The sequence below is a fragment of the Salinisphaera japonica YTM-1 genome (assembly GCF_003788585.1).
In the GTDB taxonomy this organism is placed as follows: Bacteria; Pseudomonadota; Gammaproteobacteria; order Nevskiales; family Salinisphaeraceae; genus Salinisphaera; species Salinisphaera japonica.
This window is the reverse complement of record NZ_AYKG01000009.1, coordinates 1-56,915: the sequence shown is the minus strand read 5'-3', so window position 1 is coordinate 56,915 and position 56,915 is coordinate 1. Positions and strand designations below refer to the sequence as shown.

Genomic DNA, 56,915 nt, shown 5'->3' with positions numbered 1-56,915 from the left:
AAGGCCGATCGTTGTCGTCGACCAGAAAATTACCGCCGCCGCGCAGATCGCCGTGGGCGATACCCGCGCGATGGATCGTTGCCAGCAGATCCGCCAGGCGGCCATACGCGGCCTCACTCGGCTTGGCCTGGCCCCAGGGCACCCCCGGGCAATACTCGATGAGCAACCCACGGCGATCGACCCGGCGCACCAGCTGCGGCACGCCGGCGACGTGCTGCAGATGCACCAGCCCCGAGGCTTCGCGCGCGATCAGGATCGGGGCGATGATGCGCGCGAACCAGCCGCGCGCCCGGCCATAATCCTTGAACACCAGCCGTGTATCGCCGTGTTCAACGAGCGCCACCTCGGGCTCGGTCGGCCCGGCGGTCTTGAAATACTGCCGGGCCGCGGCGTGCAGTTCATGACGGGTCATGCAAAGCAGCGCCGCCCGGTCGGCCGCAGGCGACATGATCAGATCAGTCGGCCGTATCGTCGGTGGCGTTGGCCGTCGGGAAGTCGGCCGTGTCGTTGGGCGCGGTCAGCTCCGGGGGCACGTCGCCGTCGTAGACTTTCTTCAGCCGGTTCTCGAGATAATAGCTGCGCACGAACGCGTACGGATCAAACTGCTGTGCCAGCGTCTGGTCAAAGCCAAGCAGGCTGGCCCGCAGGTTGACGCCCTGCACACCACGCAGCACCCAGGGCACCCACGGGTAGTCGTCGTCGATCTCGTCGAACTCGTTGATGTAGTTGATGGGGTTGGCGAACTGGTCGCCCAGGCTGCCCACCAGTTCACGCCCGCTGGACGGGCCCAGCAGCGGCAGATACAGATACGGCCCGGCACCCAGCCCCCAGAAACCCAGCGTCTGGCCCAGATCCTCGTCCGGATGCGGCACGTTCAGGTTTGTGGCCACGTCAAACAACCCGCCCACGCCGGCGGTCGTGTTGATCATGAACCGGCCCAGCGACTGGTTGAACTTGCCCCATTTGAGCTGAAGCAGGCTGTTGGCCATGGTGATCGGCTGGCTGGCGTTATCGAAGAAGTTCGACACGCTGGCCTGTACCGGGTCGGGCACGATCGTGTCGTAGCCCTTGGCCACCGGGCGCAGAATATAGGTGTCGGCCTTGTCGTTGACCTTGTAGTTGAAACGGTTGACCGGCTCTAACGGATCCCAGGGATCCGACGGCGGGCTGTGCACGCACCCGGCCAGGACCAGCATGGCCATCAGGCCGCCCAGCGGAGCGAATAGACGTGTAAGCGTTGGCATGAAGGCTAGACCTCGAAAGAGCCCACAAACGGGTTCTTATTTACGGGCGCGGTAGTCCGCGAACAGACTCTCCAGCGCATAATTCGGCTGGAAATCGAAGGTACGCGCAAATAGGGAACCATCCACGATGACCGCGTACTTGAAGAAATCGACCAGATAGGCCGGCGGCGCCAGACGACCCAGCGCACGCATCGATCGTCTGGCAAGCCCTGGCGGCACCGAGGGCAGAAACAGACGACGACAGCCGGCCGCGACCAGCGCGTCCTGATAGGTTACATAATCATTCGGCGCAACATTATATACGCCGGGATGGTTTTGCTCGAATGCCATGCACACCGCGCGCGACATATCGGCCACGTGGATGAACTGCATCAGCGGGGAAAAGCCGACCAGGCACGGGGCGACACGCTGAGCCAGCATGCGACTGATCTCGTTGTTGATGCCGGGGCCGGCGATATTGCACGGCCGCAGGATCACGATATTCAGCTCGGGGTGTTTATAGAGCTGGATATTAAACAGGTTCTCCAGCTCGACCGCATCGACCACCTCGGGCATGAGGTTGGCCGCGCGCATCGGATACTCCTCGTCGATCAGGCTGGGATTGGCCGGATCCGCGCCGTAGACATGGTAGGTCGATAGTGCGAGGACCTTGGTCACGCCGTACTTGCGCGCCAGACGCAGCAGGCGCGATGTGCCCACGACGTTAGCCGAGTACCGCCGGCCGCGAGTGGACTGGGTGAACCGGATACGCCCCAGATGCACGATGCCCACGAAATCGTGCTCGCGAAAGACATCCTCGAACGGGCGCTGATTGAAATCCACGACATAATCGACCGTATCGGGATAATCATCGCCCAGGCCGCGGAATTCGATGCCCACCACCTCGTAATCGGCCTCGACCAGATCGGCGATGACGTGCTGGGCCAGCGCCCCGGCCGCGCCGGTGACCATGACCTTGCCACGGCTGCCGTGGCCGATACCGTCCGACCGAGTGCGGGGCATCGCGTGCGCTGTGGCGGCTGTCATCAGATCAAATCCCGTCGTTGGGCGATGCCCTGGTCGATCAGATCGCGGATGGCGTCCTTGACCGTCTCGACCCGCTGCGCGACCTCGGCCTCGCTACCGGGCTCACCGCCGAAATACAGGGGCGCGCCGAAATTCAGCACCACCCGCGCCGGCAACACCGCCGGCAGCGCGAGCGGTAGATACGGCAGGCCCAGCATCCGGGCCAGCGGGCGCATGTTGCCCAGCGATGGCATGGTCTCTTCACAGCCGACGATACCGACCGGCACGATCGGCGTGTCGTGCTCCATGGCCAGATGCATGAAGCCGTGGCCGAACCGCTGGAGCTGATAGCGCAGCCGATACGGCTTGCCCGAGCCACGAATGCCTTCGGGAAACACCACCAGCGCCTCGTCGCGCTCAAGCATCTTGGCGCAGTTCTTCGGGTCACCGATCACGCCGCCGACCGAGCTCATCCAATTACCCAGAAACGGCACCGAGGGAAACCAGCGCTCGATCATCGAGCGCGGCAGGCGCGCGCCCGATCCGCGGCTGGCCACGGCATAGGAGACCAGCACACCGTCCAGCGGCAGCTGGCCGCCGTGGTTGCCCACCAACAGGACACGCCCGCTTGCGGGTACGTTGTCCAGCCCGTGGGCCACGACCCGGAAATAACGCTCGTAGAGCCAGCGCACCACGGTGAAGGTCATCTTTGTGGTGTCGGGGTTCAGCCCCCAGGGGTCATAGCCAGTCGAGCCGGTATGGCCGAGCCGCAGGCCGTCGACGATCGCTTCGACGTCACGCGGCACCAGCCGTGATTTGAGATATCTGCGGGTACGCATAGTCAGGACTTGATCCTCCCCCGGCTCGGGCCGAACCTCGATCAAGCACGAATGTTTACACTCGCACCGACGTAGATCGAGTTTAGCACGGGGCAAACGCCTGTTGATGACCACTGAAAATGCCAAAATGCCCCGCGCGACCGGGGCCGCGGCGGACAGCGCGGCAAACACCACGACAAACACAATCGTCGCCCTGCCCATCGAGTGGATCAAGCGCGATCGTGACCAGGCGCGTACGCACTTCGACGCGGCGAGCCTGGCCGAACTGGCCGACTCGATCGCCACGGCCGGCGTTGTCCAGCCGGTGGTGGTGAGCGGCGACGAAACCCAGGGTTATACGCTGATCGCCGGCGAGCGTCGCTGGCGCGCGGCCCAGCGTGCGGGCCTGGCCGAGCTGCCGGCGATCGTGCGAAACGATCTGTCGCCCGCGGATGCCGGCGTTCTCGGATTGATCGAAAACCTGCAACGCGAATCGCTGGGCGTGATGGACACCGCCAACGGCCTGGCGCGCCTGGGGGGCGCCCACGGCCTGACGCACGAAGCCATCGCCCAGCGCATCGGCAAATCGCGCGTGTATGTCACCAACTACCTGCGGCTGCGCCAGCTGGCGCCCAGCGTGCAGAGTCTGCTGGATGCACACCGGCTATCGCTCGGGCATGCCAAGGTTCTGGCCGGGCTGGCCCCGCTGCGCCAGATCGAGCTGGCGCAGCGGGCGGCCAAAGCCGGCGCCTCCGTGCGTCAACTCGAGCAGTGGGCCAAGGACGACACGCCCGAGGCAGCCGGCCCGCCGGCCCCGGATACCGACACCGGCGCCGATCTGGGCGCGATGGAACGCGCACTGGCCGAACACCTGGGCAATACGGTATCGATCCGTTTCATGCCCGATACCCGCAAGGGCGAACTACGAATCGCTTTTCACGACCTCGACGAATTCGACGGGCTGCTGGCCAAGCTCGGCTATCAGCGCCAGGACTAAGCCCTGACTAGCGCCGACGCTCGGTGTTGTTCGGCCCGCGGGCGTTATCCGGGTTATCGCGGCCGATGCCCGCCTTGCGGGCCGCGCCCATCAATCCCAGGCCGAACAGTACGGCCACGCCGATGCCGATCCACATCGGGTCGACCCCGAGCGCAAACGCGCCGTAGCCCATCGCGCCGATGGCGACGATCACACCCAGCATATAAATCGTGAAGTTCGTCATTGTGTTACTCCCTGGTCGTTGTCCACTCGGGCGCCAGCATGTTCGGGCATGCGCGCCAGCGGCGACGATTGTTGGTGATAATAGATGGCCAGTGCCTGAATCTCGGCGTCGGTAAAGCCGCGCATCTGGCCGTTCATGATCGCGTTGTCACGACGGCCCTCGCGATAAGCGGTCATCGCCTGCACCAGATACTCGGTCGGCTGGCCGGCGATCGTCGGGAAATTCGGCGCCTGGGCGATACCGGTCTTGCCGTGACAGGCCGCACACGCCGCACGTCGACCGGCCAGCGCCTGGCCGTCGACGTCGGGCGTATTGTCCGAGCTGCAGGCGCCAAGCAGGCCAAGCAGCAATAAAGCCAATGTCGCAGGCCGCCGCGCCGTCATTGTGTGTGTCCGTGGCCGGCCAGATAGGCCGCGATATCGGCCATGTCCTGATCCGACAGGCTCGCCGCCTGCGCCTGCATCGTCGGGTGATTGCGCTTGCCCGCGCGATAGGCTTTCAAGGCATCCACGATATAGTCCGGCTGCTGGCCGGCAACCCGCGGCACCGGATAATTCGGATAGGCGTTGCGATAACCGTCGATGGCATGACAGCCACGACAGGTCTCGAACAGCACCTGCCCATGATCAGCATTACCCGGGATCGGCGCGGCCGTCGCCGCGCTTAGGCCCAGTCCGGCCAGCACGAGCAACAGCCACACGCGGCGGCTGCGATGACCTATGCCCGGCACCCGCTCAGTCGAGATCGTCGTCGGCGTGCGCGCTAACCGGCTCGATGAGCTCGCCGATCGTCAGGTTCAGACTGAACCGCTCGTCGCGTGGCTTGTCCGTGCCCGGTGCCAGGTCACGGTCGTCAAACTGCACCATTGCCAAGCGTGCGACACCGCCCAGCGCCCCGCCGGCCGGCCCGGACCAGATCCCCACACGGGGCGCGCCCTGAATGAGCCGTGGCAAGGCATCACCGTAGCGCGCCTTGAGCGCGGCCGGCATGAGCGCGGCCGCGCCCGCATCCAGCGGCGCGGTACTGATCTGCATATCCAGCCAGCGCTGGTGGCGCTGCTCGGCCAGGCGCCGCATGATCGGGCGCGGCACGTACTCCAACCCGCGGCGGGCCGCGTTGGCCGCCAGGGTCTTGCCGTGACGCGCCAGCGCCCGACGACGTCCGCCGCTGTCTTTACCTGAATCGTGCGCCAGTGCCGTGCGATCGGCCGGGGCCGCCGGCGCGTGAAAACAGCTATCGATATGGGCGCGGACACGCACCGTATCGCCCTGGGTCGCCGGCGTGCTGGATAGCGCCAGCGTGGCCGTGACCCACGGCTTGCCGCCGTACGGGTTGGGCAATCTGAATTGCAGATGGGTCTGACGTGCCCGACGCGTGCCGGGCACGTTCTCGGACCGGCTCGATGTAAAGACCTGGGTCAATTCCTGCCACATGCGCGTGCCTCCGAGCATGTATAATTCACGGCTCGCCCTGAGTATACGCCTTTAAGCATGTCCGAAACCCGCTATTTCCGTGTCACGGGCACCGTTCAGGGCGTGGGCTTTCGGGCCGCGACACAGGCCGAGGCGCGACGCCTGGATCTGGCGGGCTGGGTCGCCAACCGCCCGGACGGCGATGTCGAGGTCACGGCCGCCGGCCCGGCAGAGGCACTCGATACGCTGGCTCGCTGGCTGGGACACGGGCCAGCCGGTGCGGTGGTGCGCGAAATCGCCGAAACAGGCGTTGCAGATACACAAACGGTATTGCAGCAGCCGTTCGAGATTCGCTGAGACCAGACAAAAAGAGGCCCGGATCGGGAGGGCATCCGACCCGGGCCAGCTTAACCGTGCCGCCAGGGGGCGGACGACACGGAGGAAGCAGCCACCGGACTCGGGTAAGAGGCGGCTGCATCCGCAGAGTCGGTGAAGGGGGAACACCGGTTCTGCTGTAGCAACGGAATTGCTCCGTTGCGTTCGATTAAGACTATAGTCGGATCGTTTTTAATCCGCTAATTGTTTCTGCCTGTATTGCATATAGCACTGCACTATACATTTATTAAACCGAGTCCAGTCAGATAGATACGATCGACCGGTCGTATCTACGGAGTTTCAAATGAATCAGCCCGAAGCGGTTGCCGATGCCGCGACTGCGCAGGAAGCCGATCTGCGCCGCACGTTCGCCATCATTTCTCATCCGGACGCCGGCAAAACCACGCTGACAGAAAAGCTGCTGCTGTTCGGCGGTGCGATCCAGCTGGCTGGCACGGTCAAGGGCCGCAAGGCCTCACGGCACGCCACCTCCGACTGGATGGCCATGGAGCAATCGCGTGGTATTTCGGTGACCACGTCGGTGATGCAGTTCCCTTACAACGAGCGCATCGTCAACCTGCTGGACACACCGGGCCACGAAGACTTCTCCGAAGACACATACCGCACGCTGACAGCCGTCGACTCGGCCCTGATGGTCATCGATATCGCCCGGGGTGTGGAGCCCCGGACCATCAAACTGATGGAGGTCTGTCGGCTGCGTACCACGCCGATCTTCACCTTCATCAACAAGATGGACCGCGACGGGCGCCCGCCGATCGAGGTGCTCGACGAGATCGAGGATATCCTGAAGATCGAGTGCGCGCCGATCACTTGGCCGATCGGCATGGGCCGGGCGTTCAAGGGCGTGTATCACCTGCTCGAAGACAAGGTGCATCTCTACGAAGGCAGCGACAACGAGGCCGGCGGGCGCACGATCACGCTCGACGGGCTGGCGGATGATCGCCTGAAAGAGATCGCCGGCGATTACTACGACGATCTGCTCGAGGAGATCGAGCTGGTGCGCGAGGCCGGCTCTGGCTTCGACCTGGAACGCTATCGGGCCGGCGAAGTCACCCCCGTGTTCTTTGGCTCGGCGGTCAATAATTTCGGCATCCGGCCCCTGCTGGATTCGTTCGTGGAATGGGCCCCGGCCCCACAGGCGCACGAGACCGTCTCGCGCGAGGTCACGCCGACCGAAAAACCGTTATCCGGCTTCGTGTTCAAGATCCAGGCCAACATGGATCCACAGCATCGCGACCGTATCGCCTTCATGCGGATCTGCTCCGGGCATTATCAGAAAGGCATGAAGATGCGCCATCTGCGCGCGGGCAAGGATATCCGCGTGGGTGATGCCATCACCTTCATGGCCAATCGGCGCGAGCACGCCGACACCGCCTGGCCGGGCGATATCATCGGCATCCACAACCACGGCACGATCGCCATCGGCGATTGTTTTTCCGAGGGCGAGGAGCTGGCCTTCACCGGTATCCCGAATTTCGCGCCCGAACTGTTCCAGCGCGTGGTGCTGCGTGACCCGCTCAAGGCCAAGGCGCTGCACAAGGGCCTTGACCAGCTGTGCGAAGAAGGCGCGACGCAGGTCTTTCGCCCGCTGCATAACAACGACGTGATTCTGGGCGCGGTCGGCACGCTCCAGTTCGACGTGGTGGCCGAACGCCTGCGCACGGAATACAACGTGAATGCCGGCTTCGAAGGCATCGAGGTCTTCACCGCCCGCTGGATCTACGGCGAACCACGCGAGATCGATCGGTTTCGCAACAAGATGGATACCGGCATCGCCGAGGATCACGCCGGCGCCCTGGTCTATCTGGCCCCCTCGCGCGTGAAACTCCAGCTCACCGAAGAACGCTGGCCGGACATCAGCTTTGCCGCCGTGCGCGAGTTCAATACCGGCCACACGCGCTGACCCGAGGCATCAGTCGGGCCGCCGCGGGCCGCGCTAGCCTGTCGTCTCGGGCGGCTCGGCCTCGGCGAATGTCTCGACCGACAGCTCAAAGCCGGCCTTGGCCAGGCGCGCGACTTCGGCATCCAGATCGGCACGGGCCAACGGTCGATCGGCAAGCCACTCGGCATCGAGCGTGAGCACGATACGTGATTGCGCTATCGCGACCCGCGCCTGTGGCCGATTGGCGGGATTACGCGCCCGGTGCAAAATCACCGCCAGGCGCAGCATGAGCGCGGCCCGTAGCAGGCGGGCCCGCCAAAGCTCGGGCACATCGTCCAGCAATTCGGTGCGCAGCCGGCCTCGATGCAGGCGCACAAGCAACGACAGGCGATGCTGATCCGCCTGTGAAAACCCGCGCAGATCAGCGTGTGCCAGCAGATAGGCCCCGTGCTTGTGGTAGCCGCGATGCGCGATCGCCAGGCCGATCTCGTGCAGCATGCCGGCCCAGCCCAGGGTCTGGCGCATGGCGTGGTCGGCCGCGCTTTCATCGGCGGCGTTCTCCGGGCGGTCGCTGGCCCACAGCCGCTCGGCGGTCGCCGCGACCCGCATGCCGTGGGCCATATCCACATGGAAACGCTCGGCGGCCTCTTCCACGCCGTCGTCGCGTGAATCATGCGCGGCCAGGCGGTCCAGCAGATCGCTGATCACCCCTTCGCGCAGGGCCTTGTCCGACACGCTCATGCGCTCAACGCCCAGGCTTTCGAAGACCGCCACCAGAACCGCCAGGCCGCCGGCGAAGATCGCCTGGCGGTCATCGGCCAGCCCGGGCAGTGACAGCTTCTGGATCTGGCCGGTCTTTCGAACCTGGCGCGCCAGATCCTTGAGTGCGTCGGGCGTGATCACGCCCATGGGATCCTCCACGCCGGTGGCCCGCAGGATGGATTTGATACTGCCCGAGGCACCGATGGCGTGCGTCCAGCCGGCCTGGCGATAGGTATAGGCCAAAGGCTCGAGAACCACGCGTGCAGCCATGACCGCGGCCTGCCAGCGTGATTTGCTGATCTTGCCGTCGCCGAAGAACTCGCGCGTGAAGGTCACGGCCCCGAGGGCCACGCTTTCGACGTGTCGTGTGTGATGGCCCTGGCCGATCACCAGCTCGGTCGACCCCCCGCCGATATCCACAACCAGACGCTGCTCGTGGGTATCACCCAGATCTTCACAGACGCCAGCGTAGATCAGGCGGGCCTCTTCGGCGCCGTAGATGATCTCGATGGGATGACCGAGAGCGGCCTCTGCCTGAGCCAGGAAGTCCGCAGCCTGGCGGGCCTGGCGCAGCGTGTTGGTACCCACCACGCGCACCTGGAGGGCCGGCAGCTGGGCCAGCCGCTGGCCGAACCGTGATAGACAGGCCAGCGCCCGCTCGCGGGTCGCGCTATCCAACGAGCCGTCGGGATTCAGCCCCCCGGCCAGGCGCACGGACTCTTTCAGCCGATCCACGATGCGTTGCTGGCCGCCCTCGACCTGCACCACGATCATATGAAAACTGTTGGAGCCGAGATCCACCGCGGCCAGGGTCAACGCCGTGTTTTCGGCCGCAGGGGTTTTCAAAGCGCTCGTCATCACACTATCTTAGGCCCTGTTGAACCGGCGTGCGAGCGCCATGCGCGCATCGTCGATCATCTTTTCGTGGCCGTTGGGCACCGTGTCGTGGTTGATCCACGAACATTTGGCCCGCACCCGCAGGGTATGATCGGTTAGCGGCGGGTTGGCAGAGGGCTATTTGCCAATCCGCAGGCGGTATCAACCCACTCACCACCCATGACCGGGCGAGTGGGCAGGCAGGAACACTATCAATACGACCGGGCGGGGCACCTGCATCGTGGCGAATACGCTTTTGATTTCGACGGCGCGCGTTATCTCGCGCTCACACATGGCCTATCGACAGCACCTGTTGATGATGTGTCTGATCACGCTGCTGGTTTCCGGCTGTGCCGGTACGGCACGTGTTGGCGGCGGGCCGGATGCCGCCGGCGCAGGCGGCGGGCATCAACGCCAGACAGCTTCGGCCGATGACGAGCAGTCCTGGCTCGAGGCCGGCGCGAGCGGGCTGGCCGCCGCGCGCGACAAGCTGCGCGCTGCACTCCACGGCGTGTATGACAGCTGGGCCGGCACGCCCTATCGCTACGGCGGCGAGTCCAAGCACGGCGTGGACTGCTCGAGCTTTGTTCAACAGACCCTCGACCAGGTGGAATCCTTCGAGCTGCCACGGACCACCGTGCAACAGGCCCGCATCGGGCTATCGGTACCCAAGACCGATCTGCGCACCGGGGATCTCGTCTTCTTCAAGACCGGGCATCTGTCGCGACACGTGGGCATCTATATGGGCCAGGGGCGCTTCATGCACGCCTCGAGCAGCGCCGGCGTGACGATCTCGCGCCTGGACAACGTCTATTGGCGGCATCACTACTGGCAGTCCCGACGCGTGCTTGCCAATCGCGGCCCCGGCACGGGTGACCCGAGCAATCTTTGATGCACTGACCGCCGCCGCCTGGCAGCAGTCACGCCTGCCACTGCCCGGCGTCGTATCGTTTACCCTGAGACATGACCTTACGCCAGATCGGTCGGGATGAACGATAAAAACGAGATGAGCGGGCTGCGCCAGGAACTGTGGCGCATCATCTTCGGCACCGACACGCGCGGCGGCTGGACGTTCGACGTCATTCTGCTGGTCGTGATCGTGGCCAGCGTCGTCAACCTGATGCTGCTCTCGGTCGCCGCGATTCGAGATCAGATCGGCGGCCTGCTCAACATTCTCGAGTGGGTCTTCACGGGCCTTTTCACCGTTGAATACGTCGTGCGTATCTATGCCGCGCGGCGTCGGCTGGCCTATATCCGCAGTTTCTATGGCCTGGTTGATCTGGCCTCGATCCTACCGATGTATATCGCACTCGTCGTGCCCAGCTCGCATTTCTTCATCGCTATTCGCGTGCTGCGCATCATGCGTATCTTTCGCGTACTCAAGCTCGTGGAATACGCCAACGATCTGCAGCTGCTGCAACGCTCGCTGCGACAGGCCCAGCGCAAGCTGCAGATCTTTCTCGGCGCGCTGGCGCTGTTCGTGACCGTTCTGGGCGCCGTCATGTACGTGGTCGAGGGCCCGGCCACGGGATTCACGAGCATTCCCCGCTCGATCTACTGGGCCATTGTCACCATCACGACCGTTGGCTACGGCGATATATCCCCGGCTACGCCGGTCGGCCAGACCATTGCCGGCATCGCTATTCTGATCGGCTACTCGGTGCTTGCCGTGACCACCGGCGTGATCACCGCCGAACTGACCAACGAAATCCGCAATAATCGCCAGAAGATCATGTGTCCGCACTGCGAACGCAGTGGCCACGAGGGCGACGCCCACTATTGCAAATACTGCGGCGGCGACCTGGAAGAGGATCCCGAAGACGAAGAAGTGGACGACGAAGAACAGGCCAAGGCACGCGACAAGCTCGACTGATCGGGCTGGCTCTTGTAGCGCTGCGTTTCGGGCCTACACCAGCGCTCTTTTGTCCGTAGATGGACGCCAATAAACACGAATAAGAAAGCAGATAAAAAGAAGACAATCCGCAGATTGCACAGATGACACAGATTGGCTGACGGGCGCGACGGCTCACGAGTCATCATGACTCACCGGCGGAGGTTTTTCATCCCGGGTTTTAATCCGTGAAATTGGCGTCTATTCGCGCTCATTTGCGCACCGTGTCAAAAAGCCCCCCCGGGGCCCTAATCTGTGAAATCTGCGGATGATTTTTCGAGAACGCCCTCGCAGCCGCAACAGGCTATAAGCCGACGGGCTAGGCTACTCGTCTCGACGCTACCCCTACGCGCTTTTCAATCGACCCCATCGGCGGGTGCGCGCTGAAAACGCGGCCTCCGAACATAAAAAAGCCCGCCCTCCGAAGAGAGCGGGCTTTGTCGCTCGTTAGAGCGGATTTTCTAGCCGTCGATCAGGCAGCCGCTTGGCGCTCGTCACGAGCAGCCTGTTCAATCAGGCGCTCGGAGACCGAGCGTCGCAGCATGGCCTGTGCCCGCTCGATGGCCCGATCAAGCCCTTCGTGCTGGATCTTGAACTGCTTCTGTGCACGCGTCTTGAGCTCGTCGGCGCTCGGCAGATCCGGCAGCTCCAGCTCGGCCACATAAGCCTCGGCAGCACTCCACTTGTCACGGGCATGACCGCGCAGGTCATCCATGATGTGGCTGCCTTCCCAGCGCGTGCGCAGGTTGGCGGTGATGCGGTCGGCCGAGAAACCCTCGGCGATATACACCGCGCACTTGTCGATGATCTTCTGCGTGGGCGCTTTCTCATTGGCCAGAATGGTCTTGGGCGGCTGACGCAGATCCCAGACCAGGCCAACCTTCGACAGGCCCAGCAGCATGTAATAGGTCACATCGATTTCCCACCAGAAGAACCCGTTACGTGCAGTCGCCGGATAATAGTGATGGTTGTTGTGCCAGCCTTCGCCCAGCGACAGGATCGCCAGGAACCAGTTGTTGCGCGAGTCGTCGCCAGTCAAATAACGCTGACGACCGATCATGTGGTTCAGCGAGTTGATCGTGAACGTGGCGTGATAAACCAGGATCGTGGAGAGCATGAAGCCCACCAAGAAGCCTGACCAGCCGCCGACCAGACCACAGAAGATGGCCGTCAGGATACCCGGCATGTATTGATGCCGTTCGACCCAGCGCAGTTCCGGATACTTCGAGAAGTCCTTCATCAGGTCCATGTCGGGGTTGGACCGCGCTTCGCGATAGATCCAGCCGACGTGGGCATCGAAGAAACCGTACTGGCGCGGGCTGTGCCCGTCATTGGGTTCGTCGGTGTCGCGATGATGCTCGCGATGCTTGGCCGACCACCAGAGCGGGCCTTTCTGCATCGCGGTCGCGCCCAGAAACGCCATGACGAACTGGAATACACGGCTGGTCTTGTAGCCGCGGTGGGAGAAATATCGGTGATAGCCGCCCGTGATACCGAACACACGGAGGATATATAGACCCACGCACAGCGCGACCGAGGTCACGGTGAAGCCGGTCCAGAAAATACCGATGAGGCTTAGGTGCATCAGGCCCATGGGAATGAAGTTCCACCAGTCGAAGTGGTCATCCATGTGCTGATTGCCCGGGAAACGTCTTTCGCTCATTGCAGGCGAACCTCGTCAGACACTAGAAAATCGTTGGTGTGCACAACCGTACACACATGCATTAAGTATGCGGCGGCTGAGAATGGTTTTCAAGAAATATGCGCTTACGGGCTCCGTATCATTTCGGATTCCGGCTATTGCCCAGCGCTATCGAAGAAATACCGCGTTGAGGTTCAGGCTATCAAAACACGGCTAAACCATTGCGACCGGCGATTCAGTCTGCGGTCAGCCCGGCGAAATCGAACAGGTCACGATCGGCCATCTGCGAGGGCGCGATGCGCGTCATCGAACGAAAGATGCGCTCCGAGCGCCCCGGATCGGCGGTTTCCCACTCGGCGAGCATGGCCTTGACGTTCTGGCGCGCCAGATTCTCTTGTGAGCCACACAGGTTGCAGGGAATGATCGGGTGTTGTGACAGACGCGAGAATTTCTCGATGTCTTTCTCAGCACAGTAAGACAACGGCCGAATCACCACGTTATCGCCATCGTCGGAGAGCAGCTTGGGCGGCATGGCGGCCATGCGCCCGCCGTAAAACATGTTGAGAAACATGGTCTCGACGATGTCATCACGATGATGCCCCAGGGCGATGCGGTTGAAGCCCTGCTCGCGCGCGTAGCGATACAGAATGCCGCGCCTGAGCCGCGAGCACAGCCCGCACATGGTCGCCCCGGGCGCAATCTTTTCGGTCACGACCGAATAGGTATCGCGCTCGATGACCTCATAGTCCACGCCGAGCTCGGCCAGATAGTTCGGCAGAATATGCTCGGGGAAACCCGGCTGTTTCTGGTCCAGATTGACCGCGCGGATGGTGAAGTCGATGGGGGCCACGCGCTGCAGGTATAACAAGGTGTCCAGCAGGGTATAACTGTCCTTGCCGCCGGACAGACATACCATCACGCGATCGCCGTCGCGAATCATGTCGTAATCCACAATGGCCTGGCCGGTCAGCCGGCGGATGCGCTTGGTCAGCTTCTTGGCCGCGACACCGCCCGGGCTCAGGCCGGCGGGTGGGCGCGTGTCCAGTACGGGAATATCGCTCATGATGGGCCCATCGCAAAGAAAATCGTCGCCCACGAGCTGGTCGTGCGACTTGCGTGCGGCGTGTTGTTAACACAGCCGCCCCCGCCGCGCCAAATATCAGGCCATGGCCACAAGTTGACGCATGATGCGCTGGCTGGGCGCGACGTAACCGCTACCGAACAGCCGCGCGTGGTTGAGCAGATGATACAGCTGATACAGCGGGCGGCGGATTTCGCGGTATTCGGCGCGCATCGGCCAGCTGGCCCAGTAGGCCTCGTAGAAGGCCGGGCCGAACCCGCCGAACAGCTCGGTCATGGCCAGATCGGTTTCGCGATCCCCGTAATACACCGCCGGATCATAGATGACCGGGCGCCCGGTTTCGTCCATCGCCATGTTGCCGGACCAGAGATCACCGTGGAGCAATGAGGGCTCCGGCGCATGGCCGGCCAGCAGTGTGGGCAGCACCGAAAGCAGACGATCCCCGTCACGGGCCAGCGCCGGCTCATCGGCGGCCAGCGCGTCGAGCATCACCGCCAGGCGGTTTTCACGCCAGAACTCCAGCCAGTCGCCGTGGGGGGTGTTGTATTGGTGTGTCGCCCCCAGCAGGTTGTCGTGGTGCCAGCCATGACGCGGGGCGACAATGCCGTGCAGCTCGGCGAGGGCTTCGCCAAAATGAATCAGACAGGCGCGATCAGCCCGGCGCAGACCGACATGCTCGATCACGAGATAAGCCCGGCCTTGCGTGTGGCCGACCGCGATTACCGCGGGCACACGAATCGTGCGCGACTGGGCCAGCTCTTCCAGGCCGGCGGCCTCGGCGGCCAACAAGGGCTCGGCCGCGGCGTGGTCGAGCTTGACGAAAAACCGCCGGCCATCGTCACCGGTGAGCACGCTCGCCTGGCTGGCGTCACCGCCCAGCGCGCGCTGCTGGCCCTGCAACGAGAACGCCCGGCCGGTGGCCGTGGTGATGATGCCGGCCAGCGCCTGGCTGATCGTCTCGTCGCTCAAGCCGTGGCCACACTCAGCTTCTTGCGCAGGCCGCGGCCGGCGCCCACGCGCTCACACAGATCAACCAGGGCTTGATCGTCAACCGGGCCGCGCTCGACGACACGCGCCGCACTCGATAGATCAATATCGGTGACGATCGTGGCCAGCCGTTTGGATAGCCGGGCCTGGGCCTGGCCGGCGGCCAGCTTCTCGGCCAGCCCTTTCGCCCCGCGCAGATCGGCGCCGGCAAGCCCGTCGAGATCATCCAGAAGCGCGTCAAGCGTGGCCCAGCGGGCCAGCAGTGTCGCGGCCCGTTTGGCCCCGATACCAGCTACGCCGGGAATATTGTCGACCGTGTCGCCCACCAGTGCCAGATAATCCGGTATCTGCTCGCAGCGCACGCCGAATTTGGCCTGAATGGCCTGGCGGTCGTAGCGCACATCGCGGCCGAAATCCCAGAGCGTATCGTTGTGATCGTCGCGCAGCAGCTGGGCCAGATCCTTGTCGGAACTGGCGATCGTGACCGGGCCCTCGTGGCCCTGCATCAGCGTGCCGATGAGATCGTCGGCCTCGTAGATCGGACTCGAGACCGTGGCCACGCCCAGCGCCTGGCTCAGATCACGACATGCCTGAATCTGGGCAACGAGTGCCTCGGGTGGCGTCTCGCGGGTGGCCTTGTAATCGCTATAAAGCGCGTTACGAAACGACGAGGTCAACGACTCATCGAAGCAGGCGACCACCGACCGGCGGGCTGCGTCATCGGCCAGTAGCTGCAGCAGGCAGTCGGCGTAGCCGTGCAGTGCGTTCAGCGCCTGGCCGTCGCGGCCCTTGATACTCGACGGCAGGGCATGGAACGCCCGGAAGATATAGACACTGGCATCGATCAGAAGCATCGGCATAGTCTAGGGCGTGTTGAGGTTTCATACGAGTCCGCGTCCAGCGCCGCCCGATGCCGGATACACCAAGGAGTTTTCAGATGACACGATTTTCCAAGCGGCTGGCCGCGACCACGGCGCTGGCCTGCGGACTGGCCGGGCTTGTCGGCGCGGGCAACGCGCAGGCTGATACCACGCTGACCTATGTCGGTGCCTCAGGCACGTATGATGTCGCGATCACGCCCGAGGCCATACGCATCGACGGCGAAGGCCGCGAGTGGCAGCTTTATCGCGCCGATGATCCGGCCATTCTTTCGGTCGAGCCCGGCCAGAGCCGCTATACGCGCCTGGATCGCACGAGTGCGGCGCGCATCCGCAGCCAGATGGACCAGATGCGTGCCCGTATGGAACAGCGCCTGTCCCAGTTGCCCGACGGCAAGCGCACGGCAGCGCGCGTGGCCATGGCCGATGAGATCCCCGGCATGGGCGGCACCGGACGCGTGGGCCTCGAGGCCACCGGCGCGCGCGACACCGTCAACGGTGTGCCCTGCAAGATCTATCAGGTGATTCGCAACGGCGAGGCCGCCGATACCATGTGCGTGGCAAGCGCCGGTGCGCTGGGGCTTTCCGGCACGAGCTACAAGACCGTGCAATCGATGTTCGCCCTGCTCCAGGAAATGCTCGAAGGCACGGGCCTGGAAGGCATCGGCCTGCCCTATCAAAACCTCGACGGCATGCCGATCCGCTTCATCGACAGCGTATCCGGCGAGCAGCGCACGCTATCGGGTATTTCTCACAAAACCCTCCCCGATAGCCGCTTTGATGTGCCGCGTACCTACGTCGAGGAACAGCCACAGCGGCCCACGGCCGGCTGATCGTCCAAACCGGCCGCGCTCGCTATTGTCCGGATATTATGGTTAGACTCGGGGTTGCTTGAAACACGCCGATGCCGGGGGATCAGGCCTGTCACGTACAGACCGGAACAAGGTATCGGCGCTTTTTCGTACCATCACGCCGAGAATAACTATGACCGTATCGATCTCTGTTGCGAGAGAGACCGCCGCCGGAGAAAAACGGGTCGCCATGGTGCCCAAGGTGGCCAAGAAACTCACCAAGCTCGACGTCGATCTGCTGATCGCCAAGGGCGCCGGGGACGCCAGCCGGATTCCCGACGATGCCTTTGAAGACGACGTGAACTTTTCCGACGACAGCTCGGAACTGTTCGGCCGCGATATCGTGCTGGCCGTCAACGCGCCGTCCACCGATGACATCGCCAAAATGAAACAGGGCTCGGTGCTGGTCAGCTTCGTGCAGGGCCACAACAATCCCGACGTCGTCGAAGCACTGAAAAAACAGCAGGTCACCTGCTTCGCCATGGAGCTGATCCCGCGTATCACCCGCGCCCAGTCCATGGACGCACTGTCTTCGCAGGCCGCGGCCGCCGGCTACAAGGCCGCCCTGATGGCGGCCAACGCGCTCGAGCGTTTCCTGCCCATGCTGACTACCGCCGCCGGCACGATCCGCCCGGCCAAGGTGCTGGTCATCGGTGCCGGCGTGGCGGGCCTGCAGGCCATCGCCACGGCCGGACGCTTGGGCGCCAAGGTCTATGGCTATGACGTGCGCACCGACACCAAGGAACAGGTCGAGTCCCTGGGCGCCGAGTTCTTGGTTGCCGAAGGCGTGAAGGCCGAAGGCGACGGCGGCTATGCCCGTGAACTGACCGCGGAAGAGAAACAGAAGCAGCAGGACATGCTGGCCAAGAGCATGGCCGATGCCGATGCCGTGATCACCACGGCGGCCGTGCCCGGCAAGCCGGCGCCCAAGATCGTGTCCAAGGCCATGGTCGAGGGCATGAAGCCCGGTGCCGTATTGATCGATCTGGGCGCCTCTGGCGGCGGTAACTGCGAGCTGACAAAGCCCGATGAAACCGTCAGCCACGGGGCAGTGACCATCCACGGGCCCTCCAACGTGCCGGCCCTTCTGGCCGAGCACGCCAGCGAGATGTATGCCCAGAACCTGCTCAACTTCATCCAGCTGTTCGTGGTCGAAGAAGACGGCCAAGACGAGGCCAAGCCCGACGAAAAGACCTACAAGATCGATTTCAACTGGGACGACGAGATCCTAGCCAAGTCCGTGCTCACCCGCGACGGCGAGCTGGTCAATGAATCGGTCAAGAAAGCACTGGAAAGTGCCTGATCGCCACGCCAGCGCCCCGCGAATTCCCAGGGAGATAACCTCATGATTACCGGCTTTGTCGCACTCTATATCTTCATGCTCGCTGCCTTTACCGGCTACGAGATCATCGGTCGGGTTCCGACCATCCTGCATACCCCGCTCATGTCGGGTTCCAACTTCGTCCACGGCATCGTGCTCGTGGGCGCGATGGTGGCCCTGGGCAACGCAGACGGCTTCTGGGAGACGCTGATCGGCTTCGTCGGCACGATCCTGGCCGCCGGTAACGCGGTCGGCGGCTATGTCGTGACCGAGCGCATGCTCGAGATGTTCAAGTCCTCCAAGGACTGAACGGCCGCCACCACATAACGAATTAGGGGAACCTGTACATGAGTTTCTGGGATTTCATCGTCAACGCGAGTTATTTCGTCGCGGCCGTTCTGTTCATCTACGGCCTCAAGCAGATGGGCTCGCCGCGCACGGCCAAGAAAGGCATCAAGCTCGCCGGTATCGGCATGCTCGTGGCCGTCGTCTTCACCTTCTTCCACCCGGCCATCGAGGGCGGGTTCTGGCATTACCTGTTGATGCTGATCGCCATCGGTATCGGTGGCGGCGCGGCTTACAAGACCGGCAAGACGGTGCAGATGACCGCCATGCCGCAGATGGTCGCGCTCTATAACGGCATGGGCGGCGGCGCGGCCGCGGCCATCGCCCTGGTCGAGATGTACTCGCACGCGGCCTTCGAGCACGGCTTTGCCTTGATCATCATGGCCGTGGTCGGCGCGCTGATCGGTGGCGTGTCGTTCTCGGGCTCGCTGATTGCCTGGGCCAAGCTTGAAGGCAAGCTCGACAAGAGCTTCCGCGTGCCGGGCCAACAGATCATCAATGGCGCGCTCGCCGTGCTGATCGTGATCCTGGGCTGGTCCATCGTGGGCTCGGATGACGGCGCGCCGGTACTGGTCACGCTGTTCTTCCTGGCCAGCCTGATCTTCGGCGTGCTGCTCACGATTCCGATCGGCGGCGCCGACATGCCGGTGGTCATCTCCATGTACAACGCCTTCACCGGCCTGGCCGTGGCGTTTGAAGGCTATGTGATCGACAACCCGGCCATGATCATCGCCGGTATGGTCGTCGGTGCCGCGGGGTCGCTGCTGACCTGGCTGATGGCTGTGGGCATGAACCGCTCGATCACCAACGTGCTGTTCGCCGGTTTCGGCGTGGACGACGGCGCCGAGGCCAGCGGTCCGGAAGGCGAGATGAAATCGGTCGAAGGCTTCGACGCCGCCGCCTCCATGGCCTATGCCGATTCCTTGATCATCGTGCCCGGCTACGGCCTGGCCGTGGCCCAGGCCCAGCATAAACTCTGGGAGTTCGTGCAGGCGCTGCAGAAGGATCACGGCGTGGACGTCAAGTTCGCTATCCACCCGGTGGCCGGGCGTATGCCCGGGCATATGAACGTGCTGCTGGCCGAGGCCGGCGTGCCCTACGACATGATCTACGACATCGACGAGATCAACCCGGAGTTCCCGACCGCGGACGCGGCCCTGGTCATCGGCGCCAACGACGTGGTCAATCCGGCCGCCAAGGACGATGAGTCCAGCCCGATCTACGGCATGCCGATCCTGAACGTCGACGCCGCCCAAGAGGTCTACGTGATCAAGCGTGGCAAGGGCACCGGCTTCTCCGGCGTCCAGAACGCGCTGTTCTTCGGCGACAACACGCGCATGGTCTTCGGCGATGCCAAACAGGTCTGTTCTGACCTGACGAGCGGGTTGAAGCAGATCTAGCCTGCTCGCCTCGCTCGCTTGAAAAAGCCGTCCTTCGGGGCGGCTTTTTTGTGTCTGAAAGAAATAGTTATCCGCAAATAGACGCGAATAAGCGCAAATGAATACAGACGGTTATCCGCCGATGCACACCGATTGCCGCCGATAAAAACAAGAGATGAAAGACATACCCGTCCGCGAATGAACGCGAATGAATACAGGTAGTTACTCGTCAGTTCACGCTGATTACTGTCAATAAACACGAGAGATAAAAGACGCTCTTGCCGGAGGCGTTGTTGGCAGCGGCGTCGGCTATGTCGGCTATCGACCCAGCCATCTGTGTTTCATCTGCGTCCATCTGCGGATAGAAATGTCTGTATTCATTCGCGCGAATTCGCGTTTATTTGCGGATTATCAGAAGGAACGTGGCCGGGTGTCATAAGGCAATTCAGCGCCGGGCGAGCGCCGACAGGCGCTAGACTGTCGGCATGCATGAACTCGCTCCGATCATATCGGCCCTGTCGGGCCATCGAGCCCGGCGCCATCCGGCGCGGCGCTGGCTCAAGCGCGCGGCGGTCGCGCTGGTACTGCGCGAATCCGATCAGGGCGCACAGGTTCTGGTCATCGAGCGGGCCAAGCGCGTGGGGGATCCCTGGTCGGGGCATCTTGGGTTTCCCGGCGGTCGTCTTGAAACAGGCGATGCCCGTAGCGGCTCGACCGCCGCGATCCGCGAAACCCGGGAAGAACTGGGGCTCACGCTGTCAGCCGAAGACGCCATCACACGCCTGTCGGATATCCGTACGCTGGATCACAGCCGCCGTGCGCCGCTGATTCTGTCCCCGTTCGTCTATCGCTGGCCCCAGCCGGCCCAGGCACTGGCGCCCAATCACGAAGTGGCCGGCTGGCAATGGATCACGCTGGGCTGGCTGGATGAGCCCATGCACCGGAAAACCACCCGCTATCGCCGCCGCGGAGTCACGCTGAACCTGCCCTGTTATCACTGTGCCGGCCAGACCCTGCTCTGGGGCTTGAGTCTGTTGGTCGTCGACGAGCTGCTGGCTGCCATCCGACGCTCTCGCCCGCCGTCTCCCCCGCTCAAATGACTGATTCGCGGCGGAAAAATAAAGATTTCCACATCAAATGGCGGTTGTGCACAACAAGACCCGGCGCCCTGCGCCCGTCGCCAGAGAGTCTTAACCTATTGTTTTTAAATGATATTTATTTTCCCACACAGAATCTCTTAACCGTTAGTTCGCTTCTATGAGCGATTTCTCCAGAAAGTTTCCACCAACTTATCCACAGGATAGGCCATGACGGACCCGGTGCCCGATCGTGTCATCCGTGTGGCTGTGCCGGTCCCGTTGCCGGGGCTGTTCGATTATCTGGTGCCATCGGATGTGGCCGTCGCCGTGGGCGCACGCGTTCTGCTGCAGTTCGGCCGGCGGCCGCTGGTGGGCGTGATACTGGCCTGTGATACCGAGCCGGCCATCGAGCGTAAGCGGCTGCGACGCATCACCCGCTGTCTGGACATCGAGCCGCTCTTCGACGGCCCGCTCCTGCGGCTGCTGCGCTGGACCGCGCGTTATTATCATCACCCGATCGGCGAGACGATCGCCACGGCCTTGCCGGTGGCCCTGCGCCGCGCGGACAAGGCTGATACCGATTCGCGGCATCGCGGCTGGCAGATCGTGGATGCCGACAGCCCGCCGCCGACTGATCTGGCCCGTGCCCCGCGCCAGCGCGAGATTCTGGCCGCCCTTGCCGAGGCCGGTCAGGCCGTGGCCCACGGCACGCTGCTAGCGCGTTTTCCCACCGCGGCCCGACCGCTGAAAGCACTGGCCGAGCGTGGCTTGATCGAGACCGTGGACCTGCCCGGCGGGCTCGAGCACGGCCAGGCGGGCACGCCGCTCGCACTGACCGAGGATCAGCAAACCGCACTGGATGCCCTGCGAACCACCAACGGGTTTGCCCCCGCGCTGGTCGAGGGTGTGACCGGCTCTGGCAAGACCGAGCTGTATCTGCAACGCATGGCCGATATCCTGGCCGCCGGACAGCAATGTCTGTTCCTGGCGCCGGAAATCGGGCTCACCCCCCAGCTGATCGCGCGTATCCGGGCACGCTTTGATATGGCCATTGGCGTGTTGCACTCGGCGCGCTCGGACGGCGAACGGGCGGATGTCTGGCGGGCCGCGGCCACGGGTGATGCCGATATCGTCATCGGTACGCGCTCGGCGATTTTCACGCCCATGCCGCGGCTGGGGCTGATCGTGATCGACGAAGAGCACGACGGCTCGTATAAACAGGGCGACGGCCTGCGCTATCACGCCCGCGATGTAGCCACCAAGCGCGCCCACGATGCCGGTATCCCGGTCGTTTTCGGCTCGGCGACACCGGCACTCGAGACACTGTATAACGCCCGCCAGAAACGCTTTGCACATGTTCGCCTGGCCCGCCGGGCCACCGGCGCCGCCATGCCGCGGATTAAGATCATCGATATCCGCAGCCGCCCGCTTGCCGGCGGGCTGTCGCCACCGCTGATCGAGCGTATCCGCCCGCATATCGAGGCCGGCAACCAAGTGATGCTGTTCATCAATCGGCGGGGGTTCTCCCCGGCGCTGGCCTGTCACGATTGTGGCTGGATCGCGCCCTGCACGCGCTGTGATGCGCCCATGACAGCCCACGCCGGGGCCGCACGGCTGGTGTGTCATCACTGCGGGGCCGCCCACGCGGCCCCGGATCGCTGCGAGGCCTGCGACGGCACCACGCTCGTGGCCCTGGGCGCCGGCACCCAGCGCGTGGCCGGCGCCCTGCGCAGCCATTTCCCGGACGTGGCGATCGCCCGGTTTGATCGTGACGCCATGGCGCGCAAGGGCCGGCTGGAATCCCAGCTCGCCGATGCCGCGGCCGGCACCACGCAGCTGCTTGTCGGCACGCAGATGCTGGCCAAGGGCCATGACTTCGCCCGCCTGACCTGTGTCGGCGTGCTGGATATCGACGGCGGGCTGTTCTCGGCCGATTTTCGCGCCGCCGAGCACATGGCCCAGATCGTGACACAGGTCGCCGGCCGGGCCGGCCGCGCCGAGCGCCCCGGCGAGGTCTGGCTCCAAACCCGCAACCCCGAGCATCCGTTGTTGCAACGCTTGCTCACCCAGGGCTACGACGGCTTTGCCGAGGCCGCACTGGCCGAGCGCGAGGCCACGGCTCTGCCGCCCTACGGCCATCTGGCGCTGCTGCGCGCCGAGGCCCATGAGCCCGACCCGCCGCATGCGTTTCTGGCCGAGGCCGCCCGGCTGGTGCCTCAGGGCGAGGCACTGGCCTGCTGGGGCCCGGTGCCGGCGCCCATGGCCCGGCGGGCCGGGCGCTATCGCGCCCAGCTGCTCTTGCACGGAGCAACGCGCGCGCTTTTGCACCCCGTGCTCGATCACTGGCAGCAGGCCCTGCCCGAGCTGCCCCAGGGGCGCCGTGTACGCTGGTCGATCGACGTGGACCCGCAGGATCTTTTGTAAACCAACAAGCGATACGCGCAAACATGGTCTGTGTGCAGTACCCACGTTAGACTTCTGCCCTTGTCTCCCACGCGATCCTAGAGCCGACTTGAAAGCACTCGTTCAAGGCCTTCTGGCCGATGCCGCTGCCCGTGCCCTGCCGGACATCGAGATTCCTGCCAACGTGCACGTCGAGCGCACGAAAGACGCCGCGCACGGCGATTTCGCCTCGAACCTGGCCATGCAGCTGACCAAGGCCGCCCGGCGCAACCCGCGCGAGATCGCCCAGGCCATCGTCGACGCCATGCCGGCCGATGACACCATCGCGCGTGTTGAAATCGCGGGCCCCGGCTTTCTGAACTTCTTCCTGAACCCGAACGCGTTCCGACGCACCATTGAGACCGTGCTGGACAGCGGTTCGGCCTACGGGCGGTCAGATATCGGCGGCGGTGACAAGGTGCTCATCGAGTTCGTCTCGGCCAACCCGACCGGCCCGCTGCACGTCGGCCACGGGCGCGGGGCCGCCGTGGGCGACGTGCTGGCCCGTCTGTACGATGCCTCGGGCTGGTCGGTCACGCGGGAGTTCTACTACAACGATGCCGGCGTACAGATCGACAACCTGACCACCTCGGTGGCCGCGCGTTGTGCCGGGCTTACCCCGGCCGATGCCGACTGGCCGGAGGCCGGCTATCGCGGCGAGTACCTGGCCGACGTGGCCGCGGCCTATCTGGCCGGCGAGACCGTGACCGCCGACGACCGCGAAGTCACGGCCACCGCTGATGCGACCGATCACGGGGCGATCCGTGAATTTGCCGTGGCCTATCTGCGCCGCGAGCAGGACGAGGATCTGCGTGCCTTCGGTGTCGTGTTCGACAACTATGCCCTGGAATCGGCGCTGTACGCCGATGGCCGGGTCGAGGCCACGGTCGAGGCCCTGGTGGCCGCCGGCCATACCTATGAAGCTGACGGCGCGCTGTGGCTGAAAACCACGGACTATGACGACGACAAGGATCGCGTCATGCGCAAGGCCGAAGGCGGCTATACCTATTTCGTGCCCGATCTGGCCTATCACCGGGCCAAGTGGGAGCGCGGCTTCGGCCGGGCCATCAACGAACAGGGGGCGGATCACCACGGCACCATCGCCCGCGTGCGCGCCGGCCTGCAGGCCCTGGATATCGGTATCCCCGCCGGCTGGCCGGACTATATTCTGCACCAGATGGTCACCGTCATGCGGGCCGGTGAAGAGGTCAAACTTTCCAAGCGGGCTGGCTCCTACGTCACCCTGCGCGACCTGATCGACGAGGTCGGGCGCGATGCGACGCGGTATTTCCTGGTCGCCCGCAAACCGGATTCACAGCAGACCTTTGATATCGACCTGGCCCGCAGCCAGTCCGAAGACAACCCGGTCTATTACATCCAGTACGCCCATGCCCGGATCTGTGCGGTGTTTCGCCAGGCCGATGAACAGGATCTCGCCTGGCAGCGCGACGATGCCGATCTGACGCAGCTGACCAGCGAGCACGAACAGCGCCTGATCACTACCCTGTCGCGCTACCCGGAAGTCGTGGCCGCTGCTGCCGAGGAATCGGCCGTGCAGGCGATTCCGCACTATCTACGCGATCTGGCCGATGCGTTTCATAGCTACTACAACGCCCAGAAATTCCTCGACGGCGATACGGGCCTGCGCAACGCCCGCCTGACGCTGGTGGCCGCCACCCGGCAAGTGCTGGCCAACGGGCTCATCGATCTGCTGGGCATCTCGGCCCCGGAGCGCATGTGACTTTGCAGGCACGACACTAGCCATGGCACGGGATTATTCATCGCGCCACAACGGCGATGCGCCGAAGAACACGCGGGCCAAGACCAACCGGCGCAACCCGCCCGCGCGCCCGGCAAAAACGAAAAACCCCGCGCGGGCGAAGAACACCGCAACGAGCAACCGCGCCCCGCGCGGCCGCACGCCGGGCTGGGTCTGGGGCCTGTCCGGGCTGTTCGTGGGTATCGTGCTGATTTCCGGCTACTATATCTTCGCGCGCCCGGCCGGCACGCCCGGCGGTACGGCCGAAATGAATATCGCCCTGCCCACCGAAAACACATCGAATACGGCCAGCCAATCGAGCGCCGACGACCAGGCCGCGCAACAAGCCAAGACACCGGAGAAAACCACCCAACCCGAGGAAAAACCGCGGTTTTCGTTCTACAAGATGTTGCCGAATTATCACGTCGATGTTTCCGAGGGCGCGCATAAGAGCCGAGCCGAGGCACCGGCGGGCCACGAGCCACACGAGGCCGAGCCGGCAACGCCTGCGCCAACATCACGCCCGGCCGAGCCCAAGCGCCCGGCCCCGTCGGCCAACGGCCGCGCTTACGTCATTCAGGCCGGGGCATTTTCGACCCCCGCCGACGCAGACCGGCGCAAGGCCCAGCTGGCCCTGCTGGGGGTAACCGCCGACGTCACCTCGGTCAACACCAGCTCGGGCAAGACCATCTATCGCGTTCAGTCCACGCGCGTGGACTCGGCCGGGCGCGCCCAGGAGCTCTCCCAGCGGCTTAAATCCAACGGCATCGAGACCATGATCCGCCAGGCAGATTAGGCGCTGACACAGGGCCCGCGTTGGGCGATGGCCACGGCCTTATGCCCCGCGACAGCCGGCGGTGATATCCCGCCGCGGATCGTAGTCCTCGGCGTCCACCCCCATAAGCCCCAACACGCTGGCAAACAGATCATCCTGGCTGGCGGGCTGTTGGGCACGGTTGACCAGACACCCTGCCCTGATCCCGGTATCGGCACGCAACCCTGGCGACAGCCACATGATCATCGGAATACGGGTCTGCTCCTCGGGCGCCAGCAGATACGGAAAGCCGTGCAGATAGATCCCGTTCTCGCCGAGCGATTCACCGTGATCGGAGAGATAGATCAAACCCGTGTCGGCCTGGATACCCGGGGCTGACAACGCATCGATCAGGCCGGCGAGCATATGATCGGTATAGCGCACGGTATTGTCGTAGCTGTTGATCAACGCCTGGCGCGAGCAGTCCTGGGGCCGGTTGGAATCACAGACCGGTGTAAAGACACGAAACGCTGGCGGATAGCGGTCGGTATAGTCCGGGCCGTGGCTGCCCATGGTATGCAGCACGATGACGGTATCGCCCGAGGTATTGGCGATACGCTGTTTTAGATCATCACGAAATATCTCGTCGCGGCACTGCCCGTTGTCGCAGATGCCGGCCACGTTCAGCACGTTGACGTGGGTGGTGGGCACCCGCGCACAGACGCCCTTGCAACCGCCGGGCTGGTTTTCTTCCCAACGCACCGTGATACCGGCCCGCTGGAGCACATCGAGCAGGTTTTCGGTATAGCCGGCGCGATCGGTATCAAAAGCCTGGCGTGGCTTGTCCGAGAACATGCACGGCACGGATACCGCGGTCGATGTGCCACAGGATGTGGCCTGCGCGAAGTTGACGATATCGCGGCGCGCGGCAAGTTCGGGCGTGGTGGGTCGGGCATAGCCCGACAGCCCCCAGTTGGCGGCGCGCGTGGTCTCGCCCACCACCACGACAAGAATCCTGCGATGCACGCTGTGGGCACCCACCCGATGCGCGTTCGGCGCGATCGGCACCAGCGTATGGTGTATCGCCTTGCCTTCGCCCTTGGCCAGCTTCACCGCGGCGTAGATCGCATACGTGGGGTTGATATACATCCGCAGCGCGCGATGCTCGCGCAGGGTCAGGGAGAACGATTTGTAATGACTGGCCAGCGCGCCGCCGGCCACCACCGCCAACAGCAGCCCAAAGCCGATGCGTATCAGCGCCTGGCGCCACCACACAGCCCGCCGTATCTTTACCCAGACCACCAACAGGCTCGGCAACACGCCATAAAGCAGGATATGCACGACCAGTGCCGCGTTGGCCAGGCTCTGGGCCTCGTGGGTATCGGTATCCAGCGTGTTGCGGATCATGTTGTCGTCGATCACCACGCCATAGGTCTGCATGAAGTAGCCGATGACGCTCGCCAACAGCAGTACGACGACAAGAAACGGCTTGTAGACCCAACGAAACGCAAAGACCGAGAAGATCAACGCCATGGCCGCTGTGAGAAACGCCCCCATGGCCAGGGTAAAACCCAGCCCGGCCATCTGGCCGATATGCGATACGTCCGCCAGCTCGTGCCAGAGCGCCCTATTGTCAACGCCAACAATGAACAGCGCGACAAGACAGGTCAGCAGCGGAACACCCAGCTGTGGGCGGGCAGGTATCGCGTGGCCGCGAGACGACGGGGGATCAGGCAGGCTCATGGCACACCGTGCAGACAGCAAAGCGATCGCTGGAGTCTGCGGCGCGCCGTGTAAGACAGATGTTAGACGCGCCCTAGATCACACAGCCCCGTCCAGCCGTATATCGAAGGTGGTGCCGACCTGCTCACGGCTGGTCAGCGCGATCGACCAGCCCTGTCGTTCACAGATGCGATACACCAGATACAGGCCCAACCCCAGGCCCGGGCTATTAGCGCTGCGGTAGCGTCGGGCAAAGACATGGGCCTGGGTCTCGGCCGACATGCCGCTGCCGGTATCACGAATACGGATCCGCTCGGGCGATACCTGCACGAACAGCTGGCCGTCGCGGGTATGACGGATCGCGTTCTCGATCAGGTTGTGCAGCACGCTGTAGATCACACCGTCGGGCACGGCTAGCGGGGTCGCCTCGGTCTCAACGACAGCCTCGATCCGCCGCTCGGCCAGGGCCGCCTGCTGGTAGGACAACACATCACCAACCACCCGGGCGGCATCGCTGTGATCGCTGGCCCCGCCGCCCTGCTCGCGCGCCAGAAACAGTAACGCACTGATCAAGCGCGCCATGCGCGCACAGCCCTCTTGCGCCCGGGCCACGCGCTGCTGCGCGCGTGTATCCAGGTTGTCCATGCCGGCCAGAAGCTCCACGGCCCCCGCGGTCACCGCCAGCGGGGTACGCAACTCGTGGCTGGCGTCCTCGGTGAATGCTTTCTCACGGGCGATAGCGGCGTCAAAGCGGGCCACCAGGGCATCGAAGCTACGCGCGATACGGGCTAGATCCTTATCGGCATAACCGGCAGAAATCGGCGTATGAGCCTGCCCGGGCTGGGTGGCCGTCAGCCTGTCCGCCAGCCGATGAACCGGGCGCAGAATCACCGACGAAAAAACGAAAGCAAGCAGCAGTGCCAGCACGATAGTAGCGGCCAACGTCATCCATCCCAGCTGGATCAGCCGATACTTCAGCGCAGCGACTGTGTCGATATTGATCATCAGAAAAATACTGCCCCGGACGGTATCGATACGGCTGGCAGAAAACGTGTGCCCATGCAGGCGAACAGTGCGGTAATGCCCTTGATTGATCTTATCCAGAACCGGCGGCAACGCCGGATCGTGATCCGGATGCGCACTGACATACACACGCCGGCTGGCCAGTGTCTGGGTCACGAGCGTCATGCCCGCGCGCTGCTGGGCGGCCAGCATGTCCAGTTCGCGGGCTAGTGTCTCGCGCATGATTTTATCCTGGATGACATCCACGACCTCATGCGTGGCAACGGCGAAAGCCGTGCAGGCAATGAACGTGGCCAACAGGAATCCCAACGACAAGCGCGTGCGCAGGCTCGATAGACGCTGCCAAGACAACCAACGTGACCTCACGGGATATCGAGCAGGCGGTAACCCATGCCGTGCACCGTCTGGATCACGTCGGTGCCGATACAGGCGGCCAGCGTTTCGCGCAGACGATGCACATGCCCACGCAGGGCTGCATCCGAGTTGGGCGGCTCATCATCCCAGATACGGGTCTCGAAATCGGCGCGCGACACCAACGCCGGATAAGCGCTCATCAAGGTTTCGAGCATCACGAAACCAATCGGCGACAGATCGATGATCCGCTGCCGATAATATACACAGCGCTCCTGGGGCTTGAGTTCCAGCTCGCCGATCACGAGCGGGCTCTGGATCACCGGACGATGCCGCCGCACGATAGCCTGCAGACGCAGATCCATCTCGCGTAGCGAGAACGGCTTGACCAGATAATCATCGGCCCCCGCTTCGAGCCCCTCGATACGATCATCGAGCGTATCGCGTGCGGTGAGCATCAAAATAGCCGGACACACCTGACACTGCGCGCGCAGACGCCGACACACGCTCACGCCGTCGAGCACCGGCAATCGTAAATCCAGAATCAGGGCGTCATAAGGCTGACTGATGGCAAGCGCCAATCCGATCCGTCCGTCGCTGGCAAAATCCGGCTCGTGGCCGCGCTCCTCCAGGTAGTCGCCCAAATTGGCGGCCAGCGTGGCGTCGTCCTCGACGATCAGCACACGAAGCCGGCCGTTCATGCGTGGCTAGGCCGCAGGGCTCGGTTTGATCGCCACGAGCGACTCGAAGTTGTACCAGCGAAAAAACGCATCGATCCGCTCGAAGCCACAGCGCAAGAGCAATGTCCGGTTTTCATCGCTTCGATACGGGACGAGTACATTCTCCAGCGCCTCGCGCTTGTTGCGGATCTCGGTGTCGCTGTAGCCGTGCGTGCGCTTGTAATCATAGTAGAACTCGATGTACAGCCGGTTGAGCAAAGACTCGGCCACCAGAATCTTTTCTGACAGAAACAGTACCCCACCGGGCTTCAAGGCCGATGCCACACGCCGTACCAACGCCTCTCGCGCCACCGGGCGCACGAACTGGAGCGTCCAGTTCATGATGACCATGTCACACCCGGCCAGCGCCAGGCTCTCATCCAGCTCGCCCGGCGACAGCTCGATGCGCTCATCAAGACCAGCCTCCGCGATCTTGGCCCGGCCGCGTGACAGCATGTCCGGCGCGTTGTCGATACCCACGAACGAGGCACCAGCCGGGCACGCCGGATGTGCAGCCATGTTGATGAGGGTGGTGGCCGTCGAACAGCCCAGATCATAGACCCGGCTCGGGCCGGCCGGCAGCAGGCTGACCGCCAATTCGGTCTGCATGCGCTGGACCTCGTGGTAGAACGGCACGCTGCGCGACACCATGTCATCGAACACACGCGCGACACCGGCATCGAAGGCGAAATCGGCCGGGTGCCAGTCGGTATCAAAAACCTGATCGATCGTTTCAATCATGCACGACTCACGCGTTTGCGTCCCGGCTTGAGACGTCGGCTTTTTTTGAGAAATCGCGCCACGGCCCAGCCCGCCGCGGCCAGTAACAGCACAGCGACCAGCGCCGGGGCCATGGCCATCAGCCGGTCGGCCTCGAGTGCTCGAACAGCGACCAGTGCGCCCGCGATCAACACCGTGGTGAACAACGTGCCGTACTCGCGTAGCACCACGGCTGCCCAGTCAAACCGATGCCCGCCGGCCACCTGCAACAACGCCACAGGCGCGGGAATCCAGCGCGGCACGTCGCGACAGTAATCAAGATAGGCCTCACCAAACTGCCGGATAAGAAAGCCCTCTTCGGCAGCGATGATGGCGCGATAGACAAACCCGCCCATCAGCGCGCCAACGACGACGCCGGCCGGGTTACCGGTCAGCAGGAAAAATCCCAGCACCATGAGCACGTTGCCGGTGTACATCGGGTTGCGACATAGCGCGAAGACGCCGCCGGTGACCAACCGCTCGGCATGGATACGCCCGTCACGCCCGCCGCGCTGGATGTAGTCCAGCCCGATCGTCACCACCCGCAGCCCTTGGCCGGCCAACAGGACAAGCAACCCGCCAATCAGCCACGGCGCCCCCGCCCGGTCCAGCGGCACGGGCAAGAACACGCCACAAACGATAACCAGCAACAACGGAAACAACCCGTTGCGGGTACGAAAAAACAGATGGCCGAGGCGAGAAAGCACGTGGCGTACGGGTATCGAGAGTCGAAACAGACCGACAAAGCGTAAGCAGGCCCGCGTTACACGTTCGTAAGCACGGCGAACAACTATCGAACACGGCCTGGAACAGGCTTGCCGGTATGGTTTCAGCCCGGTCGTCACATGTCTTTTTCGTCAGGCCCACCCGACAAACAGGCGGTTGGCAGGCCAATCTATCCAGATAAACAGGCCATACAGAACGCACGCCTTGTTACGCGTTTGAAGGCGCGCCGGCTTACGCCGCGGCTTTTTCTGGTCTATAGCGCATCACTGGCCCTGTTGGTGCTGGCATGTCCTTGGCTGCCGGCGTTCAGCGGCGGTGCCCTACTCTGCGCGAGCGGGCTGGGCCTTCGAATCTGGAGCTTCGGGCACTTGCGCAAGAACCAGCACCTGGTGACCACCGGGCCCTATGCACACACACGCAATCCGGCCTATCTCGGCTCGGCGCTGGTGATGACGGGGTTGTTTCTGGCTGCAGGCAACCCGTATAACACGCCGGGTATTGCCCTGTGGGCCGCCGGCGCTTTGGGGCTTCTGATCTTTTTCGGCGGCTACCTCCCGCGCAAGTATCGCCGCGAATACGGCCAGTTACGCCGGTTTTTCGGCCCGGCGCTGGACCGCCACGCGGCCCACGTTCCAAATTTCTGGCCGCGGCTCATGCCGTGGCATAGCGGCGATACGCAACGCTTCAGCTGGCGCTGCGTGAGCGCCAACCACGAGTGGGTCTGGCCGGCGGCCGTGACCCTGGCTCTGGCGCTGATGTGGGTCTAGGTGTGATCTATCAGTAGGTTGTTCATCCGGGCCACGGGCCCGAGGTTGATGGGTATCGAATCCGTTAAACCACAGGGGCAACCCGGATGAACACACACAAGAATGCGCGTTTGACCTTTCATGGTCGAGCCTTGCTGGTCCGTCGTATTGTTGAAGATGGCCTGCGTCCGATCGAGGCAGCTCAGGCAATGGGTGTGAGCGCACGCACCGCCTACAAGTGGCTACGCCGCTACCGGGATCAAGGCGATCAGGGGTTGACCGAGCGCAGTTCGCGCCCCAAGCGTTGTCCGCATCGATTGCCCGAGGCCAAGCGACAGAGGATCGCGGCGCTGCGGCGCGAACGTCGTATCTATCGCGATATCAGTCGTGACGTAGGCACCCCGGTTGCGACAGTTGCTCATGTGCTTCAACGCGCTGGCCTGAATCGCTTGAGCGCCCTCGACCCAGCGCCGCCGATTCAGCGTTACGAACACGACGCGCCCGGAGATTTGCTGCATTTGGACATCAAGAAACTCGGCCGCTTCGACAGGCCGGGCCATCGGGTGACCGGCAGCCGCCAGGCCGGGGCGTCTCGCGGGGCCGGCTGGGAGTACGTGCATGTCGCCATCGACGATCACAGCCGAATCAGCTGGGCGACCATCAAGCCCGATGAGACGGGCGCCAGCGCCTGGCGCGCGCTAATCGCGGCTGTGCGCTATTACGCCCGTCTGGGCGTGCGTATCACGCGCGTGCTCACGGACAACGGGCCCTGTTACAAATCGCGTGTTTTCGCCAAGGCCTGCCGGCGACTGGGCATCCGCCATCGCCGCACGAAGGCCTATTGCCCCCGGACCAACGGCAAGGCCGAGCGCCTGATCCAGACGGCACTACACGAATGGGCTTATGCGCGATCCTACGCGCATTCGGATCAGCGCGCCGCCCATCTGCCGCACTGGGTGCATCACTATAATTGGCACCGGCCGCATGCCAGCCTCGACTACAACACACCAATCAGCCGGCTCGGCTTGGACGTGAACAACCTGGTGGGTTTACACATTTAGGGGTTAGACCGGATCCAGCTTGGCATAGCCGGCGATCAACCATTTGGCGCCCACGGCGTCGAAGTTGACCTGAATGCGGGCACGGGCGCCGTCGCCTTCGAAGGCCAGCACCGTGCCTTCGCCGAATTTCTTGTGCGCGACCCGCATGCCCAGTTTCAGGCCCCCGGCCTGGGTTTCGTTCTGGCCGATACGCCCGGGGCGGAACACCGGCTGCTTGATCCCGGCCTGGGGCCGGGTCTCGCGCAGGTATTCCGCCGGTACTTCGCGCAGGAACCGCGACGGCGCACACAGGTTCTCGCTGCCGTGGATACGCCGTACTTCGGCGTGCGAGAGATAGAGTTTTTCCATGGCCCGTGTCATACCGACATAGGCCAGGCGGCGTTCTTCTTCCAGCCCGTTCTCGTCCTCCGCACTGCGCTGATGCGGGAAAAGCCCCTCCTCCATGCCCACCATGAAAACCAGCGGAAACTCCAGGCCCTTGGCCGAGTGCAGGGTCATGAGCTGGACCGAGTCATCCCATTCGCCCGCCTGGTTCTCGCCCGCTTCTAGCGAGGCATAGGCCAGAAACTGGGTGATCTCGTCCATGGTTTCGTCGTCGTCGGGCGTATAGGCCCGGGCGGCCGAGACCAGTTCGTCGAGGTTGTCCTTACGGGATTCGGCTTTCTCGTCGCCGCCCTTGCCGTGGTGGGTTTTCAGGTCGGTGGCCCGGATCACGGTCTCGGCGGCTTCGTGCAGCGCCATGCCCTCGAGGGTGTTGTCCAACTCGTCGATGAGCTGGATGAAGTTGTTCACAGCCTTGGCCGCACGCCCGGAAAGCGTGCCGTCTGCCAGGTCGGCCGCGGCCTGCCAGAGGTTCATCATCTCGCCGCGGGCATGCGCGCGGATCTTGTCGAGCGTGGTGTTACCGATGCCGCGGGTGGGCGTGTTGACGATCCGCTCGAAGGCCGCGTCGTCGGATCGGGACTGGGTCAGGCGCAGATAGGCCAGCGCGTCCTTGATCTCGGCGCGCTCGAAGAATTTCTGCCCGCCGTAGATGCGATACGGAATCTCGGCGGCGATCAAGCGTTCTTCCAGCACCCGCGACTGGGCGTTGGAGCGATAGAGGATCGCGGCATCCGAGCGCGTGCCGCCACCAGCGATCCAGTTCTGGATCTGGGTGATGACGTGCTGCGCCTCGTCGTACTCGTTGAAAGCGCCGTAGACATCGATCGGCTCGCCGTCGACCCCGGCGGTCCACAACTCCTTGCCAAGCCGGGTGAGGTTGTGCCCGATCAGCCCGTTGGCCGCGCCCAGAATCGTGCCGGTCGAACGATAGTTCTGTTCCAGGCGCACGGTGTGCGTGTCGGGATAATCGTTTTCGAACGACAGGATGTTGTCGACCCGCGCGCCGCGCCAGGAATAGATCGACTGGTCATCGTCACCCACGATGAACACCTTGCCGGTATCTCCGGCCAGCAGGCGTACCCAGGCATATTGCAGCGCGTTGGTGTCTTGGAACTCGTCGACCATGAGGTGCGAGAACCGCTTGCGATAATGCGCCAAGAGGCTGGCGTCATCGCGACAGATTTCATAGGCGCGTAGCAAAAGCTCGGGGAAATCCACCAGCCCGGCCGCCTCGCGCGCGGTTTCATAAGCCTTGTAGATGGCGATCATCTGAGTACGGGCATAGTCGCCGTTATCGGCCAGATTACCGGGGCGCTCGGCGGCGTCCTTGCAGCTGTTGATGAAGCCGGCCATCTGCTTGGGCGGCCAGCGCTGCTCGTCCACGCCCAAGCCGCGCATGGCGCGCTTGACCAGGCGCAGCTGATCGTCCGAATCCAGGATCTGAAACGCCTGGGGCAGCCCGGCCTCCTTGAAATGCATGCGCAACAGGCGATGCGCGATGCCGTGGAACGTGCCCACCCACAGGCTGCGCGCCGGAATCCGCAGCATCGGCTCGAGCCGGCCCCGCATCTCGCCGGCGGCCTTGTTGGTGAACGTCACCGCCAGAATCGACTGGGGCGAGACGCCCTCCACGCCGATCAGCCAGGCGATGCGATGAATCAGTACGCGGGTCTTGCCCGAGCCGGCCCCGGCCAGCACGCGCATGTGCGTCGGCGGCGCGCCGACCGCCTCGCGCTGGGCATCATTGAGACCGTCGAGAATTTCAGAGACATCATCCATGGCCGTGATTGTACCCAAAGCACGCTGCCAACCGTTCAGGTCAGCCTGCTAGCCTATACATCAATCAAATCCGTCCCGACGTCTCGTAGGCAATAACGATGAAACGCGTCATCCTGCTTTGTATGGCCTCGCTCGTGCTCGCCGGCTGTGCCACCTCGCCGACAGGTCGCAATCAACTGGCTTTTTTCGGCAACGAGCGCATGGCCGCCATGGGCGAACAAAGCTTTGCCCAGATCAAGAAAGAGACCCCGACCGATGCTTCGGCCGCCGATAACCGCTTTGTCGAGTGCGTGGCCAACAACATCACGAGCGTGCCCGGCCTCGACCAGGCCGCTGATACCGGCCGCTGGGATGTCGTGGTCTTCGAATCCGAGCAGGTCAACGCCTTTGCCCTGCCCGGCGGGCATATCGGTGTCTATACCGGCCTGCTGGGCGTGGCCGAGAACGGCGACCAGCTGGCCGCCGTCATCGGTCACGAGGTCGGCCACGTCATCGCCGATCATCCCAACGAGCGCATGTCGCAACAATATGCCACCCAGGGCGGGCTGACCGCCCTGTCGGCGTTTCTGGGCGGCGGTGGCGGCGGCGCCGGCAGCCAGGCCATCATGTCCGCACTGGGCGTGGGTGCCCAGGTCGGCATCCTGCTGCCGTTCTCGCGCGCCCAGGAAAGCGAGGCCGATACCATCGGCCTGGAGTTGATGGCCCGGGCCGGCTTTGACCCACGGGCCGCGGTCCAGCTGTGGCAAAACATGAGCCAGGCCTCCAACGGGGAAAAACCCAGCGAGTTCATGTCGACCCACCCCTCGAACGAGCACCGTATCCAGGCGCTGCAATCGCATATGGATCAAGCGCTGGCGATCTATCAACAGACCTCGAACCGGCCGAGCTGCCGGCATCCGTAGGCGCTGATGACCGTTCGTCCGATACGCCTATCGGGCGTCTTGCGGGGGCTTGCCAATCGGGTAGACTCAATGTAGGGCGGCTGGCCTCAGCCGTGTTCCGTTGGTCTTAGTTCTGGTGTCATTGACGGGTCCGGACGGTTTTACAAGTAATGACACGTCTTTTATGAGCTGAGATCAGTCGTGACGAATATTTACGTTGGCAACCTGTCGTGGAGCTCCACGGACGACGACCTGCGCAGCGCCTTCGAGGCGTTCGGCGAAGTCACCTCCGCCAAGGTGATCATGGATCGCGAAACCGGCCGCTCCCGCGGTTTCGGCTTCGTCGAAATGCCGAACGACAACGAAGCGCGTGAAGCGATCGACGGTATGAACCAGAAAGACCTGCAGGGCCGCTCCCTGCGCGTGAACGAAGCCCGTGAGCGCGAAGAACGCCCCCGCGGCCCGCGTCGGTTTTAACACCACGCGATAGCGGCCCTCGGGCCGACGTTTCCAAAAAGCCGGCCCTATTTTCGTGGCCGGTTTTTTTGGTCCGCGAATAAACGCCAATAAGCGCGAAAGAATACAGGCGGTTTTTATCCGCCGATGGACGCCGATGTAGCGCAGATGACTTCTATGGCGTGCACGCCACCGCGTCGTCGTCGCTCGCGCAGGCCCGTGAAGGCCCGCAAGATGAATTTTAGTGGCGTTTCATCTTGTCTTTTCATCTGCGTCAATCGGCGTTCATCGGCGGATTGTCGTCCTGCCATTCGCGTTCATCCGCGGACGATATGAACAGAACGCGCCTCACGACCCGGCCGTGAACACCGAAGCGGGCAGGCGAAGATCGGTATCCGGCAGCCGCAGCCGCCGATACAGCACATAGACAAACAATAACGGGTTGGTGGCACGGATATCGGCAAGCGGCGCCCGGTCGGCGCTGTCGATCAGGCCACGATCAACCAACCCGTCCAGGCGCACGCGTTCGGCCACGATCGATTCGGGGTAGCCGCTGCCATAAACCAGGTGATCGTAGAACTGTGGGTGTTGTAGCAGGCCCACGAGCAGATCTCGCCCGTCGTCGGTCACGATCAACCCGCCCAGGTTGATCGTGAGATCGGCCCGCCCGCGGTACTGGCGCAGCAGGGCGACCAGTTCGGGCATCAAGACCTGCCCGGCCGGACCCAATGATTCGCCCAGGCGCAGCTCCACGGGCACATCGTGATCCAGCAGCGCGGCCACGCTGGCCGGGGCAATCCAGGTTCGTTTGCCCAGCCGGTCGGTAACGGCGCCTACGGTCAAGGATACGGTCATGCCGGTGTCGGCCAGCACAGGCGTGATCGCACGCAAGGCCGGGCCGGCGGGGTCGATATGCTGTGGCCCCGGCCACCAGGCCAGACGGCGGATACCGTCATCGGCCCAACGCGCCAGCCGCTGCGGCGCCTGGGGCGCGCCGGGATGAATCGACACGGCGGCCGCCAGCGCACGCGGGCGTTGTGCGGCCAGCCAGGCGACATAAGCATTGTCGATGATCTGGCCGTTTGTCTTGGCCAGGCGATGGCCCGCGGTGTCATAGCCCGCGTCACGCCCGGCGATCACGCCGCGATAAGCGCCCGGCATGGCCGTGATCTGGCGCAGCAGATAAGACACATAGCGCGCCTCCAGCGCGCCTGCCTTATCCGGCGCGCCGCTGATACGGGCGGCGCGGTCCACGAGCGCGCGATCCAGGCGTGCCAGTGGCCCGGTCGGGGCCAGCCGCCGGCTGTTGTTGGCCGGTGCGCGCGGCAGTTGCCCGCCAACAGAGATCAACGCCACGTCGTGATCGACGACCGACGCCTCGTCCAGATCGGCAAACGCCGCGGCGATCATCTGCCGGGCGGCCGGCGCGCGCACCCAGGTCGCATCCTCGGGGGCCAGCGTGGCCGCCACGGCATAACGCTCGATCAGCCGGTCGCCGATACACAGCATGGCCAGCACAAGCACCGCCGCCAGCCCGCTTGCCAATACAAGACGTCTCAGGCGCCGGCCACCGGCCATGCCTCAGGCAGACCGATCGAGCGTGCCGGCCGCGATGGCTTCGGCGTGGTGACAGGCAACGCTCGAGCCCCCAAGCGCCCGCCATTCCGGCACCCGCGCCCCGCAGTCGGCCTGTGCCCAGGGGCAGCGGGTACGAAACACACAGCCGCTCGGCGGGTCCGCGGCCGAGGGCAGCTCGCCGTGCAGGCGTATCCGTCGCCGCGCACGCTCGGCCGCCAGATCCGGCCGCGGCACGGCGGATAACAGCGCCTTGGTATAGGGGTGTTTGGGCTGATCAAACAAGGCGGCCGCCGGCGCCTCTTCCATCGGCGCGCCCAGATACATCACCCGCACGCGATCGCTGATCTGGCGCACCACGGCCAGATCATGGGCAATGAACAGGATCGCGATATCCATCTCGCGCTGCAGCTCGGCCAGCAAATCGAGAATCCGGGCCTGAATCGAGACATCCAGCGCCGAAACCGGCTCATCACAGATCAATACCCGCGGCTCGACCACAAGCGCCCGAGCGATGCCCACACGCTGACACTGCCCGCCCGAAAACTCGTGCGGATAACGCCCCATCTGGGCCCGGGTCAGCCCGACCCGCTCCAGCATGGCGATGACGCGGCGCCGACGCTCGGCCTTGTCGATATCGCCACGCAATATGGCCAACGGCTCGGCCACAATCTGGGCGATCGTCATCCGCGGGTCGAGACTGGCCAGCGGATCCTGAAAGATCATCTGCACATCACGCCGGAGCGCGCGTGTCGCGGCTCGACGATCGAAGCGCATCGTCTGCCCGTCGAGACGGACCTGCCCGCCCGTCACCGGCGCCAGGCCCGTCAACGCGCGCGCCAACGATGACTTGCCACAGCCGGATTCGCCCACCAGCCCCAGCGTTTCGCCGGCCGTCAACGACAGGCTGGCCTTATGCACCGCCCGCAGGCGCCCGGCGCGCTGCCACGGCCAGTCCGGCGTGATCGGATAATCGACCGATACCGCATCGGCCGTCAGAACGCTACTGTGAGTCATCGCAACAAGCGCCTCGGCAATCGGCAAAGTGTCATAGTACGCTGCGCGGCCCCGCCACGAACACGCCTATACGTCGTACCCGGCGTATGCAATTTTGCTGCCGAGAGACGTCTGAATGACCGCCCCCCAGAACGACACCCCCCTGCGGGTGTTGAGTTTCAACATGCAGGTCGGCATCGGCACCCGCCGCTATCGCGAATATCTCACCCGCGGCTGGCGTCATCTGCTGCCCAGCCAGGGCGTGCGCGACAACCTCGACCGCATCGGCCGCCTGATCGCCGACTACGACATCATAGGCCTGCAGGAAATCGATGCCGGCAGCCGGCGCTCGCGCTATCAGAACCAGATCGAGGCCGTGGCCCGTGAGGCCGGCCTGGCCTACTGGTATGTCCAGGTCAATCGCGACATGGGCCGCGTGGCCCAGCACGGCCTGGGGCTGATCAGCCGCTACAAACCGTTCAACGTCGAAGAACACAAACTCCCCGGCCGCGTGCCCGGTCGCGGTGCGCTCATCGCCCGCTTCGGCACCCCGGCCAACGCCCTCACCGTCGTCGTCACCCACCTGTCACTGGGGGCCGCCAGCCGTGCCCAACAACTGGCCGCCATCTGCGATCTCGTCGCCCACGACGAACACGTCATCCTCATGGGCGACACCAATTGCACCACCCGCGAACTCATCGCCGACCCGGCCCTGGCCGCCTCGAGCCTGCGGGTCTACGACCGCCTGCTGCCCACCTTCCCCGCCTGGCGGCCGCGGCGTGGCATCGACCATATCCTGCGCTCGGACACGCTCGACATCACCGACGCCCGCGTGGTGGATGCCGTACTCTCGGATCATCGGCCGGTGGCGATGGACGTTCGACTGCCCGATACACTCATCAAGGATATGCAGACACCGCGCGGCGCTGTGAGCGACTGACCGCGCAGGACACAGCGCCGACAGGCGCCCAAGGAGCATCATGTTCACCGGACTGAGCGCATTTCCCTTGAGCCCGTTGGGCCACGACGGCATTGACGAACCTGCTTTTATCGGCTTGATGGCGCGACTGGTCGCGGCCCGGGTCGACTCGATCTGTGCGCTGGGCTCAACCGGCAACTATGCGTATCTGCGCGCTGATCAGCGCAGACGCATCACACAGCTGGCCGTCGCGCATGCCGGCGATATTCCGGTCGTGATCGGCATCGGCGCGTTGACTACCGACGATGTGCTGGCCTATGCCGAGCACGCACAGCACGCCGGCGCCGACGGACTGCTGTTACCACCGATGTCGTATCAGCCGTTACAGGCCGAGGAAGTCTTCGCGCTGTACGAGAGCGTGTCGCGCATGGTCGATATCCCGATCTGTGTCTACGACAACCCAACGACGACGCACTTCGAGTTTTCGGACGAGCTGCACGCCGCAATCGCCCGTCTGCCGAATATCGGCTCGATCAAGATTCCCGGCGTACCGGCCGATCACGACGCAGCCACCAACCGGGTCAAGGATTTGAAAGCCCGATTACCCTCGGGCGTGACCGTCGGCGTGAGCGGCGACGCCTTTGCCGCGCGCGGGCTCAACGCCGGCTGCGATGCCTGGTATTCGGTTGTGGGCGGACTGTTCCCCGAGGCCGCCCAGGCGATTACACAGGCCGCACGGGCCGGCCAGGCCGGCCTGGCCACAAAACGCTGCGATGCGCTGTCCCCCCTCTGGCAGCTCTACGGCCGGCACGGCGGCAGTCTCCGGGTCATCGCGACCGCGGCCGAACAGCTCGGCCTGGTAAGTCCCGAGTGTCTACCGCGCCCGCTACAAACACTCGATGACGCCGGCCGGCGCGCGCTTGCCGACGTATTGGAAACGCTGGCGCTGAACTGACGGCCGATTTTTCATTTTTTCAATAGCTATATTTTTATCGGTACACCGCACGTCTGTGACCGATCCGAACTACGAGCACGATTAATGTTTCCTCGCGTATCTCGCAGATGATTCGATAATCGCCGACCCGGTAGCGCCAGAGGCCAGCCAATTCGCCTTTTAGCGGGTCGCCAATCTCGCGCGGGTCGGTCAGGGCAGCGACGCGATGTTCGAGAAAGTCTTTGATTCGCTGCCGGGTCGGCGGGTCCATTTTACGAACGGCTTTCGTGACGGAGCGCGCGTATTCAATCGTCCAGTTCACGCCAGAACGTCTCCGCGCTAACGATTGCCTCCTCACCGCGACGGATACGTTCCGCGGTTTGCTCCGCCAGATAAATATCCTCTAGATCATCGAGGTGTGTCTCGATGGCTTCTCTTATGTAATACGTGGCCGTACGCCCGGTACGCCCCGCTAGCGCTTGAAGCCGTTCGTAGGTCTCGTCGGGGAGCCTTAAGGCCGTTTGCTTGCTCATCGCCATCACCAATCGGGGTGCATGTATCCCAATATACGCCAGGCGCGTTTATGTGTACGCGACTATGCGCATTAGCAGGCTCTGATCGCGGCTTGGAGTCCGTGGGTATTGCTACGGTTCGGTCGAATACGAGTCGTCGTCAAAAATACGGCGAAAACAACCAAAAGAACGAATCCCGCAGCCGCGCGGGAAAGCTGCGGGCGGCGAGTTGGGCCTGGGTGTATTCGTGAGCTTGGCCGATCAGGCCGTCGACGTGGGCGAGCAGGGTTTCGACGGTGGTGCTGTCGTAGATTTCCACGGCCAGTTCGAAGTTCAGGCGCAGCGAGCGCGGGTCGATGTTGGGTGAGCCGACGAGCGCATAGTCGTCGTCGATGATGAAGAGTTTGCTGTGGGCAAACGGCGGCGGCTGGAAGTAGACACGCGCGCCGCAGGACAGCAGTTCATCCAGGCCGTGGCGGGCGGCCCAGGCCACGAAAGGCAGGTTGTTGCGTCCGGGCATGACGATGGAGACATCCAGCCCGCGCAGGGCCGCAGATTGGAGCGCGCCGACGAGTGCCTGGCCGGGCAGGAAATACGGGGTGACGATGGTCACGCGGCGGTGGGCGCTGGATACGGCGGTGAGCAGCAGCGTGGACAGGGTTTCGAAATCCCGCGTGGGCCCGTTTTCGATGCTGCGACAGCCGGCGGCCCCCAGCGATGGCAGATGCCGGCCCGACACGCGCGATTGTTCGCCGGTGGCAAACGCCCAGTCGGAGAGAAACACGGCCTCGATCTGGCGCACGATGGGCCCGGCCAGGCGAAAATGCATATCCGCGACGCCGCCTTTTTCCTGGGCCATGTGTCGATCGCCGATGTTCATGCCGCCGGTGAAGGCGATACCGTTATCGGTGACCAGTATCTTGCGGTGGTTGCGCAGGTTCAGCCGCAGGGCCGGCGGCCAGAGCCGCGGCGGCAGAAACCGTGCGGTGCGCACGCCCGCGGCCGCCAGCAACGCGACCGGGCGCTTGCCGGGCAAGGCATACCACTCGCCCACGCCGTCGATGAGCACGCGCACATCCACCCCGCGAGCCGTGGCCCGGGCCAGTGCGTCGATGAAGCGCTTGCCGATACGATTGGTTTCGAAGATATAGGTCGTCAAATAGACGAACCCGTGGGCTTCGTCGATGGCGTCGAGCATCGGCGGATAGGCTTTCTCGCCGTTATTGAGCACGTCGACCTGGTTGCCGGCGACCACCGGCCAGGCCGATAGGCGATCGCCGGCGGCCGCCAACCCGCGGCGCCGGGCCTTGATGAACCCGCGATAATCACGCAGCTCGGCCGTGGGGCCGGGCCGATGCGCGCCCAGACCGTGGCGCGAGGCCCGGTCCAGCCGGCGGGCGCGAATCCGCACGCGGTTCACGCCAAAAGCGTAATACAACAGCGGGCCGACCGGCGGAAAGAGCAGCGATACGCCGATCCAGCCGAAGGCACTGGCCGGCGTCTCGCGGGTGAGCAGCGCGTGCCCGGCCGCGGCCACGGCGCTGCCGACCACGATGATCACCGGGCCCCAGAACTGCAGCAGATCGAGCCATTCGTGCCAGGTCATCGGGCCAGTCTACAGGCGTGGAATCGCGGCGAGCAGGTCTTGGGTGTAGGTTGCAGCGGGTTGTTCGAAGATACGCTCGGTCGCGCCCTGCTCCACCACCTGACCGTTCTGCATCACGATGGTGCGTGCGCACTGGCCGGCGACCACGCCCAGATCATGTGTGATGAGCAACAGCGCGGTATTTGTGGCCGCGCGCAGTTCGGCGATGGTTTCCAGAATCTCGTCCTGTACGGTCACATCGAGTGCGGTGGTGGGCTCGTCGGCGATGAGCAGCTCGGGCTCACAGGCAAGCGCCATGGCGATCATCACCCGCTGGCGCATGCCGCCGGAAAACTGATGCGGATAAGCCCGCATGCGACGCGCGGCCTGCGGTATGCGCACGGCCTCGAGCATGGCCACCGCGCGTTCGGTGGCCTCTCTTTTTGATACGCCCAGATGCGTGCGCACCAGCTCGGTCATCTGTGTGGCGATACGCAGATGCGGGTTGAGCGCGGTCATGGGGTCTTGAAAGATCATGGCGATGCGGGCCCCGCGTACGCGCCGCAGCACCCGTGCCCGGGCCCCGATCAGTTCGACCGGGGCGGCGTCGTCCGGCCCGGCCAGCCGCGCCGAGCCGGCCACACGCGCGTTGTCGGCCACAAGACCCATCAGTGCCAGCACGCTCTGACTCTTGCCCGAGCCGGACTCGCCCACGATGCCCACGGACTCGCCGTGATCGGTCGCGAAGCTCAAATCGCGCACGGCCGGCACAGTGCCGCTGTAGGTCGCGAACTCGATGGCCAGGTTATCCACGCGCAACAACACGGCCTAGCGATCCTTCGGGTCGAGCGCATCGCGCAGCCCGTCGCCGATGAAGTTGAAGCAGAACAACGTAACGGCCAGGAATATCGACGGGATCAACACCAGCCAGGGGGCGACACTCATCTCCCCCGTACCGTCGTTGATGAGCGCCCCCCAGGACGTCGCTGGCGGCTGCACGCCGAGCCCCAGATAGCTCAGGAAGGATTCAAACAGAATCACCTGCGGGATGGTCAGCGTGACATAGACCACCACGATGCCCGCCAGGTTGGGCACCACATGACGGGCGATGATGCGCGCGGTTCCCGCACCGGCCATACGCGCGGCCTCGATATAAGGCTGGCTCTTGATGGCCAGCGTCTGCCCGCGAACGATACGCGCCATATCCAGCCAGCTCACCGCGCCGATGGCGGCGAACAACAAGAACAGATTCCGCCCGAAAAACACCACCAGCAGAATCACGAAGAACATGAACGGCAGCGAATAGAGAATATCCACGGCTCGCATCATCAAGGAATCGGTCTTGCCGCCGATAAAACCGGCCACCGCGCCATACGTCACGCCGATCACCAGGCTGACCAGCGTGGTCACGATGCCCACCATGAGCGATATTCGCCCGCCGGTCAGCGTGCGGGCAAACAGATCGCGCCCGACTTGGTCGGTGCCGAACCAGTGCCCGGTCGCCAGGCTCGGGGCCTGCCAGATCGCGTCATAATCCTGGGAGAAGTAATCATAAGATGTCAGCCACGGGCCGATGATCACGGCCAGCGTGATGCTCACCAGCACGCCGAGCGACGTCATCGCGGCCCGGTTGGCCGACAGCCGGCGCCAGGCGTCACGCCCGAGGCTGTTGCCGGCGGCCGCGCGGTCCAGGGCCTGTTGCTTGCGCCAGCCCCCGGCCTGTTTTGTCACCGCCCGGCTCATCGGTATGTCACCCGCGGATCAAGCCAGCCATAAAGCACGTCGACCACCAGGTTGAAGGCGATGATGATGATGCCGTAGAACAGCGTGATGCCCAGCACCAGCGTGTAATCGCGATTGAGCGCGGCGGTGACGAAAAAACGCCCCAGCCCCGGTATGCCAAAGATCTGCTCGACCACGACCGAGCCGGTGAGGATCGCGGCCGCCCCCGGGCCCAGGAACGAGATGACCGGCAGGAGTGCTGCCGGCAACACGTGCACCACGAACACCCGGGTCTCGGACAACCCCTTGGCACGGGCCGTACGGATGAACGGCGCGCGCAGCACCTCGATGGTCGCTGCCCGCATCAGGCGGGTGACATAGGCCAGATACATGGTGCCCAGCGCGATCACCGGCATCACATAGTGCTGCCAGCCGCCCAGGCCGCCGGCCGGCAGCCAGTCGTTATACACGGCAAAGGCCAGAATCATGAGCGGGCCGAGCACGAAATTGGGCACCGAGATACCGGCCAATGAGGCCCCCATCGCCCCGTAATCCGCCGGCATGTTCTGGCGCACAGCCGCCAGAATCCCCAGCGGGATGCCGAGCACCAATGCAAAGAGCAGGGAAAAGCCGCCTACCGCCAAGGAGACCGGAAACCCGGTGGCGATCAGATCGTTCACCGAGGTGTCCTTGTATTGATAGGACGCCCCGAAATCCAGTTGCGCGGTATTCGCCAGATAACGCCCGTACTGCTGAATAAGCGGCTCGTCGAGATGATATTTCGCCTCGAGATTGGCCCGGATCTCGGCCGGCATCGGCCGGTCACCGTCCAGCGGGCTGCCGGGCGCCAGGTGCACGAGCAGAAACGTGGCCGTGAGCAGGATGAACAACGTGGGCACCACGCCAGCCAGGCGTTTGAGGGTATAGGCCAGCATCAGTGCCCGCCTGCCCCGCCGTCGGCGTCTTGGCCCGGTCGGATATCGAAGTTCTTGCTGTAATAATTACCGAGCGCGCTGGGCTGATAGCTCGTCACATAAGGCTTGACGAGCTGATGATAGGTATACACCCAGACCGGAATGATCGGCGCGTCGTGCAGTAGCGTGGCCTCGGCCTTGTGCATCAAGGCCGTGCGTTTGGCCCCGGTTGGCGTATGGCTGGAGCGCTCCTGGGCCGTGTCATAGGCCGGGCTGTCGTAGCCGGTATAGTTGAGCGCAGCTTTGGAATTGAAGATCGAGAAAAACGTGTTCGGGTCGTCGTAGTCGCCGATCCAGCCGCCCCAGAAGATCTGGGTGTCATAGCCTTCGCGGGCGGTCTGTAGAAAGACCTTCCATTCCTGGTTGATCGGCGTGATGTCGGCGCCCAGCACCTCGCGCCACATGGCCACGGCCACCAGCCCCAGGGTCTTGCCCACCCCGCCCGAGGGATAGAGATATTCGGCCTGTAGCGGGTGTTCTGCCGAGTAGCCGGCTTCGTGATAAAGCCGGCGCGCGCGGGCCTTGCGCTTGTCGTCGGGCCAGTCCTGCCAGTCGTATTCGACCGGCGTATAGCCGCGCACGGTATCCGGCACCGCGCTATAGAGCGTGGGCTGGCCGCCGCGCAGGATCTTGTCGGTGATCACATCGCGGTCCAGTGCCATTGAGAGTGCCAGGCGCAGCTTGCGGTTATCGGCAAACGGGGCATGGCGCATGTTCAGGCCCAGATACGCGATGCCGATGGTCGGCACGGCATGATATTGATCCGGGATATGCCGCTTGATCCGCGCCGTGGCCGCCGGCGGTACCGTGGCCGCCCAATCCAGCCCGCCGGCCTGGTAACGCGACAGCTCGGAGTTGCCGTCCTCGATGGGATAGAACTCGACCCGGTCGATGGCGGTATTGGCGTTATCCCAGTAGTACGGGTTGCGCTTGACGCGTATGCGCTCGTTCACCCGCCAGGCGTCCATCGTGTAGGCGCCGTTGGTCACGGCATGGCCGGGCTGGGTGAAGCTATCGCCCCATTGTTCGACCGCCGGGCGATAGACGGGATCGCTGCTGGGATGCGTGAGTGTCTGCAGAAAGAACGGCGTGGGCTCTTTCAGCCGGATGACCAGCGTGTGCGCATCGGGGGCGGCAACGCCCAGTGTCTCCGGCGGCTTGTCATTGTTGATGATCGCGGTGGCGTTCTTGATCGGCGCGTGGATATCGGCATAGGACGAAGCCGTGGTCGGGGCCACCGCACGGCGCAGGCTGTAGACGAAATCCTGGGCGGTGACGGGCTTGCCGTTGGACCAGCGGGCATCACTGCGCAGTTTGAAGGTATAGGTCAGCCGGTCGTCGCTGATTGTCCACGACTCAGCCACGCCGGGAATGATCTTGTCGTCAGCGCCCGTGATGACCAGCCCCTCATAGAGATCGCGCAGCACGTTGGCCGCCGGCACGCCCGAGGCCTGATGCGGGTCCAGGGTGCCGGGCTCGGTCTGGTTGCCGTAGCGCAGGGTTTTGGTGCCGTCAGCGGCGACGGCCGGGGCGAGACGATTGGCAAAGCCGGATTCGTCGCCCCCGCAGCCGGTCAGTACGGCCACCAGAGTCAGCCCCGCAGCGATTGATAGGCCGGTTCGCGCCAAGATGCCCCCGTGACGATTCAAACCATTCAAGCCATATCCGAGAGCACGGATCATGCCATGTTCAGCGCAGAGCCGCCGGCCCGACACATCAGCCGGCCTTGGCCAGACGCTCGCCCGATTTCTTCAGGTGCACCAGCAACAGCGAGATCGCGGCCGGCGTCATGCCGGGAATACGCGAGGCCTGGCCGATGGTGGCCGGGTGCACCGCGCCCAGCTTGGCCCGTAGCTCGTTGGACAGGCCGGTGACGCTGGCATAGTCCATATCCACCGGCAGCCGCGTGGCCTCATGGGCTGCCGCCCGGTCGATCTCGTCGCGCTGACGGGCGATATAACCGGCGTACTTGGCCTGAATCTCGACCTGTTCCCCGACCGCCGTGGCGGCCTCGACAGACAAACCGTGGCAGGCCGCGGGGCCGATAGCGGCCACGCCGGTCAGTGCCCCGTGGGTCACGCCCGGACGCTTGAGCAGATCGGCCGCACTCTGCGCCTGGGCCAGCGGGCTGCCCAACAGCGCCTGGCCGTGATCATCGCCCAGATCCGCCGGTTTGATCACGAGTGCAGCCAGCCGCACCTGTTCGGCGGCCACGGCCTCGCGACGCGCGGTGAACGCATCCCAACGCGCGGTATCGACCAGGCCCATGTCACGCCCGACGGGCGTCAGGCGGGCATCGGCGTTGTCCTCGCGCAGCAGCAGGCGATGCTCGGCGCGCGAGGTGAACATGCGGTACGGCTCGATCGTGCCGCGGGTGACCAGATCATCCACAAGCACGCCCAGATAAGCCTCATCACGGCGCGGGCACCAGGCCGGCTCGCCGCGTGTGGCCCGCGCGGCGTTGATACCGGCCAGCAGGCCCTGGGCCGCGGCTTCTTCATAGCCGGTGGTGCCGTTGATCTGGCCGGCGAAATACAGCCCGCCGATGGCCTGGGTCTCCAGCGCGTGATTCAGCGCTCTCGGGTCGAAATAATCGTATTCAATGGCATAGCCGGGGCGCGTGATATGGGCATTCTCGAAGCCCTCGATCGAGCGCACGAGCGCCAGCTGGGTCTCGAACGACAGGCTGGTCGAGATGCCGTTGGGATAAACCTCGTTCGAGTGCAGCCCCTCGGGCTCGATGAAGATCTGGTGGCTGTCCTTGTCGGCAAAGCGCACGATCTTGTCCTCGATGGACGGGCAATAACGCGGCCCGGCGGAATCGATGGCCCCGGAATAGATCGCGGATTCGTGCAGACGCCCGCGGATGATGTCGTGGGTGGCCTGATTGGTATACGTGATATGACAAGGCACCTGGCGCGGGTGCTCGGCGCGGGTGCCCATGAACGAAAACACCGGGGCCGGGTCATCGCCCGGCTGCTCGGCCAGGCGCGAATAATCGATCGAGCGGGCATCGATACGCGGCGGCGTGCCGGTCTTGAGCCGGCCGACCGGCAGGTCCAGCCCGCGCAGGCGCTCGGCCAGCGCGTTGGAGGGGCTATCACCGGCGCGCCCGCCGCCAAAGCGCTTGTCGCCGATATGGATCGTGCCGCCCAGAAACGTGCCGACCGTAAGCACGACCGCGCGCGCCCGAAAGGCCAGGCCCATGCCGGTCATCACGCCGGCGACATGGCCGTCCTCGACGATCAGATCGGCCACGCTCTGCTGAAACAGGGCCAGATTGGGCTCGCCCTCGACGAGATCGCGCACGGCGGCCTTGTACAACGCGCGATCGGCCTGGGCACGGGTAGCGCGCACGGCCGGGCCCTTGCGGGCATTGAGCGTACGAAACTGGATGCCGCCACGATCGGCCGCGCGGCCCATCACGCCGCCCAGGGCATCGATTTCCTTGACCAGATGGCCCTTGCCGATCCCGCCGATGGCCGGATTGCACGACATCTGGCCGATGGTCTCGATGTTGTCGGTCAGAAGCAGCGTCCTGGCGCCGCTGCGCGCGGCGGCGGTGGCGCTTTCCGTGCCGGCATGGCCACCGCCGACGACGATGACATCAAAGACATCCGGGGCCTGGTTCAAGGCCGTGCCGGCGGATTCGTGATCGAAAGACATGCGATAACTCCGGCGTCGGCGTATCGACGCTCGAAAGACATGGGGTGCGGCCGTCAGAAACAGGTTTGACCGTCAATGTGGGCATGATAACGCCTGCACCCGCGTGATCTAAAATCAGGCTCCAATCAGCCCTTCAGTCAGGCATGGCCTGTCAGAGCCCCGGGGCCGCGGCCTGGAGCTGCTGGGCGATCGAGCGCCATTCGGGCCGGGGGCGGCCATTGATGATCAAACGTCCGTCCTGGAACCGAGCCCGGCTGGCGTAGCGCGCCGGCCCATCGCGAACGATCAGCGCGCGTGCTACCAGCTGCTCGATCATACGATCGATGACCCGCTCGGTATCGTCGATCGGCGCGGGTGGCCGGGCTCGTGCGGCCAGCCGGCGCAGCCAGTGTTGTGACAGGCCAGCACGGGCTTGCAGGTCCAGCGCCGAGAGCACATCGACCGCGTTGGTCGGCCCGCCCAGATCGGGCGGTGCGGCCAGTATGAGCCGTGCGGACAGACGCTCATCGCCGGCCACGAGAGACATTTGTGCTTCCAGATCCGCCGCGGCCAATGCCTCGGCGACCGTCTCGTCATAGAAACCGGATTGATTGAGCGCGCCGCCGGCCAGCCCGCCTCGGGCACGCCAACCGGCTGCGATACGTGGCCCGGCGACAAACACGGCCCGATTGCCGACGGCCTCAAGCGTCAGGGCCGCATTTTGATTATCCGGCAACAGGATCCGGTCAGCGTCTACGGCCAATCGCTGGCGCCCGGCATCGGCTGGCGCCAGCGAGGCAGCAAGATCACGGATTCGCGTGGCCCGGCCCTGGCCGTCATCAGCCACGACGCGTTGCAGGTGCATGCTCAGCGTCTGTGCCTGTATATCGCCACGCGCTGTCAGCCCGCGCACACCGATCTGCCCGGCCGTGGCCCCAGCACGTACCAGGCGCGGCATCTCGACACGCCAGACGCCCAGCCGACGGCCGAAGTCACTGAATGCCAGATCGGCGTGGCTGGCCGCGCCGGCCAGGCGCGGCGTGCGAGCCTCGATGGCCGTGTCGGATGCTCGGATGATCGCGGTCTCGAAGGCCGGGGCGCTGATCGTCACACGGCCGGTGCCCAGCAGATCGGCAGTCGCAGCCACGCGAAGCGCCGGCAGGCCGGGCAGCGCGGGGCCGTTATGACCGGCTTCGCGCGAGAGCCGGCCCGTCAGCCGCGCTAGGCCGAGATCAACCCCCGTGCGCCCGGCCCAGAGCGGGCCATGCACGAGCCGCCCGCTGAAACGAGCGGCCGTGCAGGCACTAATACATGTATCGGCCACCAGGCGTGCTTCGACGTCGCTGGCCCGCAGGCCGCGCTTCAGCCGCCAATCGGCGAGCCGCAGGCCGGCGTTGTGCGCGCCCTGCTCGAGCGAGTCGTGCAGCCGGGCCTCGAGTTGCTGGCCCACCAGCCAGGGCAGGCCCACGAACACGACGGCCAGGGCCAGTCCACCGGCCAACACGGTGCGTGCAAGCGTGCCGATCAGGGAGCGGCGCTGGCGCGGCGCGCCGAGAGGTCGCGTAGAGCCCATGCTAGGCGTACACCACGGCAGGCCGCACGGTCACGACATCGCCTCGCGATTCAGGCCTGGCCAGCGACCTGGTATGTATCTTGTTTGCTGATTGGGTGCCATGGATGAATCCCCTTTCGACCCGCAACAGGATAGATCACGCATGAGCGATGTTGTTTCAAACAGCCTGGCGGCCACGCCGACACAGCAGGATCTGGTCGAATGGCTCGTGCCGCTCTACGGCGACGGGCCGGCCCGCGAATGCGTGGAGGCCGCTCAGGATGCGGCACGCCGTCATGGCTTGCCGCGCACGGTATCGCTGGCCGTGGATGCCTCACTGAACCTCATGATCACCTATCCCGATATCGTTCAGCGCCCCGGCGAGGCCCCGCTGGCCACCCTGCGTGACTTCGTGGCCGATCATCTGGCCGATGCCGTCAGCGCGGTTCATATCCTGCCCTTCTACCCGGCCAGCTCCGACGGCGGTTTTTCGGTCAAGGATTATCGTGCGGTCAACGCCGACTACGGCGGTTGGGCAGACATCAACGATCTGTCCGACGACAAACCGCTGATGTTCGATCTGATCCTCAACCATGCCTCGCGCCGCGGCGTGTGGTTTGCCCATTATCTGGCCAACGCCGACCCGGGCCGGGATTATTTCATCGAGATGGACCCGAAAACCGATCTGCGCTCGGTCACTCGACCACGGCCCACCCCGCTTCTGACCGAGGTGGCCACCGCCCGCGGCCCGCGTCATCTATGGACCACGTTCTCGGATGACCAGATCGATCTGGATTTCTCCAACCCGCAGGTCCTGCGCGAGTTCATCGATATCATTCTGGAATACATCGCCCGCGGGGCCGCCCTGGTGCGCCTGGATGCCGTGGGCTTTTTGTGGAAGGAAGTCGGCACGAGCTGTATTCATCTGCCGCAGACCCATCGGGTGATCAAGTTCCTGCGGGCACTCATCGATCGTTATGCCCCGGGCGCGCTGCTGATCACCGAAACCAACGTGCCGCACGCCGAGAACATCTCGTATCTCACCGATGGCGACGAGGCCCACGTGGCTTATCAGTTCGTGCTGCCGCCGCTGATCGCCCATACGCTGCTGGGCGGCGATGCCCGCCAGCTTTCGGCCTGGGCAGCGAGCCTGCCGCCCTTGCCGGCCGGTTGTCATTTTCTCAACTTCACCGCCAGCCACGACGGCATCGGCGTGCGCTCGGTGGAATCGATTCTTGACGAGGACGAGCTGACGGCACTGGTTGAGAGCACGCGCGCCCGCGGCGGCTTCGTCTCCACCCGATCAATGAGCGACGGCAGCACACGGCCCTACGAGCTGAACATCAGCTACTACGACCTGCTGGCCGCGCCCGAGGCGCGCGATACGCCGGCGCATATCGATCGCTTCGTGGTCAGCCAGGCGATCACCATGGCGCTGGCCGGCATCCCCGCGCTGTATTTTCATAGCCTGGTGGCCACCCACAACGATCGGGGCGGCGTCGAGGCCACCGGCATGAGCCGGGCCATCAACCGGCGTCGATACGACGCCGGCGAACTGGATCGCACCCTGGCGCAAGACTCCGCGCCGGCCACCGTACTGGCCCGCCTCAAGCACCTGCTCGCCGTACGCGCCGCGCAGCCGGCCTTTCATCCCGACGCGGACCAAAGCGTCGTCGATCTCGGCCCCGGCCTGTTCGCCCTGGAACGCAAGGCCAGCGGCCAGACCCTGCTGGCGATCCATAACGTCAGCGATACTGCGATCGATATCCCGACCCATCACCTGCCCGACGCCACCACCTGGCATAACGTCGTCACCGGCGCCGAGATCGAGGACGGGCGCCGGATGCTGAATATAGCGGCTTATGAAGTAGCCTGGATCAGCGATTGATTGCAGGTGATGGTGATGGTGATGACACACGAGACGTTAACGAGGCCCACCCCGCGTGATTCCCGCTGGGACGATTGGTTCGATGGCCCGGGGGTGAGCGCTGATTTCATGAGCACGCGCGATCAGCCGGCGAACCCGCCGGAGCCGCCGTTGTTCAACGAAACAGATACGCCCCCAGAAAACGGCGCTGATCGCGGGCCGGCTCGCCGAGCCAGGTGATCGTGGATCGGGCCGGGCCCAGACCCTGATCGCCGGTATTGGCGACGAGCGCGCCGACGGCCTCACCCTGTGCCGTGTTGCTGCCCGGCAGCAGGACAACAAGGTTTTCGTTGGCACAGTCGTGCGGCTTGCAGCTGGACAGCACGGCGTAGTCGGTGCCGCCGAACGAGACCTCGGTCACCGGTGTCTGGGTGCCGCCCTTTCCGATCCAGGCATGTTCGCTGGCCACGGGTTTGACGACGTTCTGATACTGCTTGGCCTGGGCCGGTTTGGCCTTGAGCAGATCCCGCGGGTAGATCACATCATCCGGGTTGTTCGGGGCCGCCAGCGCCGGCGCGGCGACAAAACAGGCCGCTAGAGCCAACGAGATGGTGCCACGGAAAAGATGAGTCGAGCGCATGGGTGTTCCTTGTAGGTTGTAGGCGACAAACCGGGCCAGCGGTATCAGCCGCAGACCCGCTCACGGCGATCGGCCTCGACGGCCTCGTAGAAATCGTCGAGCAGGTCCGGGCAGGCCGAGCGCACGCGGTTCCAGGTCGGCATGAAAGGCACTTCCATCGGATTGGCCACGTATTCATCGCCGGCCTTGATGACGGACTCGACGAACACCTCGACGGTTTTCTCCTCGGTGTGTCGATCGAGCGTCAGGCCGTTGATCTGGGCATCGAAATAGAAGCGTTCGACCGCATCGAGCGCGTTTCGCAAGTATACGGCCTTGATGGTACGGATCGTCTCGGGGGTGAGCGTTACGCCGTAGGTGGCCAGCTTGCGATACAGGGCCTTGGCGATATCCAGGCTCATCTTGGCCAGGCCCGTATTGGCTGAATGATTCGCCACGGCCTGGTGCTTGTGGTCGTAATGATCCGCAATATCGACCTGGCAACAGGCGTTGCCGCCATAGGTGCGGTGCACCTCGGCCAGGATGCCGACCTCCAGGCCCCAGTCGCTGGGAATCCGGATGGATTCGGCGACCGAATCGCTCATCGCACACTCGCCGGACAGCGGATACCGAAAGCTGTCCATGAAATCCAGATAATCCATCGAGCCGACGACGGTATCCAGCGCGCGAATCAACGGCGTCATGAACAGCCGCACGACGCGGCCGTTGATATGGCCATCGGCCACGCGGGCGTAATAGCCCTTGGAGAACTTGAAGGCGAAGTTCGGGTGCACCATCGGGTAGTACAGCCGGGCCAGCATGTCGCGGCTGTAGGTGGTGATGTCACAGTCGTGCATGGCCAGCACGCGCCCCCGGCCGCTGGCCAGGAAATAACCCATGCAGTTCCAGACGTTGGCACCCTTGCCCGGCCGGTCAGGGGCCAGGCGCTCGGCCTTCAGGCGCTCGAGAATCGCCTGCACGCGCGGCCCGTCGTTCCAGATCAGGCGGTGGCGAGGTGCCAGCGGGGCAAAGAATTCATAAGCGTGGTCGTATTGCGCGGCATTCGCGCCGTCGAGCCCGATGATGATCTCGGACAGATACGAGACCTGCGACAGCGCATCCACGATTTTCGGCAGCGCCGTGCCTTCCAGCTCGGAATACAGACACGGCAGGATCAGCGACATGGGCCGGCGGCGTGAATACCGGGCCAACTCGGCCTCGAGATCCTCGATCGGGCGCTCGGCCAGCCGGTGGAGCGTGGTGATGTTGCCGTTCTGATAGAAGTCCGCCATCGCGTTTTTCCCCTTGTTTGTTCTGCTTATAGCTCGGCGCGGTCGATCAAGGCATTGATCGCCGCCGCCCAGCCGGCCGGACCGATGCCCGGCGCATGACGAATCGTGCCCGTGGCCGGGGCGTAATAACGGCCGTCGGTACGGGCCACCCAGTAACCGATATCGGCCGCGGCCAGCATGGCCCGGTCGTTTTCTGAATCCCCAAGGGCAATAGCAAGAATCGCACCACGCGCCTCGTAGCGCACGCGCAACCAGGCCAGCGCATCCGCCTTGTCGGCATGGCCCAGCACGTGCAGAAAACGCCCGCCGCGTCGCGTCATGGCCCCGGCCGCCTCGATCTCTCGACTGAATGCGGCGGCGGCCTGATCGCTGTCCTGCCAGAGCAGCGGCTCGGAGGCCTGGCGCTGCGCGGCCCGTGCGGCGGCGTGGCGGCCCAGCCCCGTCGCCGCGCCAATATCGGCGATCGACATTTCAGCAAACCCGGTGAAACGATAGCCGCGCTGTTCACGCAGGCGATAAGCCAGCGCACAGAGTGCTTCGCGTGGCTTGCCAAGCGTCGTCGTCTGCCACTCGGCATCCGTCGTGGGCGGGCATGACTCGAAATAGCCGGCAGGCACCGCCACCACGCCGCCGTTCTCACTGGCAAACGGCGTGTGCAGGCCCAGGCGCGCCTGCCAGTCGCGCACTTCGGCCACGGTTTTGCTGGTGCACAGACATACCGGGATATCTCGCTCGGCCAGAGCCGCCAGCGCCCCCGCGGCCGGCGCCCAGTCGTAGGTGTCGTGATCGAGCAGGGTGGCGTCCATATCGGTGAAGATCACGGCGTTCCTGATGTTTTTCGTCATAGCACCCTGTCGCCTCCCCGCCCCGATAAAAAACCCACTCGGCTAGTGTCCTGTAACCCAAATTCGTACTATTGGTCTTAGACTTCAACACGGGTGTATGCGATGCCCCGCGGACGTTTTCTACCGCCGATTTCATTGTCATCGACCGAAGCCGACGAACTCAGGTCGCTGGCGCGCTCACGCAGCTATCCATTCAGTATCGTGCAGCGCGCCCAGATCGTGTTGGCATGCGCCGAAGGACAGACCAATAAGGCAGTGGCTGCCCGGCTGGCCGTGACGCCCCGGTCAGTGGGTAAATGGCGTCAACGCTTTGTGGCCCAGGGCGTGGCCGGATTACATGACGCCACACGGCCCGGTCGGCCTCGCGAGATTGGCGATGAGCGTGTCATGGCGTTGCTCAACCACACGCTGCAACGCACGCCAGACGATGCGACGCACTGGAGTACCCGTCGTATGGCCCGAGAAGCGGGCCTATCGCATATGACAGTGCAACGGATATGGTCTGCGTTTGCGATCGCCCCGCATCGTCAGCGTCATTTCAAACTGTCCACCGATCCGTACTTTGCGGAGAAAGTTCGTGATGTCGTCGGGCTGTATCTCAACCCGCCGGACAAGGCATTGGTGCTCTGCGTGGATGAGAAAAGCCAGGTGCAGGCGCTGGATCGCACTCAGCCCATGCTGCCGCTGGGACTGGGCTACGTCGAGGGCGTCACCCATGACTATGTACGCCACGGCACGACGACATTATTCGCCGCGTTGAATATCGCGACCGGCGAGGTCATGGCGCAATGCCAACACCGACATCGTCACCAGGAGTTTCTGCGTTTTCTCAAGCACATCGAGCGCCAAGTGCCGACGGGTCTGGACGTGCACCTCGTGCTTGATAACTATGCGACCCACAAACATCCGAAGGTGCGCGCCTGGTTGGCGCAGCGACCGCGCTTTAAGCTTCATTTCACGCCGACCTACGCCTCGTGGCTCAATCAGGTCGAGCGATGGTTCGGGCATATCACCGAGCGCGCCATCCGGCGGGGTTCGTTCACCAGCGTTAAAGATCTGGTGTCTCGGATCGAGCGATTTGTCGAACAACACAACGCGCAATGCGCACCCTTTGTCTGGTACGCCACAGCCGATTCCATACTTCGCAAAATCGAACGACTATGCGAACGAATTTCTGTTACAGGACACTAGGGGCTGTTGCCGTTTCGTACGAGTCCGCGCCAAGCGCTCCATAAAATCGACTATGG

Annotated in this window: 54 protein-coding genes (1 of these 54 running past the window's edge); 21 read left to right on the top strand and 33 right to left on the bottom strand. The window is 64.1% G+C overall.

Going from position 1 to position 56,915, the window contains the following annotated elements; translation table 11 throughout:
* The 4 genes in view from SAJA_RS04095 to SAJA_RS04080 are tightly spaced (at most 36 nt apart) and all read right to left on the bottom strand, a layout consistent with a single transcriptional unit that may run on beyond the window.
* Positions 1–448, bottom strand: the 5' portion of a protein-coding gene (locus SAJA_RS04095) for a protein kinase family protein (protein WP_123657386.1). 248 nt of this gene lie to the left of the window's left edge; only the first 448 of its 696 coding nucleotides appear in the window; the start codon lies at positions 446–448; the stop codon falls past the left edge of the window.
* 7 nt (positions 449–455) lie between these two features.
* Positions 456–1,244, bottom strand: a complete 789-nt coding sequence (locus SAJA_RS04090; protein WP_123657385.1) for an MlaA family lipoprotein — start codon at positions 1,242–1,244, stop codon at positions 456–458.
* 36 nt (positions 1,245–1,280) lie between these two features.
* On the bottom strand, positions 1,281–2,246 hold the full coding sequence (locus SAJA_RS04085) for an NAD-dependent epimerase/dehydratase family protein (protein ID WP_184999737.1): 966 nt from the start codon (positions 2,244–2,246) through the stop codon (positions 1,281–1,283).
* A gap of 23 nt (positions 2,247–2,269) precedes the next feature.
* Positions 2,270–3,088 carry a lysophospholipid acyltransferase family protein gene (locus SAJA_RS04080; protein WP_123657383.1) on the bottom strand — a complete coding sequence of 273 codons (819 nt, stop codon included), beginning with the start codon at positions 3,086–3,088 and terminating at the stop codon, positions 2,270–2,272.
* Between the two features lie 106 nt (positions 3,089–3,194).
* Between SAJA_RS04080 and SAJA_RS04075 the strand changes: the two genes are divergently transcribed.
* Positions 3,195–4,064, top strand: a complete 870-nt coding sequence (locus SAJA_RS04075) for a ParB/RepB/Spo0J family partition protein (RefSeq protein ID WP_221180118.1) — start codon at positions 3,195–3,197, stop codon at positions 4,062–4,064.
* Positions 4,065–4,071: 7 nt separating this feature from the next.
* Here SAJA_RS04075 and SAJA_RS04070 read toward each other — a convergent pair whose 3' ends face one another.
* Genes SAJA_RS04070 through SAJA_RS04055 form a run of 4 tightly spaced genes read right to left on the bottom strand, consistent with a single transcriptional unit; the run spans position 4,072 to position 5,720 of the window.
* Positions 4,072–4,287 (bottom strand): hypothetical protein, encoded by a 216-nt coding sequence (locus SAJA_RS04070; RefSeq protein ID WP_123657382.1) that lies wholly within the window; start codon positions 4,285–4,287, stop codon positions 4,072–4,074.
* A complete protein-coding gene (locus SAJA_RS04065) occupies positions 4,284–4,670 on the bottom strand; it encodes a c-type cytochrome (RefSeq protein WP_123657381.1) in 387 nt (128 codons plus the stop codon). Before SAJA_RS04065 ends, SAJA_RS04070 begins: the two co-directional genes overlap by 4 nt.
* Complete coding sequence (locus tag SAJA_RS04060) at positions 4,667–5,017, bottom strand: c-type cytochrome (protein ID WP_245963223.1); 351 nt, start codon at positions 5,015–5,017, stop codon at positions 4,667–4,669. Before SAJA_RS04060 ends, SAJA_RS04065 begins: the two co-directional genes overlap by 4 nt.
* Positions 5,018–5,021: 4 nt before the next feature.
* Positions 5,022–5,720 carry a hypothetical protein gene (locus SAJA_RS04055; RefSeq protein WP_123657380.1) on the bottom strand — a complete coding sequence of 233 codons (699 nt, stop codon included), beginning with the start codon at positions 5,718–5,720 and terminating at the stop codon, positions 5,022–5,024.
* 57 nt (positions 5,721–5,777) lie between these two features.
* Between SAJA_RS04055 and SAJA_RS04050 the strand changes: the two genes are divergently transcribed.
* Positions 5,778–6,056 carry an acylphosphatase gene (locus SAJA_RS04050; protein WP_123657379.1) on the top strand — a complete coding sequence of 93 codons (279 nt, stop codon included), beginning with the start codon at positions 5,778–5,780 and terminating at the stop codon, positions 6,054–6,056.
* A gap of 322 nt (positions 6,057–6,378) precedes the next feature.
* A complete protein-coding gene (locus tag SAJA_RS04045; protein ID WP_123657378.1) occupies positions 6,379–7,998 on the top strand; it encodes a peptide chain release factor 3 in 1,620 nt (539 codons plus the stop codon).
* A gap of 33 nt (positions 7,999–8,031) precedes the next feature.
* Here the strand turns inward: SAJA_RS04045 and SAJA_RS04040 are convergent, their stop codons facing one another.
* Positions 8,032–9,585, bottom strand: coding sequence for a Ppx/GppA phosphatase family protein (locus tag SAJA_RS04040; protein ID WP_221180117.1), 1,554 nt, complete (start codon positions 9,583–9,585; stop codon positions 8,032–8,034).
* Between the two features lie 322 nt (positions 9,586–9,907).
* Between SAJA_RS04040 and SAJA_RS04035 the strand changes: the two genes are divergently transcribed.
* Both SAJA_RS04035 and SAJA_RS04030 read left to right on the top strand, forming a co-directional pair.
* Positions 9,908–10,507: an NlpC/P60 family protein gene (locus tag SAJA_RS04035; RefSeq protein WP_221180116.1), complete on the top strand. Its 600-nt coding sequence runs from the start codon at positions 9,908–9,910 to the stop codon at positions 10,505–10,507.
* 96 nt (positions 10,508–10,603) lie between these two features.
* Positions 10,604–11,488 (top strand): ion transporter, encoded by an 885-nt coding sequence (locus SAJA_RS04030; protein WP_245963222.1) that lies wholly within the window; start codon positions 10,604–10,606, stop codon positions 11,486–11,488.
* A gap of 490 nt (positions 11,489–11,978) precedes the next feature.
* Here the strand turns inward: SAJA_RS04030 and SAJA_RS04025 are convergent, their stop codons facing one another.
* From SAJA_RS04025 to SAJA_RS04010, 4 genes are all read right to left on the bottom strand, one after another.
* Entirely contained in the window at positions 11,979–13,169 is a 1,191-nt protein-coding gene (locus SAJA_RS04025; protein WP_245963221.1) for an acyl-CoA desaturase, read from the bottom strand.
* 214 nt (positions 13,170–13,383) lie between these two features.
* Entirely contained in the window at positions 13,384–14,211 is an 828-nt protein-coding gene (gene ttcA / locus SAJA_RS04020) for a tRNA 2-thiocytidine(32) synthetase TtcA (protein WP_123657376.1), read from the bottom strand.
* A 96-nt stretch (positions 14,212–14,307) separates the two neighbouring features.
* Entirely contained in the window at positions 14,308–15,198 is an 891-nt protein-coding gene (locus tag SAJA_RS04015; protein ID WP_221180115.1) for a fructosamine kinase family protein, read from the bottom strand.
* Positions 15,195–16,076: a 5'-3' exonuclease gene (locus tag SAJA_RS04010; protein ID WP_123657375.1), complete on the bottom strand. Its 882-nt coding sequence runs from the start codon at positions 16,074–16,076 to the stop codon at positions 15,195–15,197. Before SAJA_RS04010 ends, SAJA_RS04015 begins: the two co-directional genes overlap by 4 nt.
* Positions 16,077–16,153: 77 nt before the next feature.
* On the opposite strand from SAJA_RS04010, the gene SAJA_RS04005 reads away from it, so the two are divergent.
* The 8 genes from SAJA_RS04005 to SAJA_RS03970 all read left to right on the top strand — a co-directional run bounded on the left by SAJA_RS04005 (position 16,154) and on the right by SAJA_RS03970 (position 26,066).
* A complete protein-coding gene (locus tag SAJA_RS04005; protein WP_184999736.1) occupies positions 16,154–16,927 on the top strand; it encodes a DUF4412 domain-containing protein in 774 nt (257 codons plus the stop codon).
* A gap of 151 nt (positions 16,928–17,078) precedes the next feature.
* Positions 17,079–18,248 (top strand): NAD(P) transhydrogenase subunit alpha, encoded by a 1,170-nt coding sequence (locus SAJA_RS04000; RefSeq protein WP_123657373.1) that lies wholly within the window; start codon positions 17,079–17,081, stop codon positions 18,246–18,248.
* 42 nt (positions 18,249–18,290) lie between these two features.
* Positions 18,291–18,575 carry an NAD(P) transhydrogenase subunit alpha part 2 gene (locus SAJA_RS03995; protein ID WP_037339012.1) on the top strand — a complete coding sequence of 95 codons (285 nt, stop codon included), beginning with the start codon at positions 18,291–18,293 and terminating at the stop codon, positions 18,573–18,575.
* Between the two features lie 38 nt (positions 18,576–18,613).
* A complete protein-coding gene (locus tag SAJA_RS03990; protein WP_123657372.1) occupies positions 18,614–20,011 on the top strand; it encodes an NAD(P)(+) transhydrogenase (Re/Si-specific) subunit beta in 1,398 nt (465 codons plus the stop codon).
* A gap of 464 nt (positions 20,012–20,475) precedes the next feature.
* Positions 20,476–21,090, top strand: a complete 615-nt coding sequence (locus SAJA_RS03985; RefSeq protein WP_123657371.1) for an NUDIX hydrolase — start codon at positions 20,476–20,478, stop codon at positions 21,088–21,090.
* Positions 21,091–21,297: 207 nt separating this feature from the next.
* Positions 21,298–23,493: a primosomal protein N' gene (locus SAJA_RS03980; protein WP_123657370.1), complete on the top strand. Its 2,196-nt coding sequence runs from the start codon at positions 21,298–21,300 to the stop codon at positions 23,491–23,493.
* An 88-nt stretch (positions 23,494–23,581) separates the two neighbouring features.
* Positions 23,582–25,252: an arginine--tRNA ligase gene (gene argS, locus SAJA_RS03975; RefSeq protein ID WP_123657369.1), complete on the top strand. Its 1,671-nt coding sequence runs from the start codon at positions 23,582–23,584 to the stop codon at positions 25,250–25,252.
* A gap of 22 nt (positions 25,253–25,274) precedes the next feature.
* A complete protein-coding gene (locus tag SAJA_RS03970; RefSeq protein WP_123657368.1) occupies positions 25,275–26,066 on the top strand; it encodes an SPOR domain-containing protein in 792 nt (263 codons plus the stop codon).
* Positions 26,067–26,105: 39 nt separating this feature from the next.
* On the opposite strand, the gene SAJA_RS03965 is transcribed toward SAJA_RS03970, so the two are convergent.
* The 5 genes from SAJA_RS03965 to SAJA_RS03945 all read right to left on the bottom strand — a co-directional run bounded on the left by SAJA_RS03965 (position 26,106) and on the right by SAJA_RS03945 (position 31,305).
* Positions 26,106–27,767 (bottom strand): phosphoethanolamine transferase, encoded by a 1,662-nt coding sequence (locus tag SAJA_RS03965; protein WP_123657367.1) that lies wholly within the window; start codon positions 27,765–27,767, stop codon positions 26,106–26,108.
* 78 nt (positions 27,768–27,845) lie between these two features.
* Positions 27,846–29,135 carry a sensor histidine kinase gene (locus tag SAJA_RS03960; RefSeq protein WP_123657366.1) on the bottom strand — a complete coding sequence of 430 codons (1,290 nt, stop codon included), beginning with the start codon at positions 29,133–29,135 and terminating at the stop codon, positions 27,846–27,848.
* The gene (locus SAJA_RS03955) at positions 29,132–29,821 is read right to left on the bottom strand and encodes a response regulator transcription factor (RefSeq protein WP_123657365.1); all 690 of its coding nucleotides are present in this window, start codon (positions 29,819–29,821) and stop codon (positions 29,132–29,134) included. Before SAJA_RS03955 ends, SAJA_RS03960 begins: the two co-directional genes overlap by 4 nt.
* Positions 29,822–29,827: 6 nt before the next feature.
* Positions 29,828–30,580, bottom strand: coding sequence for a carboxy-S-adenosyl-L-methionine synthase CmoA (gene cmoA / locus SAJA_RS03950; protein WP_123657364.1), 753 nt, complete (start codon positions 30,578–30,580; stop codon positions 29,828–29,830).
* Entirely contained in the window at positions 30,577–31,305 is a 729-nt protein-coding gene (locus SAJA_RS03945; protein WP_184999735.1) for a methyltransferase family protein, read from the bottom strand. The genes cmoA and SAJA_RS03945 overlap by 4 nt, the downstream gene beginning before the upstream one ends.
* 138 nt (positions 31,306–31,443) lie before the next feature.
* Here SAJA_RS03945 and SAJA_RS03940 point away from each other — a divergent pair, with 138 nt between their 5' ends.
* Together SAJA_RS03940 and SAJA_RS03935 are read left to right on the top strand one after the other, a co-directional pair.
* Entirely contained in the window at positions 31,444–32,091 is a 648-nt protein-coding gene (locus SAJA_RS03940; RefSeq protein ID WP_123657362.1) for a methyltransferase family protein, read from the top strand.
* 86 nt (positions 32,092–32,177) lie between these two features.
* Entirely contained in the window at positions 32,178–33,131 is a 954-nt protein-coding gene (locus SAJA_RS03935; protein WP_123657361.1) for an IS481 family transposase, read from the top strand.
* Positions 33,132–33,134: 3 nt separating this feature from the next.
* Here the strand turns inward: SAJA_RS03935 and uvrD are convergent, their stop codons facing one another.
* Entirely contained in the window at positions 33,135–35,294 is a 2,160-nt protein-coding gene (uvrD, locus tag SAJA_RS03930; protein WP_123657360.1) for a DNA helicase II, read from the bottom strand.
* Positions 35,295–35,392: 98 nt separating this feature from the next.
* On the opposite strand from uvrD, the gene SAJA_RS03925 reads away from it, so the two are divergent.
* Positions 35,393–36,196 (top strand): M48 family metallopeptidase, encoded by an 804-nt coding sequence (locus tag SAJA_RS03925; protein ID WP_123657359.1) that lies wholly within the window; start codon positions 35,393–35,395, stop codon positions 36,194–36,196.
* Positions 36,197–36,376: 180 nt separating this feature from the next.
* Positions 36,377–36,652 carry an RNA recognition motif domain-containing protein gene (locus SAJA_RS03920; protein ID WP_221180114.1) on the top strand — a complete coding sequence of 92 codons (276 nt, stop codon included), beginning with the start codon at positions 36,377–36,379 and terminating at the stop codon, positions 36,650–36,652.
* A 327-nt stretch (positions 36,653–36,979) separates the two neighbouring features.
* Here SAJA_RS03920 and SAJA_RS03915 read toward each other — a convergent pair whose 3' ends face one another.
* Both SAJA_RS03915 and SAJA_RS03910 read right to left on the bottom strand, forming a co-directional pair.
* A complete protein-coding gene (locus tag SAJA_RS03915; RefSeq protein WP_123657357.1) occupies positions 36,980–38,209 on the bottom strand; it encodes a hypothetical protein in 1,230 nt (409 codons plus the stop codon).
* Between the two features lie 3 nt (positions 38,210–38,212).
* Positions 38,213–39,223, bottom strand: a complete 1,011-nt coding sequence (locus SAJA_RS03910) for an ABC transporter ATP-binding protein (RefSeq protein ID WP_123657356.1) — start codon at positions 39,221–39,223, stop codon at positions 38,213–38,215.
* A 115-nt stretch (positions 39,224–39,338) separates the two neighbouring features.
* Between SAJA_RS03910 and SAJA_RS03905 the strand changes: the two genes are divergently transcribed.
* A complete protein-coding gene (locus SAJA_RS03905) occupies positions 39,339–40,142 on the top strand; it encodes an endonuclease/exonuclease/phosphatase family protein (protein WP_123657355.1) in 804 nt (267 codons plus the stop codon).
* Between the two features lie 40 nt (positions 40,143–40,182).
* Positions 40,183–41,076: a dihydrodipicolinate synthase family protein gene (locus SAJA_RS03900; RefSeq protein WP_123657354.1), complete on the top strand. Its 894-nt coding sequence runs from the start codon at positions 40,183–40,185 to the stop codon at positions 41,074–41,076.
* A gap of 34 nt (positions 41,077–41,110) precedes the next feature.
* Here SAJA_RS03900 and SAJA_RS03895 read toward each other — a convergent pair whose 3' ends face one another.
* The 9 genes from SAJA_RS03895 to SAJA_RS03855 form a co-directional block, all read right to left on the bottom strand.
* Positions 41,111–41,377, bottom strand: a complete 267-nt coding sequence (locus SAJA_RS03895) for a type II toxin-antitoxin system RelE family toxin (protein ID WP_123657353.1) — start codon at positions 41,375–41,377, stop codon at positions 41,111–41,113.
* The gene (relB, locus tag SAJA_RS03890) at positions 41,361–41,588 is read right to left on the bottom strand and encodes a type II toxin-antitoxin system RelB family antitoxin (RefSeq protein WP_123657352.1); all 228 of its coding nucleotides are present in this window, start codon (positions 41,586–41,588) and stop codon (positions 41,361–41,363) included. The genes SAJA_RS03895 and relB overlap by 17 nt, the downstream gene beginning before the upstream one ends.
* Positions 41,589–41,727: 139 nt before the next feature.
* Positions 41,728–43,173 carry a cardiolipin synthase gene (gene cls, locus SAJA_RS03885; RefSeq protein ID WP_123657351.1) on the bottom strand — a complete coding sequence of 482 codons (1,446 nt, stop codon included), beginning with the start codon at positions 43,171–43,173 and terminating at the stop codon, positions 41,728–41,730.
* Positions 43,174–43,182: 9 nt separating this feature from the next.
* The gene (locus SAJA_RS03880) at positions 43,183–43,977 is read right to left on the bottom strand and encodes an ABC transporter ATP-binding protein (protein ID WP_123657350.1); all 795 of its coding nucleotides are present in this window, start codon (positions 43,975–43,977) and stop codon (positions 43,183–43,185) included.
* 3 nt (positions 43,978–43,980) lie between these two features.
* Positions 43,981–44,883: an ABC transporter permease subunit gene (locus SAJA_RS03875; RefSeq protein WP_245963220.1), complete on the bottom strand. Its 903-nt coding sequence runs from the start codon at positions 44,881–44,883 to the stop codon at positions 43,981–43,983.
* 8 nt (positions 44,884–44,891) lie between these two features.
* Entirely contained in the window at positions 44,892–45,809 is a 918-nt protein-coding gene (locus SAJA_RS03870; protein WP_123657348.1) for an ABC transporter permease, read from the bottom strand.
* The gene (locus SAJA_RS03865) at positions 45,809–47,476 is read right to left on the bottom strand and encodes a peptide ABC transporter substrate-binding protein (protein ID WP_184999734.1); all 1,668 of its coding nucleotides are present in this window, start codon (positions 47,474–47,476) and stop codon (positions 45,809–45,811) included. The genes SAJA_RS03870 and SAJA_RS03865 overlap by 1 nt, the downstream gene beginning before the upstream one ends.
* A gap of 88 nt (positions 47,477–47,564) precedes the next feature.
* Positions 47,565–49,514: a tRNA uridine-5-carboxymethylaminomethyl(34) synthesis enzyme MnmG gene (gene mnmG / locus SAJA_RS03860; RefSeq protein WP_123657346.1), complete on the bottom strand. Its 1,950-nt coding sequence runs from the start codon at positions 49,512–49,514 to the stop codon at positions 47,565–47,567.
* A gap of 151 nt (positions 49,515–49,665) precedes the next feature.
* Positions 49,666–51,066, bottom strand: coding sequence for a DUF945 family protein (locus tag SAJA_RS03855; protein WP_123657345.1), 1,401 nt, complete (start codon positions 51,064–51,066; stop codon positions 49,666–49,668).
* A 142-nt stretch (positions 51,067–51,208) separates the two neighbouring features.
* On the opposite strand from SAJA_RS03855, the gene SAJA_RS03850 reads away from it, so the two are divergent.
* Entirely contained in the window at positions 51,209–52,933 is a 1,725-nt protein-coding gene (locus SAJA_RS03850) for a sugar phosphorylase (RefSeq protein ID WP_184999733.1), read from the top strand.
* A gap of 154 nt (positions 52,934–53,087) precedes the next feature.
* On the opposite strand, the gene SAJA_RS03845 is transcribed toward SAJA_RS03850, so the two are convergent.
* From SAJA_RS03845 to SAJA_RS03835, 3 genes are read right to left on the bottom strand one after another with little or no spacing between them, the layout of a single operon-like run.
* Positions 53,088–53,552: an Ivy family c-type lysozyme inhibitor gene (locus SAJA_RS03845; RefSeq protein WP_123657344.1), complete on the bottom strand. Its 465-nt coding sequence runs from the start codon at positions 53,550–53,552 to the stop codon at positions 53,088–53,090.
* A gap of 44 nt (positions 53,553–53,596) precedes the next feature.
* On the bottom strand, positions 53,597–54,823 hold the full coding sequence (locus SAJA_RS03840) for a glycosyltransferase family protein (protein ID WP_123657343.1): 1,227 nt from the start codon (positions 54,821–54,823) through the stop codon (positions 53,597–53,599).
* 26 nt (positions 54,824–54,849) lie between these two features.
* On the bottom strand, positions 54,850–55,668 hold the full coding sequence (locus SAJA_RS03835) for an HAD-IIB family hydrolase (protein ID WP_123657342.1): 819 nt from the start codon (positions 55,666–55,668) through the stop codon (positions 54,850–54,852).
* A gap of 102 nt (positions 55,669–55,770) precedes the next feature.
* Here SAJA_RS03835 and SAJA_RS03830 point away from each other — a divergent pair, with 102 nt between their 5' ends.
* Positions 55,771–56,859 (top strand): IS630 family transposase, encoded by a 1,089-nt coding sequence (locus SAJA_RS03830; protein ID WP_123657341.1) that lies wholly within the window; start codon positions 55,771–55,773, stop codon positions 56,857–56,859.
* Positions 56,860–56,915 lie beyond the last annotated feature (56 nt).

Excerpts from the sequence above, each read along its gene's own strand:
- SAJA_RS04090 (WP_123657385.1), bottom strand. The coding sequence starts at position 1,244 with ATGCCAACGCTTACACGTCTATTCGCTCCGCTGGGCGGCCTGATGGCC.
- SAJA_RS04085 (WP_184999737.1), bottom strand. The coding sequence starts at position 2,246 with ATGCCCCGCACTCGGTCGGACGGTATCGGCCACGGCAGCCGTGGCAAG.
- SAJA_RS04080 (WP_123657383.1), bottom strand. The coding sequence starts at position 3,088 with ATGCGTACCCGCAGATATCTCAAATCACGGCTGGTGCCGCGTGACGTC.
- SAJA_RS04075 (WP_221180118.1), top strand. The coding sequence starts at position 3,195 with ATGACCACTGAAAATGCCAAAATGCCCCGCGCGACCGGGGCCGCGGCG.
- SAJA_RS04070 (WP_123657382.1), bottom strand. The coding sequence starts at position 4,287 with ATGACGAACTTCACGATTTATATGCTGGGTGTGATCGTCGCCATCGGC.
- SAJA_RS04065 (WP_123657381.1), bottom strand. The coding sequence starts at position 4,670 with ATGACGGCGCGGCGGCCTGCGACATTGGCTTTATTGCTGCTTGGCCTG.
- SAJA_RS04055 (WP_123657380.1), bottom strand. The coding sequence starts at position 5,720 with ATGTGGCAGGAATTGACCCAGGTCTTTACATCGAGCCGGTCCGAGAAC.
- SAJA_RS04050 (WP_123657379.1), top strand. The coding sequence starts at position 5,778 with ATGTCCGAAACCCGCTATTTCCGTGTCACGGGCACCGTTCAGGGCGTG.
- SAJA_RS04045 (WP_123657378.1), top strand. The coding sequence starts at position 6,379 with ATGAATCAGCCCGAAGCGGTTGCCGATGCCGCGACTGCGCAGGAAGCC.
- SAJA_RS04035 (WP_221180116.1), top strand. The coding sequence starts at position 9,908 with ATGGCCTATCGACAGCACCTGTTGATGATGTGTCTGATCACGCTGCTG.
- SAJA_RS04030 (WP_245963222.1), top strand. The coding sequence starts at position 10,604 with ATGAACGATAAAAACGAGATGAGCGGGCTGCGCCAGGAACTGTGGCGC.
- SAJA_RS04025 (WP_245963221.1), bottom strand. The coding sequence starts at position 13,169 with ATGAGCGAAAGACGTTTCCCGGGCAATCAGCACATGGATGACCACTTC.
- ttcA (WP_123657376.1), bottom strand. The coding sequence starts at position 14,211 with ATGAGCGATATTCCCGTACTGGACACGCGCCCACCCGCCGGCCTGAGC.
- SAJA_RS04010 (WP_123657375.1), bottom strand. The coding sequence starts at position 16,076 with ATGCCGATGCTTCTGATCGATGCCAGTGTCTATATCTTCCGGGCGTTC.
- SAJA_RS04005 (WP_184999736.1), top strand. The coding sequence starts at position 16,154 with ATGACACGATTTTCCAAGCGGCTGGCCGCGACCACGGCGCTGGCCTGC.
- SAJA_RS04000 (WP_123657373.1), top strand. The coding sequence starts at position 17,079 with ATGACCGTATCGATCTCTGTTGCGAGAGAGACCGCCGCCGGAGAAAAA.
- SAJA_RS03995 (WP_037339012.1), top strand. The coding sequence starts at position 18,291 with ATGATTACCGGCTTTGTCGCACTCTATATCTTCATGCTCGCTGCCTTT.
- SAJA_RS03990 (WP_123657372.1), top strand. The coding sequence starts at position 18,614 with ATGAGTTTCTGGGATTTCATCGTCAACGCGAGTTATTTCGTCGCGGCC.
- SAJA_RS03985 (WP_123657371.1), top strand. The coding sequence starts at position 20,476 with ATGCATGAACTCGCTCCGATCATATCGGCCCTGTCGGGCCATCGAGCC.
- SAJA_RS03980 (WP_123657370.1), top strand. The coding sequence starts at position 21,298 with ATGACGGACCCGGTGCCCGATCGTGTCATCCGTGTGGCTGTGCCGGTC.
- SAJA_RS03970 (WP_123657368.1), top strand. The coding sequence starts at position 25,275 with ATGGCACGGGATTATTCATCGCGCCACAACGGCGATGCGCCGAAGAAC.
- SAJA_RS03965 (WP_123657367.1), bottom strand. The coding sequence starts at position 27,767 with ATGAGCCTGCCTGATCCCCCGTCGTCTCGCGGCCACGCGATACCTGCC.
- SAJA_RS03955 (WP_123657365.1), bottom strand. The coding sequence starts at position 29,821 with ATGAACGGCCGGCTTCGTGTGCTGATCGTCGAGGACGACGCCACGCTG.
- cmoA (WP_123657364.1), bottom strand. The coding sequence starts at position 30,580 with ATGATTGAAACGATCGATCAGGTTTTTGATACCGACTGGCACCCGGCC.
- SAJA_RS03940 (WP_123657362.1), top strand. The coding sequence starts at position 31,444 with ATGTCTTTTTCGTCAGGCCCACCCGACAAACAGGCGGTTGGCAGGCCA.
- SAJA_RS03935 (WP_123657361.1), top strand. The coding sequence starts at position 32,178 with ATGAACACACACAAGAATGCGCGTTTGACCTTTCATGGTCGAGCCTTG.
- uvrD (WP_123657360.1), bottom strand. The coding sequence starts at position 35,294 with ATGGATGATGTCTCTGAAATTCTCGACGGTCTCAATGATGCCCAGCGC.
- SAJA_RS03925 (WP_123657359.1), top strand. The coding sequence starts at position 35,393 with ATGAAACGCGTCATCCTGCTTTGTATGGCCTCGCTCGTGCTCGCCGGC.
- SAJA_RS03915 (WP_123657357.1), bottom strand. The coding sequence starts at position 38,209 with ATGGCCGGTGGCCGGCGCCTGAGACGTCTTGTATTGGCAAGCGGGCTG.
- SAJA_RS03910 (WP_123657356.1), bottom strand. The coding sequence starts at position 39,223 with ATGACTCACAGTAGCGTTCTGACGGCCGATGCGGTATCGGTCGATTAT.
- SAJA_RS03905 (WP_123657355.1), top strand. The coding sequence starts at position 39,339 with ATGACCGCCCCCCAGAACGACACCCCCCTGCGGGTGTTGAGTTTCAAC.
- SAJA_RS03900 (WP_123657354.1), top strand. The coding sequence starts at position 40,183 with ATGTTCACCGGACTGAGCGCATTTCCCTTGAGCCCGTTGGGCCACGAC.
- relB (WP_123657352.1), bottom strand. The coding sequence starts at position 41,588 with ATGAGCAAGCAAACGGCCTTAAGGCTCCCCGACGAGACCTACGAACGG.
- cls (WP_123657351.1), bottom strand. The coding sequence starts at position 43,173 with ATGACCTGGCACGAATGGCTCGATCTGCTGCAGTTCTGGGGCCCGGTG.
- SAJA_RS03870 (WP_123657348.1), bottom strand. The coding sequence starts at position 45,809 with ATGCTGGCCTATACCCTCAAACGCCTGGCTGGCGTGGTGCCCACGTTG.
- mnmG (WP_123657346.1), bottom strand. The coding sequence starts at position 49,514 with ATGTCTTTCGATCACGAATCCGCCGGCACGGCCTTGAACCAGGCCCCG.
- SAJA_RS03855 (WP_123657345.1), bottom strand. The coding sequence starts at position 51,066 with ATGGGCTCTACGCGACCTCTCGGCGCGCCGCGCCAGCGCCGCTCCCTG.
- SAJA_RS03850 (WP_184999733.1), top strand. The coding sequence starts at position 51,209 with ATGAGCGATGTTGTTTCAAACAGCCTGGCGGCCACGCCGACACAGCAG.
- SAJA_RS03845 (WP_123657344.1), bottom strand. The coding sequence starts at position 53,552 with ATGCGCTCGACTCATCTTTTCCGTGGCACCATCTCGTTGGCTCTAGCG.
- SAJA_RS03840 (WP_123657343.1), bottom strand. The coding sequence starts at position 54,823 with ATGGCGGACTTCTATCAGAACGGCAACATCACCACGCTCCACCGGCTG.
- SAJA_RS03835 (WP_123657342.1), bottom strand. The coding sequence starts at position 55,668 with ATGACGAAAAACATCAGGAACGCCGTGATCTTCACCGATATGGACGCC.
- SAJA_RS03830 (WP_123657341.1), top strand. The coding sequence starts at position 55,771 with ATGCCCCGCGGACGTTTTCTACCGCCGATTTCATTGTCATCGACCGAA.